We start from the raw sequence: 53654 nt of genomic DNA, 5'->3' as shown, positions 1-53654 counted from the left end.
GCTCCGGGGCCAGAGCACACCCTCTGGTGGGCGCGGTGTGGCGCCCCCGCCACGCGGCGCCACGCCGGACCCCTTCTCCCCCGAACGCCCGAGGGGCAGGGCCTGGCGCCCTCCCCCGGTCCCACCGACGCCCGGTCTCCCCGGCCCCCGCCGGTAGGTCCGACACCCCACCCGCGTGGTCGGCCGTGGTCGACGCCGGAGGACGCGCCCCGCCTCCTCCTGACTCCGGACGGGCCGTCGTCCGCTCCCTCCCCGCCCCCGTGTCGGCCCCGAGCTCCGCGCCACCGGGGTGGCGTCCCCGCTCCCACATGCGAGTACGCTCGTCCGGAGGCCTTTTCCAGCTCTTCGGCCCCGTGGGGCTCGACCGCTCTCACACCGCCCAACGAGGTCGGTACGCGAAGGTCGGACCACGAGCGGTGGCCGGTCCGCACTCCGGTCCGGAGCTGCGCGAAGGCCTTTCGAGTCAGTGCGCAGCCGTGCTGTCGACCTCGCCGGGCGCTGACTCGGTCAGGGGCCGTCCCAGCCGTGGCCGCCACCGGCACCCGCGTCGCGGACCCTTCGCGACGCTGTTCTCGTTCTCCCGGACTCCGTCCCACTCGCCTCGACACCGACCGTCCCGCTGTTCCGTTCGGCGTCGAAGGGCGCCCGTCGCCATGCGCGCTCCGGGACGGTCCTCCGGGTTCCGATCTTCCACCGACGAACAGGCGGTCCACTCCCGTGCGACGTCCACTCGACCCCAGAACGGTCGTACTCCACTGCCCACCGCCGTGCGACGCCCCACCCCGTGTGTCCCCCGTGACCGCGGCGCGGATCGCTCGAAAGGTGTCGACACATGAATGACGCTCCGGCCGGGCGAAGAACCGTCGGGGTGGTCTTCTGGGCCTCCCTCGCGATCTCCGCCCTGTTCGTGGTCTGGGGCGTGGTCGCTCCGGAACACCAGATGTCCACGATGAACACCGCCCTGAACGGGATCACCTCCAGCTTCGGCTGGGCGTACCTGCTGCTCCCCCTCCTCCTGATCGGGCTCCTGGTCTGGCTGGCCCTCAGCCGCTACGGCCGCGTCCGGCTGGGCGCCGACGAGGACCGCCCCGAGTTCGCCACGCACACCTGGATCGCCATGATCCTCTGCGCGGTCATGGGCATCGGCCTGGTCTCCTACGGCATCGCCGAGCCGATCTCGCACTTCGCGGCTCCCCCGCACGACCTGGCAGAGCCGGGAACCCCCCAGGCCGCCGTCCTCGCGCTCCAGTACTCCTTCTACGACTGGGGCCTGCACGCCTGGGCCATCTTCGCGGTCTTCGGCCTGGCCCTGGGCTACTCGATGTACCGCAAGCAGCGGCCCGGCCTGGTCAGCGCGCTGTTCCGGCCGCTGCTGGGACGGCACGCCGACGGCCCGGCGGGCAAGGCCATCGACGTCTTCACGGTCTTCGCGACCCTGTTCGGCACCACCACCTCGCTCGGGCTGGGCGCGCTCCAGATCGACAACGGCCTGAACCGCATCCTGGGCACGCCCACCGGAGCCACCACCCAGGTCGTCATCGTGGTCGTGGTCACGGTGCTCTTCAGCCTCTCGGCGGCCTCGGGCGTCAAGCGGGGCATCCGCTACACCAGCGAGATCAACCTGTCGGTGGCCTCGGTGCTCTTCGTCTTCGTGCTGTTCCTGGGCCCGACGGCCTTCCTCGTCTCGCTCTTCCTGGAGTCCCTGGGCCAGTACGGCGGCGAGTTCCTGCTGATGAGCCTGCGTGGCCCGGCCTTCGGTGACACCGACTGGCTCCAGATGTGGACCTACTTCATGATGGCCTGGTGGGTGTCCTGGGGCGCCTTCGTCGGTGTGTTCCTGGCCCGCATCTCGCGCGGCCGCACGATCCGCCAGTTCATCCTGGTCGTCCTCGGGATGCCCAGCCTCGCCTTCTTCGCGTGGTTCTCCGTGTTCGGCGGCGCGGCCATCGACCTGGACCTGAACCACGGCACGGACATCGCCGGGGCCACAGCGGCGGACCTGAACAGCGCCTTCTTCGTCACCCTGGCCGAGTTCCCGCTGCCCATGGTGACGGCGACGCTGGTGGTGATCCTGGCGGTGCTCTTCTTCGTCTCCGGGGCCGACGCCAACACGTACGTGCTGGGCATGCTCACCACCCACGGGTCCATCCGGCCCCGCACGCCGATCCTGCTGCTGTGGGGCGCGGTGACCGGTGCCCTGGCGATCATCCTGCTGCTCTCCGGGGGCCTCAACGTCCTCCAGCAGACGGTGATCGTGGCCTCGGCGCCCTTCCTCGTGGTCATCGTGGGCGTGGTGGTCAGCTTCCTGCGTGACCTGCGCACCGAACCCGACACCTCCTCGTCCGGGCACCACGTGGCCACCCAGGCGGAGGAGCCGTCCCCGGCGGGCTGACCGCCGGTACCGGATTCGCCGACGCGCACCGACGGGCCCCTCCCACACGGAAGGGGCCCGTCGGCGTCCGTGCGTCGGACCGCTCCCAGGGGGATGGACGGCGGACGGACCGCTCCGGTTCACTGTGATCGCCGTGGGGAAACCCCTCGCACGCCGCGGCGTCGTCCCGTCCCCCCACCCCCTCTGGGAGACCCCACATGAACCCCTCCCCGTCCCCCGAACGCTCCGCCGGCGCCGGGAGAAGACCCCGGCTCGACCGCCGCACCCTCAGATCCGACCTGCGTCACCTGCTCTTCGACGCGACCGCCGCCCTCGCCGTGACCTTCGTGATGTTCGTGGTCCTGTACCTGCGCGTCGAGGGCGGAACCTCGCGGACGCTGGAGGTGATGCCCCACCTCGCCGACGCCCAGCGGTACTGGCTGTACTGGGCCTGCCAGGCCTTCGGCTGGTCCGCGCTGCTGTGGGCGTGGATCACCGTGATGCTCGGCCTGCTGCGCGCCACCAGGCCGCTGCCCTCGTCGCCCGTCAACCTCTCCCGGCTGGAGCGCTGGCACCGGGTCACCAGCGTCACCACCATCGGGCTGATGTTCGGCCACGCCCTCGCGTTCTTCCTCGAACTCCTCCGGGAGAACGCCGACGGCCTCGGCGCGTTCCCGCTCCTGTTCTCGGCGTTCGTCGACGTGTTCGTGCCGGGCGGTTACTCCACGGGGACCGGCCAGGTCGCCATCCTGCTGGGTCTGATCGCCCTCTACCTGGCGATCCCGCTCAGCCTGTCGTTCTACGTGCGCGCCTGGACCGGGTCCCGGCTGTGGCGTGTCCTGCACCGCTTCGTCATCGTCGTCTACGTGCTGAGCGTGTGGCACACCCTGCTGTACGGCACGAACGTGTGGTTCGACGGAGCGTTCCGCACCTTCGTCTGGGCGCTCCAGCTCCCCGTGGCCCTGCTGTTCCTGGCCCGGCTGCTCGCCCCGCTGCGCCCGGAGGAGCGTCTCACCCGCGCCGACCTCACCCGGGGTCCGGCGCTCGCCGGTCCGGCCCGGCTCTGCGGCCGCCTCCTGGCCGCCGTCGGCGTGGTCGTCCTGCTGCTTGTCACGGTGACCGGCCGCGACGGCGGACGAACCCCGGGGCAGGCGTCCGGGGACATGCTGGTCACCCAGCCGATGGTGTGGGGCGGGCTGGCCGTCCTGCTGACCGTCATGGGCGCGGTCGGCCTCGCGGTCCGGGCCGCGGGCCGGGAAGCCAGCTAGCGGAGTCGGCGTGACGGCGGGGCGGAGGTGGGACCTCCGCCCCGCCGTCACCCTTTCTCACCCCTTCACGGCGCCCCGCGTGATGCCGTTGACGAAGCTGCGCTGGAAGGCCAGGTAGACGACCACGATGGGAGCGATCACGATCAGGCTGGCCGCCGAGAGCAGGGGGATGTCGGTCCCGTACTGGCCGACGAACAGTCCCAGGCCCGTGGGCGCGGTGCGCAGGGCCGGGGTCTGCATCATCACGAGGATGAGCAGGAACTGGTTCCACGACCACATGAACACCAGCACAGACAGCGTGGTGACGGCGGGCCACGAGATCGGGAGCAGCACCCGGGCGAGCACGACGCTGTCGCGGGCGCCGTCCACCCGCGCCGCCTCCACCAGTTCCCTGGGGACCCCGGCGAAGTGGGACTGCATCCAGTACACGCCGAACGGCAGGAACAGGGCGACCTCGGCCAGGACCACCCCCGTGTAGGTGTTGGTCAGCCCCACCTCCCGCAGGTTGAGGTACAGGGCGATGACCAGCAGTTCCACCGGGAGCGTGAGGCCCAGGACGAAGCCCAGGGAGAGCACCCGGCCGCCCCACACGCCGAGGATCGAGAGCGCGTACCCGGCCAGGGTCGCGAAGCAGACCGTCAGCGGCACGACGCACACGGCGATGACGAAGCCGGACCTGGTCAGTTGGTCGAAGCGCCCCGCCTCCCAGGCCAGCCGGAAGTTCTCCCACGACCACTGCTGCGGCACACTCAGGCCGCCGACCGCGCTCCCGGTGGGGTGGAGGGCGGCCAGGACGATCCCGAGGAAGGGGAACAGCACGAGCACGGCGATCAGCGCCAGCACGCCGTGGCGCAGGACCGAGACGGGGACGTCTTGACGCATCACTTCTCCCTCGCGAGCAGGCGGATGACGCTGACCAGGGCGACGACCAGCAGGGTCAGGACCACGGCGAGCGCGCTGGCGGCGCCGATGTCTCCCTCGTTGAAGGCGAGCCGGTAGACGAGCAGCGCCGGGACGTTGGTCTGTCCGGCGGGGCCGCCGTTGGTGGTGACGTACACGAGGTCGAAGCTGGCCAGCGCGGCGATGGTGGTGATGACGCCCGCGATGCTGATCTCCTTGCGGAGCCCGGGCAGCGTGACGTGGCGGAACCGGCGCATCCGTCCGGCCCCGTCGAGGGCGGCGGCCTCGTGCAGCGCGGGGTCGATCTTCTGGGCACCGCTCATGAACAGGACCATGCAGAGGCCGCTCATGCACCACGTGCCGATCAGGCCGAGGGCGATCAGCGCGAAGTGGTAGTCGGCCAGCCAGGAGCGGGTCAGCCCGTCCAGGCCCACCGCTCCCAGGAACTCGTTGACGGCGCCGTCGCCGCTGTAGAGCCAGCGCCAGGTGGTGCCCACCGCCACCAGGGGCAGCACCTGGGGCAGGAAGTAGACCGTCCGGTAGAAGGTCGTCCCCCGGCCGCCCCGGGCGGTGAGCAGCCCGGTCATGAGCAAACCCACCGCGATGGGGACGAAGGAGAAGAAGACGATGAGCACGAGCCCGTTGCCGATCGCCCCGGCCAGGAGCGGGTCCGTGACGACCCGCGTGTAGTTCTCCACTCCGGCCCAGGTCGGCGGTTGGACGCCGTCCCAGTCCAGGAAGGAGAAGGAGAAAGTGCTCAGCGCGGGGTAGATCGCGAAGCCGCCGTAGACGGCCAGGGCGGGCAGCAGGTAGAGCCACCCCTTGAGCCCGGTCCGGACCCGCCGCCACCGACGCGGGCGCCCGCCCCCGGCACCGTGGGTCGGCGCGGGGGCGGGCGTGGTGTGCGGGTGCGCTGGCGCGCCGTCACTCATGGTGGCTTTCCCATTCGGCCTGCAAGGAGGCGAGGAACTCCTCCGGGGTGGCGCTCCCCGAGATGAGCCCCTGGATCCCGGGGGTGAGCTGGTCGATCATGCCGGGTGCGGCGTGGTCGGGGAACGGGACGATCCCCTCGTTGTCAGCGACCGTGGAGAAGCCGAAGTTGACCTCGTTCAGCAGGCCGTAGCTCTCGGTCGGTGCCTGGGTGTCGACGGGCATGAAGCCGGTGGCCAGCTGGATCTCGGCCGCCTCCACGCTGCTGAGGTAGTTGAGGAACGCGGCGGCCACGTCCGGGTGCTCGGTGTGGGAGGAGACGGCGTAGGCGACGCTGCCGCCGGAGGCGACCGGGGCCTGGTCGACGGCGGTCCCCGGCATGAGCAGGAAGCCCACGTCGTCGCCCATCTCCGCCTCCAGTTCGAAGGCGGCCCAGTTCCCGGTCACCAGGAACATGCTGTCGCCGTCGACGAACTCGGCGCGGGCGTCGTTGTCCGAGGTCGCGTTGGCGCTCTCGGGGACGTACCCCGCCTCGACCCAGCGGTGGAAGGTCTCGGTGGCCTCGGCCGCCGCCTCGGTCTCGATCGTGGCGCCCTCCGCTCCGTACACCCAGTCCTTGTAGTCGTCGCGGTCTCCGAGGCCGTTGAGCAGGGCGTTCCAGATCTGGAAGCCGCCCACTTCGAGGCCGCCCACGCTCATGGGGGCGATGTCGGCCTGGTGGGCGAGTTCGAGGGCGGCCTCGAAGTCCTCCAGGGTGGCGGGCGGTTCGGGGACCCCGGCCTCCTCCATGACCTCGGTGTTGTGGAAGACGCCCAGGACGGAGAGGGCTCCGGGTGCCGCGTAGAGGCTGCCCGTGGCGAACTCGGTGGCCTCCTCGTTGGACTGGAGCGGCTCCAGGGTCGCCTCCGGGAAGGTCTCGTCCCAGGCGTAGGCCTCGGCGTAGGGGTCGAGGTTGAGGATGTGGCCGCCGGGGATGAGCGAGCGCATCGCGCCGGGGTTGTACTGGGCGATGTCGGGGGCGTCGTCCGAGGTCATCGACAGGCTGATGGTCTTCACGTAGTCCGTGAACTGGGTCTGCTGGAGCTCGATGCTCACGTTGGGGTACATGGCCGTGAACCCCTCCACCAGTTCGTGGGTGGGAGGGTCGTCCGCGAAGGCCAGGGTCAGGGTGGCCTCCGTGTCACTGATGTCGGTGGAGACGTCGTCCGGTGTGTTGTCCTGGGCGGAACCGCCGGAGAGGGCGGCGCAGGCCGTGAGCGTGAGCACGGCCGCCGCGCCCGCCAGCGAGAACGCGGCGGGGCGCAGAACCTTTTCCTTGGGGGGCATCCTGATTCTCCGTTGATCCTTTTTGTCGGGGGGTGCCGGGCGTCCTGGGGAAACCGACTTCCCAACCCCCGGAACGGCGGGTCAACGAAGGAAACTCCGGCGCGGAATTCGCAGGTCGCACGGGATCCGACACCGCGCTCCCCACCCCGAAGCCGGAACCGGAGCCTGGTACCCCAAGGCTTGTCCGGCCTCAGATCAATTATGTACTGTACGTAACTGAATTCTCACGACGCAACTTGGATAACCTAAATGTCCGCTATAGCAACAGATCCTCCAATTTGGGATTCAGTGGTGACCGGGTTGGTCACCAGGATTCTCGGCCGAGGCCATCCGGATGTCCACTTCCTGTCACTCGACGCGCGGGAGAGGTCCTTCGAGTTCGGCGCCGAGGCGGGCGTCCTCACTGTCGCCGCCACCGACGCCCTCGCCGCCGCCGTCGGGGTGCACACCTACCTGCGGACCGTCTGCGCGGTCGCGGTCGGCTGGGACACCCCCCGGCCGCTGCCCGTCACGGAGTTCCCTGACGCCCCGCCCACCCGGGGGACCGCCGAGACCGAGCACCTCTACTACCTGAACTTCTGCACGCAGGGGTACACGTCCGCCTACTGGGGCTGGGACGACTGGGAGCGTGAGACCGACTGGATGGCGCTGCACGGCGTCACCATGCCGCTCACCCTGCTCGGCCACGAGGCGGTGCTGCGCGAGGCCCTCACCGGGCTCGGTCTGGACGAGTCCACCGTGCTGCGGTTCCTGGGCGGTCCCGGCTACCTGCCCTGGCAGTACATGGGCAACCTGGACGGCTTCCCGGACCCGATGCCCTCCTCGTGGATCGACGCCCACCTGGACCTGGCCCGGAGGGTGCTCGAACGCCAGCGCTCGTTCGGCATGACCCCGGTGCTCCCCGGATTCACCGGCCACGTCCCCGCCGGACTCGCCCCGGGCCGGACCCGCACCCGCGACTGGCAGGGCTTCCGGACCCACGTCCTGGACCCCGCCGACCCCCTGTACGCGCGCGCGGCGGAGGAGGTCGCGGGCGTCCAGGCCCGCCTGCTGGGCACCGACCACCTGTACGCGATCGACCCCTTCATCGAGATGGTGCCGGTGGACGCCGACCCCGCCTTCCCCGGTGCGGTGGCCCGGGCCACCCTGGACGGCCTGACCGGGGCCGACCCGGACGCGGTGTGGGTCCTCCAGGCCTGGCCGTTCTCGTACCAGCGGGACTTCTGGTCCGACTCCCGGGTGAACGCCTTCCTGGACGCGATCCCCGACGATCGGGTGCTGGTCCTGGACCTGTGGGCGGAGGAGGACCCGCAGTGGTCCCGGTTGGACTCGTTCGGCTCCAAGGCCTGGATCTGGTGCGCGCTGCTCAACTTCGGCGGCCGCACCGACCCGATCGGGGACCTCCAGGGCGCCGTGGACGGGATCAACGCGGCCAAGGCCACGGGAAACCGGCCCGTCGGGCTCGGGCTGGCCATGGAGGGCACCCGGAACAACCCCGCCTTCTTCCACCTCGTGGCCGACCAGGCGTGGACCCGGACGGAGGACGTGCGCAGGGACTGGCTGCCCGGGTTCGTCCGGGGGCGCTACGGCGCGGACGCCGACCCGGCCCTGCTCGCAGCCTGGCGGGGGCTGAACGCCACCGTCTACGGCGCTTCCGACGTGCGGATCTTCCCCGAGCAGTTCAACGGGGTGCTGACCGCGCGACCCGGCTACGCGGACCTCGCTTTCCCCGACCGCGTCCGGACGGACGCCGCCGGTCTGGTCTGGTACGACTGGGCGGACCTCGTCGGAGCCTGGGAGGCGCTGGTGGGCGCGGCCGAGCGGCACCCGGCACTCGCGGACGGCCCCCTCGGCGGCGACCTCGTCGACGTGGCCATGGCCGTCCTGTCCAGGGTCTGCGACCACCGGTACGCGGAGCTGGTGGAGGCGGCGGCGGGGCGCGGTGAGGTCCCGGAGGAGGGGGTCGCGCGGTTCCTGCGAGTGTTCGACGACCTCGACGCGCTGCTGGCCACCCGTCCCGAGTACCGGTACGCGACCTGGGAGGCCCGGGCGGAGGCGTGGGCCACGGACGACGACGAGCGGCGGGTCCTGCGGGACAACGCCCGCCGCATCCTCACCGTGTGGACCACGACCGAGGACACCGTGCTCGACGACTACGCCGCCCGGCTGTGGTCCGGGCTGGTCGGCGGCTACCACCGGCCCCGTTGGGCGGCCTGGTCACGGGGGCTGCCCCGCGCCCTCTCGGACCGGTCGGCGGCGGCGTCGGAGCTCGACCGCGAGCTGACCGGGATCGCGGAGCGCTTCCTGGCCGAGGGAGCGCCGCCGGTGCCGGTGCCCCAGGAGGGGGTCGTGGCCCGCTCCCGGCTGCTCCTGGACCGGTACGGGCGCGCCGACGCCCCCTGACCGCGCCCCGGGAAGACCGCCCGGACCGCCCTGCCCACGGACCGCGGCCCGGTGCGGACGTCGGGGCGACCGGCGCCGGGACGGCGGTGGTCCCCCACGGAACCGGGGGCCTGGCGGTGACCACGGAGGAACGCGACGCGGTCGGCACGTGGGGACGGCCCGGTCCGTGAGGAGCGCCACCGGTCGCCCCGGCGAAGGAGGACAGAACCTGACCTCGACCCCTGGGAGGGTTCCCGGGTACGAGAGGAACAGGGGAACAGACCATGCCCACGAAGAACGCGACCGTGCTGGACGACCGGGCGCTCAACCGTGCCGCCCTGGCCCGGCAGGCGCTGCTCGAACCGACCGGGAGGTCGGCGCTGGAGACCGTCTCCCACCTGGGCGGGCTCCAGGCCCAGGAGCCCCAGGAACCGTTCGTCGGGCTCTGGACCCGGATGCGGGCCTTCGAGGCCGCCACGCTGTCCGAGCTGCTGACCGAACGACGCGTCGTGCGGGTCCACCTCATGCGGCGCACCGTGCACCTGGTGACCGCCGAGGACGCCCTCGCCTGGCGGTCCCGGTTCGACGCCATGCTGCGCCAGAAGGTCATGGGGGTCTACCGGGACGACCTGCGCGGGGTGGACCTGGACGAGCTGGCCGAGGCGGGGCTGGCCGTGATGTCCGACGGCCAGCCGCGCACCATGACCGAACTGGTCGAAGCGCTCTTCCACCGCTGGCCGGAGCCGGGGCGGCGGCCGCTGGGCGAGATGCTGGTCTCGGCCCTGCTGCCGGTCGTGCAGGCCCCGCCGCGCGGGCTGTGGCGTACCCGGGGCGGGGTCCGCAACGTTCTGCTGTCCTCCTGGCTCGGTCAGGAGGTCGATCCGCTCCCCGCCGACGGCTCCGACCCGGCCGGTCGGGCCCTGGTCCGCCGCTACCTCGCCGCCTACGGCCCCGCGACCTCCACCGACCTGCGCTCCTGGTGCGGGCTGGCCGGGCTCCCCGCGGCGGTGGCCGCCGTGCGGGACGAGCTGGTGTCCTTCCGCGACGAGCGCGGCCGGGAACTGCTGGACCTGCCCGACGCGCCGCGACCGGACCCCGACACCGCGGCCCCCGTGCGCTTCCTGCCCGCCTTCGACAACGCCGTCCTCGGCTACCACTACCGGAACCGGTTCATCGACGACGAGCACCGGGGGCTGTCGGTGGCCGGTGAACGCGTGGTGCTCGTGGACGGCCGCCTCTCCGCGACCTGGCGCACCGAGGAGGGCACCGTGGTGGTCACCCCGCTCCGCCCGCTGTCCCGGGACGACCGGGAGGAGGTGGCGGAGCGGGGACGGCTGCTGGCCCTGTTCCTGACCGACCGGGACAGCGACCGCGTACGCGTAGAGGCGTCCCGCTGACGTCGACGTATCGTTCCCGGACGGCCAGGACAGCGACGCGTGCACATCGGAACGCCCCTCCGTGAGCGCCCGCCCCGGAGCCCGGGGAGGGCTGGCCCGGCCCGCACCGTCGGAACCGCCCCCGGTCGAACTGGCCGGGGGCGACCTCCGTCAGCCCTGCACGCCGTTGACGGCGAGCCTGCGCAGGGTCAGTTCCGAGGCGGTCGTCATCTCGTTCGGGACGCCGAGGGAGGCGAGGAAGTCAGCGGTGGCCCGCACCTCCTCGCTGCGCCGGGAGGCGTGCTTGACGGTCCCGCTGAGGAAGCGGTCGACCAGCTCCGCTCCGCCCGTGAGCTGGGAGGCGATCTGCTCGCGCACCCACTCCTCCGCTCCGGCGGCCCTGCCCGCCACGACGGCCTCGCACACCACCGAGGCGAGGGGCTTCATCAGGGAGCTGCGCAGGAGCTTGCGCGCCGTGGCCTCCCCCGGCTCCCCGGGCAGGGCCTCCACCTCGGCGCCCAGGGACGCGCACACGCGGGCGACCTCGGGGGCCCCCGGACCACTGGCGATGAGGTCGGTGGCGGCTCCCCCGATGGTCATCGGGCCGAGGATGGCCACGTCGGCGAACCGGGCCCCGGTGGCCTGGACCCTCTCGCTGAGCGACCTCATGACGTCGGGGGTGGCGGAGGTGAGGTCGGCGTAGACGGTGTCCGGGGTGAGCGCCCCGAGCACGCTGTCCGCGACGGCCGGGGCGACGGAGGCGGAGGTGAGCACCAGGACCATCTCCGCTCCGGCCACGGCCTCGTGGGCGGACTCCGCGCGCCGGACGCCCTCGGGGGTGTCCGCGGGGCCGGGGTCGAAACCGGTGACCTCGTGGCCCGCCCCGGTGAGCGCGGTGGCGTAGATGGTTCCGGCCTCACCGAGACCGATGACGGTGATACGCATGGTGACCTTTCGTCGTGTGGGAGCCGACGACGGTCCGGTACGGCGCACGGGTGTGCCCGCTCCGTCCGGTCGCCGCTCCGCCGTGGTCCGGCGGGCGGCGTTCCCGGTACGGGTCAGGCGCGGGGCCGGATCACGAGAGGGAGTGCCGCCCGCTGAGGGCGGAGGCTGCTCTTCGGAGTTCGGGGACGGCCTGACGCAGGCGGTCCTGGGAGGTGTGTTCGGAGGGCCCGGAGACGGAGAGGGCGGCGAGCGGCTCCCCCGTCGGGCCGGTGACGGCGACGGCCGCGGCGGCGACGGCGACGTCGCGCTCACCGATGGTCAGGCTGTGGCCCTCCCTGTCGATGTCCTCCAGTTCCCGGCGCACCCGCTCGGGGTCGAGCAGTTCCCCCGAGGCGTTCGTGCAGCCTTCCGACATCGCCGCCACGGCGTCCCGCTCGTCCTTGGGCAGGTGGGCCGCGATGACCTTGCCGGACCCCACGTAGAGGGGGAACCAGCGGCCGATCGGAACCTGGTAGTGCAACTGGGGGCTGCCGTCGACCCGCACCGCGAGCACGCGCTCGAAACCGCTGCGCACGTAGAGGGAGGAGGTCAGCCCGGTGACCGAGGTCAGGCTCTGCATGACGGGACGGGCCTGCTGGGTGAGCTGGTCGTTGACCAGGAACCCGTGGGCCATGCGCAGCACGGCCACACCCAGGCGGTAGGTCTGGTTCTCCGCGACCACGAGACCTCTGCGCTGGAGTACCGCCAGCGACCGGAGCACGGTCGCCGGGTGCAGGTCCACCAGGCGGCACAGGTCCACCAGGCGCAGCGGGGTCTCGCTGCGTTCCAGGGCCTCCAGGACGTCAAGGGCACGCTCCACACTGCGTACCGTGGGCTGACCCGACGACTCTGCGGCCACTGCGGAACCCCTCAGACTGTGGAGCTGGATGTCCCGCAAATGCTACAGGGCGGCGATCCTGGCCCGGGCCTCCTCCTCGTTGGCGTGCTTGCCCTCGGCGGCGGCGACGATCTCCTCCAGACGGTGCCGGGGGATGACGGTGACCCCGTCGTCGTCACCCACGATCACGTCTCCGGGGTTGACCACCACGCGGCCCACGGAGACAGGGACCTGGAGCAGGCCGGGGCCGTTGCGGTAGGGACCGGCCGGGGTGACGGCCCGGGCCCAGGTCGGGAAGCCGATGGCACCGAGGTCGTCGGCGTCGCGAATGGCGCCGTCCACGACGAATCCGGCGAGCCCCCGGGCCTTGGCGCGCCTGCCCATGAGGTCACCGAGCAGGGCCCGGTGCGTGACCGCCTGGCCGTCGATCACGAGCACGTCACCGGGCGCGGCGGTGTCGATCGCCTCGTGGATGAGCTTGTTGTCGCCCCCGGCGGTCATCACGGTGAAGGCCGGTCCCACCACCTTCGCGCCCTTCCAGACGGTCGAGATGGCGGCCTCGGCCACGTACAGGCGGTCGAGCACGTCACCGACGTTGGCCGCGGGCAGCGCTCCCAGGCGTCGGTGCAGGTCTTCGGGGAGGGGTGTGGTCTGTCCCGTCATGGGATTCCTTTCGAGGGCGCGAGCCGCCGGTGCGTTCGGCGACGAGTCCAACATTTCACCTAGCGAAGCTTGTTGTCAATGCATGAAATTTTCGCGGCACTTCGCGCTTGCCGTGTGACCCTGAGCGACAGGAGAAGGCGGGGCTCAGCCCGGTTCGGGCCGGGCCCCGCCTCCGAAGGGCGGGAGACCGGAAGGGTCAGGCCGCCGGGGTCTCCTCGTCGTCGTTCTGGAGGTACGAGGCCAGGAACGCGATGACGCCGAAGGTGGACGCGAGGGTCACGGAGGGGACCAGCAGGTGGTCGGACGCCGCGCTGACGAGCCCGGGCTGCGACAGGACGGTCCCCACCAGCTGTCCCAGCACCATGAGGATCGCGACGAGGAAGAACGCGGCGAAGGTCGCGACGAAGAGGACCCGGAGGATGCTCAGCGCGAGCTGGCGCGGCGACTGTTTGCGTTCGGACATCAGGTGCCCCTTTCTGTTCGGGCGGGCGGCCGTGCCGCCCGCCCGGGACCGCGATGGATCAGACGACGAAGATGGGCAGGATGCCCCAGCCCACGAGGCAGGCCAGGAGGATGATGGGCACGAGGTAGAACAGGATCAGCGGCACGAAGGTCTTCTCCGCCTTGACCTGCACGATCCCCGACGCGATGAAGATCGGCGCGGAGGGCGGGGAGGACCCCTCGGTGGAGGCGGCCACCAGCGGCACGACCAGCGCGATCACCGGATCCACTCCGACGGCGACGAGGCTGAGGAAGGACACCTGGCCCACGGCGGTCAGCGCGGCGGTGGAGGTCAGCGGGATCGAGACGATCGCGACCAGGAGGACGGTCAGCGCCACCATGAGGAAGGGCCCGGCGTTGAAGTAGCCCAGCACCTGCTCGACGTCCTCGGCCAGGCCGAGGTCCGCGAGCACACCGCTGGCGGCCATCGCGAAGATCAGCAGCGCCCCGATGGTGCCCAGGCGCGGCATCGCCGCGAGCACGAAGTCGTACCACTGGCGCGCGCTCCCCGGCAGCTCACGGCGGCCGACGATGGCGGCGATGAGGATGATCAGGATCGGGATCCACGTGATGAGCGAGATGTCCCCGAGCGCGTCCCCGAGGCGGTCCGGCGAGCCCAGGTAGTCCGAGAGCGGACCGGTGGTCACCGCGATCGGGATGAGGGCCCCGAGGTAGATGAGGGTGGCGGGCCAACCGGCGCGCCACACCCGGCCGAACGGCAGCCGGGCCTGGTCCTCGGCCACTCGCACGCCGTCCACCCGGACGAAGACGAAGGCCATCACCAGCCGGTGCAGGACCTGGTACAGACCCGTGACCAGCAGGGCGAGGTAGATGTCCCCGGTCGAGACCGCCGCGCCCGCGAAGCCGAGCATGATCACCATGGACGAGCTGGGCGGCAGGGCGGCGCCCATGCCGCCGTTGCCCGCGAGGATCGTGGCCGCGCGCGCCCGGCTGAAGCCGTTGCGCACCATCCAGGGTCCGGTGACCGAACCGGTGGAGGCGACGTTGCCCGAGTTGGAACCCGACAGCGCCCCCATCACTCCGGAGGCCACGACGTCCACGTAGGCGGGACCGCCGCGCAGGCGCCCCAGGGCGGCGTTGAGGATGTCCAGGATCTTGTTGATGAGGCCGGTGCGCTCGATCATGTACGCCATGAACACGAAGGCCAGCGCGGCGTAGATGACCTCGTTGGAGGTGGTGTTCACGAGACCGGAGACCATCGCTCCGAAGAAGTCCCCTCCCGCGAACAGGCAGGTGGCGATGAAGCCGAGGAACATGGCCTCGCCCATGTTCCTCTTGAAGACGGCGCTCCAGACGATGATGACCGCGATGAAGGCGGCCAGGGCCAAGAGTGCAGAGGGCATGGGAGGCTCCCGAGCTCGGTGATGTGGGGACGGCGTCGCGGAGTACGCCGGCGGTGGCGCGCACCGCTCGGAGGAATCGAACGGTCGGCCCGGTGGGGAGGTCTCCTCGCCCACGTGTCGACACTTTTCACCTGGACGAAACAACGTTTCAAACAGTGAAGTGTAAGTTCGCTGTGTGAAGTGTGTCCCAGGTTACGTCGAACGTCAACCGTTGGCCAGGAATCTCCTGACCTGCAATGGAGCAGTCACACCACGCACATGCCCCAGGGCACGCCCCAGGCACGCGTGACGGGCACCCCGCCACGTTCGACCGGCGGGGCGGCTCGGAGGCCCTGAGGCGGGACGGGAACGGACCGGCCCGCCTCAGGGTGGGGGGCCGGACCTCAGTCCGACCCCCGTTCGGCGATGCTCTGGGCCAGGGCGAGCGTGCGCAGGGCCGCCGTCACCACCGGCGCGTCGATGAAGCGGCCGTCGGCCAGGGCGATCGCGCCGCCCCCACGGACCGACTCCGCGGACGCGCCCTCGGCCGCCTCCGCGATCTGGCGGGCACGGGACACCTCCTCCTCAGAGGGGGTGAAGGCGCGGCGGATCACCGGCACCTGGCGGGGGTGGATCGCGGACCGGCCGAAGAGTCCGGTGTCGCGCCCGCGCAGGCAGGAGCGGTACAGACCCTCCGTGTCCCTGACGTCGATGTAGGCCGCCATCCCCGGCGCCGCCAGCCCCGCGGCGGCCGAGGCGACGACGATGCGGGTCCGCAGCCAGGAGAAGGCCTCGTCCCCCCGGAGCCCCAGCTCGGCGGTCAGGTCCGCCTCACCCAGGGCCAGCGACCGCACGGCGGGGTGTGCCGCGATCTCCGAGGCGTTCTCCACACCCCGCGCGGACTCCAGGAGGCAGTCCACGGGCACGCCCTCACCGACGGCGCCGACGACGAGGTCCACGTCCTCCGCCGACTCGATCTTGGGCACCCGCACCCCGTCCGCACCCCCGGCCGCCACGGCGGCGGCGTCGAGCGCGAACCACTCGGTGTGCGGCGCGTTGACGCGGACGTGCACCCGTACCCCGTCGTCGACCGACTCCGCGTGGCGGGCGTCGAGGAAGTCCCGTACGTGGCGCCGGGCCGTGTCCTTGGCCGAGGGCAGGACGGCGTCCTCCAGGTCCAGGATCACCGCGTCCGCCCCGGAGGCGATCGCCTTGGAGAAGCGCTCGGGCCGGTCGCCGGGCACGTAGAGCCAGGTGACCAGGGGCGCCTGGACGGCGCTCATCAGATGACCCCCGCTTCGCGCAGCCCGGACCGGGCAGCCTCGGAGTAGCCGAGTTCCGCCAGCACCTCGTCGGTGTGGCGGCCCTTGGGCGGTCCCACCCAGCGGATCTCGCCGGGACTCTCGGACATCCGGAAGGGCACGTTCTGGATCGCCACGCTCCCGAGCTCGTCGTCCGGCACGTGCACGATCGTCTCCAGGGCCCGGTACTGCGGGTCGGTGGCGATGTCGGACGCGTCGTAGATCGGCGCGATGGCCGCCTGTGCCCGGTCGAACTCCTCGATCACCTCGTCCGCGTCGCGCGCGGCGATCCAGGAACCCACGGCCTCGTCGAGTTCGTCGGCGTGCTCGTAGCGGGTGCGGCCGGAGGCGAACCAGGGCTCGTCCACCAGGTCCTCGCGCCCCACCAGGCGCATCACCCGTTCGGCGATGGACTGGGCGCTCGTGGAGATCGCCAGCCAGCGTCCGTCCCGGGTCCGGTAGGTGTTGCGGGGGGCGTTGCTGGTGGACCGGTTGCCGGTCCGCTCCGGGATCGCTCCGGTCGCGTGGTAGGCGGTGAGCTGGGGGCCGAGGACCGTGAGGATGGGCTCGATGATGGCCAGGTCGATCACCTGCCCCCTACCGGTCTCCTCCCGGTTGTGCACGGCGACCATGACGGCGTAGGCCACGGCCAGCGCCGCGATCCCGTCGGCCAGGGCCAGGGGCGGGAGCGTGGGGGGTCCGTCCGGCTGTCCGGTCATGGAGGCGAAGCCGCTCATGGCCTCGGCGAGGGTCCCGAAGCCGGGACGGTGGGCCATCGGCCCCTTCTGCCCGAACCCGGTGACGCGGGCGATGATGAGCCGGGGGTTGCGTTCGAGGAGCGTCTCAGGGGAGAGGTTCCAGCGTTCGAGGGTGCCGGGTCGGAAGTTCTCGATGAGGACGTCGGCCTCGTCCAGCAGACGCAGCGCGACCTCCTGCCCCTCGGGCTGGGAGAGGTCGAGCGTGGTCGTGCGCTTGTTGCGGGCCAGCATCTTCCACCAGAGCCCGACCCCGTCCTTGGTGGGCCCGTGGCCCCGGGCGGGGTCGCCGCGACGGGGGTGCTCGACCTTGACGACGTCGGCCCCGAAGTCGCCCAGGTAGGTGGCGGCCATCGGACCGGCGAAGAGCGTGGCCGCGTCGACGACCTTCAGGTTGCTCAGTGATCTCATAACAAACAACTTATAAGATATATAAGTAGGCGCAAGGGGGTCCTTGTGAACCACCACACCCCTGAGGTCCCGTCAGCCCCTGCGGGACACCGGCACCGGCCCCCTAAGCTTGGTTCCATGAACATCGCGTCGACGGGGAGGTCCGCTCTTGTCCGCCTCTGGTAGCGGGGAGACGGCGGGGCTTCCGCGTACCGGTCGTCCCCCGACGAGCAAGGCCGAGTACGTCCACGAGACGCTGCGACACGAGATCGTGAACGGGGTCCATCCCCCCGGTGCCTCCGTGAACCAGGACGAGGTCGCCACCCGCCTCGGGGTCTCCATCACCCCCGTGCGCGAGGCGCTGCGCCGTCTGGAGAGCGACGGCCTGGTCACCTACCGCGCGCACCACGGCGCCACCGTCTCCGCGCTCGGCGTCGAAGCGGCCGAGGAACTCCGACAGCTGCGCGCGGCGGTCGAGGGTCTGAGCGCGCGGCTGGCGGCCCAGCGGATCACCGACGCCCAGCTGGCCGAGCTCACGGAGGTGCACGACCGCATGGTCGCCGCGCGTGACTCCGGTGCATCACAGGATCTGGCCCAGGACAGCCGCCTGTTCCACCAGATGGTCGCGGACATCGGCGGTCCCGCGTTCCTGGGCGGGCACGTCCGCTCGCTCCGGCGCAACAACCCCATCCTGGAGACCGTCTCGCGGTGGAAGGACCCGGCCAGGGTCAGCCTGTACCTCGACGCGCACGGGCGGATGCTCGGCGCCTTCGCGCAGGGAGACGGGACCGAGGCCGAGCGCCTCATGGCCGAGCACATCCTCGCCGCTCCCGGGGAGCAAGGCTCCGACTAGGGCGGTTTCCGTGGATGCTTTCGCCGGTGATGGTGGAGCCGCCACCGATGCGAGCGGCACTCTCCCCTACTGTGCGCTGCTTCGCGAGCTCCGCGGCCTCGCACACGGGGGCCCGGCCGGGTTCCGGCTGCCCGAGCCTCATCGGCGCGGCGTGGCGAAAACGCGAGGACATCGCGCCGAAGGCGTCCGTTGAGGGTGGTGGCGGGCGACAGGTGGGAGGAATGATCCACGAGGTACGCCCTGAGGACGTACCTCGTGGATGCTCGTGACGGGCGGTTGACCTCCGACGGCGGGCGGCTACCCGACGAGGAGCTCCGGGGCCGGCGCCTCGGGGTGGATCCGCTCGACCCCGCCCCGTTCGGTGTACATGTCCCAGTAGTGCTCCGCGAGTTCGTCCGGATCGACGACCGGGAACGCGTCGAGCAGCGCGGAGCCAGCCGCCGTCCCGCCCATCTGGCCCTCGATCATCTCGCTGCGGGCGATACCGGCCCTGACGGACAGCGTCCCCGCGTAGACGCCGGTCCCGTCGAGCTCACCGTTCAGGGAGTACAGGTAGTTGCGGGCGGCCGCCATCACCGGACCGACACCGCTGAGGTGGGGCATCGGCCGAACCGCCGAGTACCCGGTGGTCATCAGGAGGGCCCCGTCCCCGCGCTCGGTCATCTCCGGCAGCACGGCCCGGAAGACCTCCACGGGGGTGAGCAGCAGCAGGCGCGAGAGTCCCTCCAGGGTGGCCGCGTCCAGTTCGGCGGCCGGGGTGAAGGGCATGGCGCCGCCGATCGGCCCGTACTCGACCACGTCGATCCGGTCGAAGCGGTCGCGAACGGCCGCGACCAGCGCGGGCACCTCGGCGGGCTCGGACAGGTCGGCCGAGAAGGCGGCCGCCTCGACGCCCTCGCCCGCGAGGCTCTCGACGAGCGCGTCGAGACGGTCCCGGCGGCGCGCGACCAGGGCGACCCGGAAGCCCTCGCGCCCGAAGCGCCGGGCCACGGACACGCCGAGGCCGGTACCGGCTCCGAGGACGGCGATCACTTTCGACATGGGCTGGCTCCAATTCCTACTACTTGTGCGTAACGCCATGATGGACCGGTAAGGAAGGGTGTACAAAAGGCACATCCGTGTTCGCCACGAAGGGAGATGTGCTCAGTGGACACAGCCCGACCGACCGACGACCGGCTCCTGGGGCCCTGCTCCTACCTGCCGACCGAGCACGCGGACACCGTCAGGAAGGTCCTGGACCGCGTCGGTGACAAGTGGACGATGCTCGTGGTCGTCACCCTGCGCGACGGACCCCGGCGCTACACGGACCTCCAGCGCGCGATCCCCGGCATCTCCCAGCGCATGCTCACCCTCACGCTGCGGCGGCTGCACGAGGACGGACTGGTGACGAGGACCGCGCACGCGGAGGTACCGCCCCGCGTGGAGTACGCCCTCACTCCACTGAGCCGCGGCCTCCTGGAGATCGTCGCGCCGCTGGTCGACTGGGCCCTGGAGCACCACGACGAGATCAGCGCGAACCAGGACCGCACCAACGCGGCCTCGGGGGCGGGCGGGCGGTAGGACGCGACCCGGGGGGAACACGCGCCGTGCGAGCTCGGGCCGCCGCGACGCCCGACCGGAACGTCGCTCACGTGGATCACTTCTCAGATGGGCGACGCCCGGCGGGGGCGACCACCCGGCACGGGCCACGCCCGGCACGGGCCACACTTCCCGCGTAGGCAACGCCCGACATGGGTAACTCCCAGCACGGGCCACTTCCCGCGTAGGCAACGCCCGACATGGGCGAGGCCCCGCACGGGCCACTCTTCCGCGTAGGCAACGCCCGGCACGGGCGAGGCTCCGGCGGGGGACGACGCCCGAACGGAGGCCTCCGGGCCTGTGCCCGGAGGCCCCTGGATCAACCGCCCTCGGTGAACCGCAGCCGGTACAGCGCGGACACGGAGGTCGCGATCGCCCTGCACTGGGTGAAGTGCGGCTGGGAGTCCGGGTGCTCGATCGCCTTGGTGAAGTGCTCCTCGCTCTCCCACTGCGCGTAGTTGCACACCTTGGTGCCGTCGAGGCTGACGTGCACGTTGGCCGAGACGAACCCGGGGAAGTGGCGCATGACGTCCTCCGTCGCCTCGTTCAGGAGTTCCACCAGCCTCTCCTGGTCGCGGGGTTCGACTGTGAACGTGTTGACGAGCGCGACGAGATCGCGGTCGGTACCGATGACGGCCATGGTCAACTCCTTGTGTCGTCTTCACCGTGGCCCGCGGTCTCCACCCGTATTCGGATCACGTTCGGACACGTTCCGTGACGACTGGGAAACCGCCCGGAGCTGCTGGGGGGCGCACCGGACTCCGTCCAGGGTTCGTGACGCCGGTCGCGGGGGGTCGAGGGCGGGCCCGGTCAGAATACGGCGCCGCTGGTCAGGGGGCACGCAACGTGCGTGGGCGCGTCGAGCGCGACCACATCCCCGCTGCGGGCGGACATCGGCGGACTTGCGTCACCCTGTCCCCCTATGGACGTCCGCCGACTCGGCCCGACCTCCCCTCCCATCCCGAACGATCCGATTTGTGAATTCGTGTGTCGATGACGCATCATGTCAACGTGATCGCACATGTAAACGTTTCCACGCGGGCGGCCAGCCCTGGCCGCCGCGCGCCGGAACCCGGCCGGGGCGGTGGTCCTCGGTGGTGAGTATCAAGGATGTCGCCGCCACGTCGGGGCTGTCCGTGGCCACGGTCTCCCGGGCCCTGAACGGGCACCCGTCCGTCAGCGACGGCGCCCGACAGAAGGTGCTGGCGGCGGTCGACACCCTGGGCTACCGACCCAACGTCGTGGCACGCTCCCTGCGCACCGACCGGACCGGCACCATCGGCCTGGTAATCAGCGACGTCCTCAACCCCTACTTCACCGAGCTCGCCAGGGCCGTGGAGGAGGAGGCCCGCGCGCTGGGCTTCAGCGTGATCATCGGCAATGCCGACGAACGCGCGGACCTGGAGGACCACCACGTCCGCAACCTGCTGGAACGCCGCATCGACGGGCTGCTGGTCTCCCCCGCCGACGGCCACTCTCCCAGCACCCTCGAAGCCGCCGCCGGGCCCACCCCCGTCGTCTTCGTGGACCGCTGGATCGCCGGGTCCGACTCCCCTGTGGTGCGAGCCGACGGCCGGGGCGCCATCCGCGATCTGGTCGACCACCTGCACGCCCTGGGCCGCCGCCGGATCGCCGTCATCACCGGCCCGGCCGCCACGACCACCGGCCGCGAACGGCTGGACGCCTTCCGCGCGGCCCTGGCCGCGCACGGCCTCCCCCTCCGCGAGGAGTACGTGGGGCGCGGTGACTTCCAGGCCGAGAGCGGCCGTCTGGCCACTGAACGCTTCCTCGACCTGCCCGACCCCCCCGACGTCGTCTTCGCCACCGACAACCTCATGGCGCTGGGCGCCCTCGACGCGATCTCCGCGCGGGGTCTGCGCGTGCCCGACGACATCGGGCTCGCCGCCTTCGACGACATCCCCTGGTTCTCCCACACCGACCCGCCGATCACCACGATCGCCCAGCCCACCGCCGAACTCGGGCGGGTCGCGGTCCGGGCCCTGGCCGCGCTCATCGCGGGCGAACCGGCCACCTCGACCGTCCTCCCCGCCCACCTGGTCGTCCGCCGCTCCTGCGGCGAGCCCGCCACTCCACCCCAGACAGGAGGAGCCGCACGTGAGTAGCCCGCACGAACTGCTGCGCATCGAGGGCGTACGCAAGGCCTTTCCGGGGGTGGTGGCCCTCGACGAGGTCGGCTTCGACCTCCGCCGGGGCGAGGTCCACGCCCTCCTCGGTGAGAACGGGGCCGGGAAGAGCACGCTCATCAAGGTGCTCTCCGGGGCCCACCGCCCCGACCGGGGGCGCGTCCTCGTGGACGGCGAGGAGGTCGTCATCCGTGACGCCCAGGACGCCGCGCGACTGGGGATCGCCACCATCTACCAGGAGTTCAACCTGGTCCCGGACGTGACGGTGGCCGAGAACATCTTCCTGGGCCGTCAGCCCCGCCGGTTCGGTCTGATCGACCACCGGCGCATGGAAGACGACGCCGCGCTGCTACTGGACCGGGTGGGCGTGAACGTGTCCCCCCGCGCCAAGGTGCGCGGCCTGGGCATCGCCCAGCTCCAGATGGTGGAGATCGCCAAGGCGCTGAGCCTGGACGCCCGCGTGCTGATCATGGACGAGCCCACGGCCGTGCTCACCACCGGGGAGATCGAGCGGCTCTTCGAGATCGCCCGGCGCCTGCGCGACGAGGGGGTGGGGATCGTCTTCATCACCCACCACCTGGAGGAGATCGGCGCGCTCGCCGACCGGGTGACGGTCCTGCGGGACGGCCGTTCGGTGGCGCACGTGGCCGCCGACACCCCCGAGGACGAACTCGTGCGCCTGATGGTGGGCCGCAGCATCGACGAGCAGTACCCGCGCGAGCGCCCCGCACCCGGGGAGCCCCTGCTGCGGGTGCGCGGTCTGACCCGCCACGGCCGGTTCCGGGACGTGGACCTCGTCGTGCACGCGGGCGAGGTGGTCGGCCTCGCCGGACTGGTCGGCGCGGGCCGCACCGAGGTGGCACGCTCGGTGTTCGGTGCCGACCCCTACGACGACGGCGAGGTCGAGGTGCTCGGCCGGGCCCTGCCCGGTGGCGACGTCAACGCCGCCATGCGGGCCGGGCTCGGCCTGGTCCCCGAGGACCGCAAGGGTCAGGGCCTGGTCCTGGACGCCTCCGTGGAGGAGAACCTCGGGCTGGTCACCCTCGGTCCGACCAGCCGGGCCGGGTTCGTGGACCGTTCCGGCCAGCGGGCCTCCGCGCGCCGGATCGCCGGTGAGCTGGGGGTCCGCATGTCCGGCATCGACCAGCACGTGCGCACCCTCTCCGGCGGCAACCAGCAGAAGGTCGTCATCGGCAAGTGGCTGCTGGCCGACTCCCGGGTGCTGATCCTCGACGAACCCACGCGCGGTGTGGACGCGGGCGCCAAGGTGGAGATCTACCGCCTGGTCAACGAACTGACCGCCTCCGGTCACGCGGTGCTGATGATCTCCAGCGACCTCCCCGAGGTGCTGGGGATGAGCGACCGCGTGCTCGTCATGGCCCAGGGCCGCATCACCGGGGAGCTGGCCGCCGAGGACGCCACGCAGGACGCCGTGATGTCCCTGGCGCTGGCCGCCGCCCCCCGAACCGACACGGAACAGAACGGAGTGGAGGGCCCCCATGGCCACTGACACTGACAAGAGCGGCGGCGCCTGGCCCGCCGTGCGGCGCTTCCTGCTGGAGAACGGCGCGCTGACCGCCCTGGCCCTCCTGGTCGTGGTCATGTCGCTGCTGTCCGACGACTTCCTCACGGCGCAGAACCTGCTGAACGTGGGTGTCCAGGCGGCCGTGATCGCGGTCCTGGCCTTCGGCGTGACCTTCGTGATCATCGCGGGCGGGATCGACCTGTCCGTGGGTTCGGTCGCGGCGCTGTCCGCGACGGTGCTGGCGTTCCTGGCCACGGTCGAGGGAGTGCCGGTCTGGTTGGCGCTGCCGCTGGCCGCCGCCACGGGCACCGCCGCCGGTCTGGTCAACGGCGCGCTGATCGCCTACGGCAAGCTCCCGCCGTTCATCGCCACGCTGGCGATGCTCTCCGTGGGACGCGGCCTCTCCCTGGTGATCTCCGAGGGGAGCCCCATCGCCCTGCCCGACTCCGTGGCCGCCCTGGGCGGTTCGATCGGCGGTTGGCTGCCCGTTCCCGTGCTGATCATGGTCGTGATGGGCCTGATCACCGCCGTGATCCTGCGCCGGACCTTCACCGGGCGCGCGATGTACGCGATCGGCGGCAACGAGGAGGCCGCGCGCCTCTCCGGCATCCGGGTCAAGCGTCAGAAGCTCGGCATCTACGCCCTGTCCGGCCTGTTCGCCGCCGTCGCGGGTGTCATCCTCGCCTCCCGTCTGGCCTCCGCGCAGCCGCAGGCCGCGCAGGGGTACGAGCTGGACGCCATCGCGGCAGTCGTCATCGGCGGCGCCAGCCTGGCCGGTGGCGTGGGTACCGCCTTCGGCACGCTGATCGGCGCGCTCATCCTCGCGGTGCTGCGCAACGGGCTCAACCTCCTGTCGGTCTCCGCCTTCTGGCAGCAGGTCGTGATCGGTGTGGTCATCGCCCTCGCGGTCCTGTTCGACACGCTGCGCCGCCGCTCCGGCAGTGCCGGTGGCGGCACCGGGGCCGGAGCTTCGGTGAGCAGGGGCCGACGCGGGATCCAGCTCGTCATCGCCGCCGCGGCCACGGCCGTGGTGGTGGGCGCGCTGTCCTTCCTCGTCCCGAACTCCTCCTCCGACGGTCCCCGCGTGGGGATGTCGGTGTCCACGCTCAACAACCCGTTCTTCATCCAGATGAGGGACGGCGCCCAGGCCGAGGCCGACGAGGCGGGCGTGAACCTGGTGGTCACCGACGCCCAGGACGACGCCTCCCAGCAGGCCGACCAGATCCAGAACTTCATCAGCACCGGCGTGGACGCGATGGTGATCAACCCGGTGGACTCCGACGCCGCCGGTCCCCCGGTGGTGGGCGCCAACAACGCGGACATCCCGGTGATCGCGGCCGACCGCGGGGTCACCGACGCCGAGGTGGCGACCCTGGTGGCCTCCGACAACGTCGAGGGGGGACGCCTGGCGGCCCGGACCATGGCCGAGGCACTCGGTGAGGAGGGCCGGATCGTGGTCCTCCAGGGGACCCCGGGCACCTCCGCCAGCCGTGAGCGCGGCGCCGGTTTCGAGGAGGGGATCGCGGAGTACCCGGACATCGAGGTCGTGGCCCAGCAGCCCGCCGACTTCGACCGCTCCAAGGGGCTCGACGTGATGACCAACATGCTGCAGGGCAACGGGGACATCGACGGCGTGTTCGCGGAGAACGACGAGATGGCACTGGGCGCGGCGGCGGCCCTGTCCTCGCGTGGCGAGGAGGCCGTGGTGATCGGTTTCGACGGCACCCCCGAGGGCCTGGAGGCGGTGGCGGACGGCGTGCTGCACGCGTCGATCGCCCAGCAGCCCGCCGAGCTCGGCAGGACGGCGGTGCGCAACGCCATCGCCGCCGCGAACGGCGAGGCCCTGGAGGAGACCGTGATGGTCCCCGTCGAGGTCGTCACCGAGGAGAACGTCGAGGACTTCTCCTGACCTGGTGAGCATGACGGTGGGAGGGCCCGGGGCGTGCGCGCCCCGGGCCCTCCCGCGTCGCTGACGGAACCGCGCCGCCGGTTCCTGCCCCAGGTTCAGGGCGCGGAGGCGACCAGGTGGGACTCCTCGTCCAGCCAGACCCGTTGGTGATCGGCGGAGACCGTGAGACCGAACCGGGAGTGCTCGGGGCGGCCCTCCCCCAGCCACCACGCGTGGGCGGCCTCCAGTTCGGTGAACAGCTCGCGCGGACCGTGCTGGCGGACCTCGTACCCCGTCCCCCGCTGGCCGGGGTCGATGTGCCACGACGCCCACGAGCCGGTGTCGGGGTCGACCAGGTGGACCGTGAACCGAGGGCCGTCGGACTCACTGGACTCGACCCGGTTCAGCACGGTGGGCATCCGCAGCCCGATGGCGAAGCTCGCGCCGAAGTCGCTGATCGGCTCGTACGGGTACAGCTCCGTCCGCGTGGTCGTGAACTCCTGCGTCTCAGGGTGGACGTAGGTCTCGACCACTCTCCTCGGCACGCGCTGGTCACGCACCCACATGAACGCCACGTCACCTCCGAAGCGCCCGTGCGCCGTACCGTCCGGGCCGACCCGGAGTTCGGCCAGCACCCCGTTGTGGAAAGCGTTGCCCCAGGGAGTGAGGATCCTCCCGCCCGGACGGGACTGGGCGACCCAGTGGTAGGGCACCCGTTGGACGGCGGCGGTACTGATCACCCGGTCGTAGGGGGCGCGGGCTGGCCAGCCCTGCATCCCGTCGCCGGTGACCACCAGGGGCGTGAACCCGGCTGACATCAGCCGAACCCGGGCGGTCTCGGCCAGCTCAGCGTCCACCTCGACACTGGTCACCTCGTCGTCACCCAGCAGGTGCGAAAGGAGGGCGGCGTTGTACCCGGTGCCGGTCCCGACCTCCAGCACGCGCATGCCGGGGAGGACGTCCAGGCGCCGGAGCATGTCCGCGACGATCGTGGGCTGGGAGGCGGAGCTGGTCGGATACCCGGGGCCATGCTCGGCCCCGTCGTCCCTCTGGGTGACGATCGGGATGTCGGCATAGGCCAGCTCGAACCACCGGGCCTCGTCCCGGGCACGGTCCACGGTGGTCCCGTCCGGGGTGGTGATCCGGTCCGGGAGGAACCGGTGCCGCTCGACCCTTTCGAAGGAGGGGCGCAGGTGCGGGGGCAGGTCGCCCACCCGCACGAGGCGGGCGACCAGCTCTTCGTGTGGGAGAAGCACTACTTGTCGTCCCTCTCGTGCTTGCCACCGCCGGAGCCCCCGTCGTTGGGGGTGGGCGGAGGGATCGGCCGGTCGGGCTTGTGCCCGTCCGAAGTCGAGTTGTCCTCGTGCTTGTTGTACACGACGCTTCCGGGAACCCGCATGGGCTGCTCCTTGAGGGAATCCGTGATGGCGATCCGCCACCTATTCCATTAATAGTGGAATCATCTGCGTGCGACAAGGGGGTGACGCAAAGGAGTATTCCTGTCATGATGGAATCACCTCGACCCCCTGGAGGACCTGTGAAGCTGACCTGGATCGCCAGTGAATGCGGCAATCGGCGCACCTGCCCGACCGTCTACGCCACCGACCGCGGAACACTCGTCGTGCAGGGCTACATCCTTGCTGACAAAGACATCACCGGGATCAACATCCCCGATGGGGAGAGTGTCGTGGAGATTCCTCTCGCTCTGCTCCAAGAGGTGGCTCGTGCTCACGGAAGCTGAGATGGAGAAGTTCTTCGATGACCACCTGACCAAGTCAGCCTTCCGACTGGAGATGTTGGACCACTATGAGGTCGACTCGGATGGAGACGACTTCGCCCGTTTCAAGGCCGGAGAGCCAGAGCCCGACTGGGAACGCAAGAACCAGTGGCTGGACGTCCTGCGAGCGGAGAAGGAAGCCGGGATCCTGGAACACCGGGTGCGTGTACTCAGATCTCCACTCAACGACTACATCCGCTACGAGTGTGAGTGGGGGTATGTGCCCAACAGTGGGGCCGGAGAAGAAATCCATGTCCTCGATCTGGCCGAACGTGATCTCCCCACCGTCCTGGTTGACCACGACTTCTGGCTGATTGACGACAAGTACCCGCTGCGTATGCACTACAGCGAGACCGGCGAGTTTGTCGGGGCCGACCTGGTCGATAACGTGGAGCTCTACCAGAAGGCCAGGGACGCCGCGTTGGCCGCAGCCGAACCGTTCGAGCGGTGGTGGGCACGTCGTCCCGAAGAGTGGAGAGCAAACCGGACCGCATGACAGGCTCCCCTAGAGCTTCGACCGATCGCGGGCCACAAGCCCGCGATCGGCTCGCTCGCGCCCTGAGAGAGGCCCGTGGGCGCGCAAAGCTGAGCGGAGTGCGAGCAGGTCAGGCTGCGGGCATGTCGCAGTCCAAGATCTCCAAGATCGAACGATCCCTGCTCTTGCCCTCTGTGGATGACGTGGTCGAGCTCTGCCGGGTCTACGAAATCCCCAAAACCGAGCGCACCAAGCTGCTGCTCTTGGCTGAATCCCTACGTGAGGAGGCCTCAGCACGGGTGATCATGGCCCGGGGAGTGTCCCAGTTCCAGAGCAGGGTGACGCAGCTGGAAGCTGCCGCCGCCGTGGTGCGCTCATATGAACCCGCGCTGGTGCTGGGAGCGTTGCAGACTCGTGAGTACACACGCTGCATCTTTGATGACCCCCGAGACAAGGTTTCGGCAGATGAAGCCGAAGCTGCCATCGAGGCTCGGCAAGAGCGGCACCGCGCTCTCAGAGCGGGCGCGACCCGGTATGTGTTGATTATGCCGGAAGGCGCCTTGCGATGGCATGTGGGTTCTGCGTCGATCATGGCGAAGCAGATCGAACAGATCGCCACGATTGCGGCTCGGGGCGGAAATACCGAGGTTGGCATCATCCCTTGGACGCAACCTGTACATGTCTTCCCTGGCCATGCCTTTGACGTGTACGACGAAGACGCTGTCGTCGTGGCTACCGAGACAGCGACGGCGACCCTGACCGGCGCCGCCGACATCGCGACCTACGTCGAACTCTTCGGTGAACTGGAGAAACTGGCCTGCTTCGGAGATGAGGCGGTCGAGCATCTGGTGCGCATCGCGGAGGAGTATCACCAGCTCACGCGGAGGTGATCTCTGGCGGGTCAGGAGCGCGCGTCCCTGACACGCTTGGCGACGTCGGCGAGCCAGGAGTCATCGGCGCGCTGGTGGTCATGGGACGACAGGTACCCCTGGTACCTCTCGAAGTAGCCGTCGATGCGGGAAGCCACCTCGCGCCAGTCCTCCCCCGCGTTGCCCACGGTCCCGTGCATCGGGAAGAGCTTCGCGTGCGCGTGGTCGACCCCGTAGCCCTCGTACATGATCCCGGTGCGCGCCACGTCGGGGAAGGTCGCGTCCAGGCGGCGCGCGACCTCGCGTGCGGCCAGGTGCAGGGCCGTGTACTCCTGCGGGTCCAGGTCCACCACGTAGCTGGTGCGATGGGCCTTGGGGATCACCACGGAGAACCCCTCGGTGTTCGGGAAGATCGACAGGAAGGCCAGGTGCGTCTCGTCCTCCCAGATCCGGTGGGCGGGCGCCTCACCCGCCACGATCTCGCAGAAGACGCACACGAGGCCGGATGGCGTGGAGTTCACCGTGCTCCTTGGGGTTGAGGTCTGACAGGAGGATGCTTCGGGCCCTCCCGCGAGGACCCGCCGTGCACGGCCGGGCCCGGGGCGAGCGGACGTACCGGAGCCTGTGACACGAGCGTAGACGCGACACGTACAGCACAGGGGCGGATCGCTCGACATGGCTGGCGATTGCCCGCACCGGCACATCCAAGAACACCGATCGGCCCACATCACACCAACACCCGCGTTCGCGGCACACGGGACTCCAATCTCCACGTGTCGGGCCGGGCGAGAACGCGCCACATGTGCAGGTGAACGCGGGGCACGACCGGGGGCAGCCGAACCGGGCGGGGCCTCGACGCGCCTCGACGCGCGTCGGTCTACGGCTGCCCCCGTCGCCTCAGGTGGCCGGGTCAGCCGGTCGGGTGGGGGACGGCCGGGACCCGCAGGGGGCCGTTGATCAGGAAGGACGGGATCCGGTCCAGCTCCCGGCCCTCCTCGGAGAGGGCGAGCTCGGGCAGGGCCGTGAACAGCTCCTCCAGGGCCACCCGGGCCTCCATCCGCCCCAGGTGCGCTCCCACGCAGAAGTGCGCGCCGTGGCCGAAGGCCAGGTGCTCCTTCGACGCCCGGTCCGGGTCGAAGGCCTCCGGGCGGTCCGGGTTCAGGTCCGGGTCCCGGCCGGGCGCTCCGAAGGCGACCAGGATGGGCTCCCCCTTACGGATCAGCACCCCTTCGAGATCGATGTCCTCGACCGCGTAGCGCAGCGGGACGTACTTGGCGGGCGGGTCCAGACGCAGCGACTCCTCCACCACCTCCTCGGCCGCCAGCGACCCCGCGACCAGACGGTCGCGGTACCCGGGGTGGGCGAGCAACGCGTGCACCGCGTTGGCGATGAGGTTGACGGTCGTCTCGTACCCCGCGCCGATCATGAGGAGGAGCGTGCCGATGAGGTCCGCGTGGGGCAGCGGCTCACCGTCGCTCGGGAGAAGCAGGTCGCCGGTGAGGTCCTCGGCGGGGTGGGCGCGTTTGTGCTCCGCGAGCAGCTCCAGGCAGGTCAGCAGCTCCATCTGCTGGGCCAGGACCTCCTCCGGTTCGACGGTGGTGTCGACCACCGCGTCCATCACCGTGCCGAGCCGCTCCCGCAGGTCCTCGGGGACCCCGAAGAGTTCGCAGATCACCCACATGGTGAGCGGGCGGGCCAAGGCCGCCCGGAGGTCCACCTCCCGGCCGGGTGCGGCGGCGGCGATGTCCGCGACGAGCGCGCGGGCCCGTTCGCGGACGGTGTCCTCCATCCGGCGGATGCGACCGGGGGTGAAGGCGGGGGTGACCTTGCGTCGCAGCCTCCGGTGCTCCTCCCCGTAGCGGTTGAGGAAGCTCTCCAGGAAGACCAGGGCGGACAGCGGCCAGTCGTGCCCGACCCGGTCGTGGTCGGGCCAGTGCGCGCGGAAGTCCCGGGAGACCCTCGGGTCGCCCAGCAGTTCGCGGAGGAGTTCGTGTCGGGTGATCGCCCAGGCGACCAGGTTCCCGGGGAGTTCCACACGGACGGCGGGTTCACGCTGGCGCAGGTCCGCGACCTCCTCGTGGAAGGTGGTCCCGTCGGTGCGCAGCCGGTACGGACAGCCGGAGTCGGGGGGTGTGATGACGGCCTCCTGCGGGGAAGGGGCGACCCGGCCGCCGGATGCGGCCGGTCGCCCCTTCGTTCTACGTCGCGGGGGTCACTCTGGCAATGGTCGCCGGTTCCCAGTCCCGTGCCACCACGCGGACCAGTCCCCGGTCGGTGATCTTCACGCTCGGGGACACCGCCAGGGTGAGGGTGGACAGGCTCATGAACGCGTTGCGGTTGTCCCAGCCCCAGGCGGCGAGCTCGGCGCGGAGCCGCCGGGAGGCCTCGGCCACCTCGTCGGCGGGCCGCTCGGACATGACCCCGCCGATGGGCAGGGGCAGCCCGGCTCCGGCCCGGTCCTCGCGGACCAGCCGCATGCCGCCTCCCCAGGCCACCACGTCGGCGGCTGCGGTGAGCAGGGCCTCCTCGGTCGTGGCGACGACGGTGAGGTTGTGGCTGTCGTGGGCGTAGGTGGTGGCGAAGGCACCCGTCCCGAGGTCCTGGCCGACGACCGGCGCGAAGGTCACCCCGCCCCTGCCGGTGTGGCGCTCGAAGACCGCCACCACGGCGGTCCTCCCCTGCCAGTCCACCACCCCGTCGCGGACCGGGAGCACCACCTCGTCCGCTTCGGTGTAGGTGTCCACGCCGTTGACCCTCATGGCGCGGAAGGCGTGCTCGCCGTCGGGCAGGTCCACCCGCCAGCGCGCCGTCGCGGCCTCGGGGGCACTGATCCGGACCGTCCCGCCGAACGGGTGCTCGGGGGCGGAGCCGGGGCCCTCGACCGGGGCGCCGTCGCGGCCGACCACGTCACCGCCCGCGAGGGTCACGACGGGGGTGAGTTCGGTGAGCGAGCGCAGCAGCACCAGGTCGGCGCGCTTGCCGGGCGTGACGGTCCCCCGGTCGTCCAGGCCGAGCCTGCGGGCGGGCTGGAGGGTGAGAGCGCGGAGCACCGCGAGCGGGGGCAGCCCGCGCTCCAGCGCCACCGCGCCCACCCGGTCCAGGTGGCCGGTGGTCACGATGGCGTCCACCACGATGTCGTCGGTGACCAGGCAGAAGTCGGGCAGGTGCGGCAGGTCGAGGAGCGCCCGGACGACCTCCGGGGTCAGGCACTTCTCCTGGAGCATGAGGAGCATGCCCAGGCTGGCCTTCTCCACGGCGACCTCGGCGGTGTTCTTGCAGTGGTCGGAGTCGATCCCGGCCCACAGGTACTCGCCCAGTTCGGCCCCGGAGAGGTTGGGGCAGTGCCCGTCCAGGCGCACGCCCCGGCGCCGGGCCGCGTCGATGATGGCGTGCATGCGCGGGTCGCCGTCGACCACCGCCCGGTAGTCCATCACCTCACCGAGGGTGGTGACACCCTCCCACTCCAGCATCTCCGCGATGTCGGTGTCGTCGAGCCGCGCTCCCGCCGTCTCGAACCCGTCCAGCGCGGGCACGCAGGAGGGCACCGCCCAGCGCATGGACTGCGCGGTGTCCCGACCCTGCTGGATCATCCAGGCCTGCCCGTCGCGTCCGGCCACGTTGACGATCTCGTGGGCGTCCGCGAGCACGGTGGTGGTACCGCGCGCCAGCGTGACCCGGGCGAACTCGGCCGGTGCCAGCAGCGAGCTCTCGATGTGCATGTGGGCGTCCACGTAGCCGGGCGCGACCACGAGCCCGGTGGCGTCGAGGGTCCGGGCGGCCTCCACCGGGGTCCCCGGGGGCAGCACCGCGCGGACGCGGTCACCGGTCACGGCGACGTCGGCCCGCCACACCTGGCCGGTGTGCACGGAGACGACCTCCCCGCCTCGGATGAGCAGGTCGGCGCTGAGCTGGGCGTGGGACATCGGTGTCGGGTTCCCTTCGAGTGGGCGGGTGCGGGTGCCTGGTACAGGGGGTGGGCTGCCCGCCTGATCCGGGTGCGGGTGTCTGGTCCGGGGCGGGGTGTCCGCCCCCGTTCGGGCGACGGGGAGCCCGCCTGGTTCAGGCGGGGTGCGCGTGGCGGGCGATGCCCTCGGTGAGGAGGGCGGAGAACGCGTCGGCGTCGACGGTACGTCCCACGCGTACGTGACGCGTGCGGTCGGGTGTGCGCAGGTCCGCGACGAGGGCGCCCCGGGTGAGTTCGCCGGAGCACTCCACGGACGCGGTGCCCTCCTCCCAGCCGACGAGGTCGGGGTGGCTGACGGCGGCCACGGCCAGGGCGTCGTGCACGGGGACGGCGGGGACGCCGAACCGGTCGAGGTAGCGCTGGGCGTAGGCGCGCAGGAGGTCCCCGGCGATCCCGGCGGTGCCGGGCAGGGTGGCCAGGTACTCGGCCTCGGTGAGCGGGTACAGCGCGGCGCGGGTGACGTCCAGGCCCACGATCCGCACCGGGAGGCCGGACTCCAGCACGTAGCGGGCGGCCTCGGGATCGGCGTGGAAGTTGAACTCCGCCGCCGGGGTGACGTTGCCCTGGGCGAAGGCGGCCCCGCCCATGACGACGATCTCCCGGAGCGCGGGTCCGGCCTCGGGGTGGCGGGCGAGCATGGCGGCGACGTTGGACAGCGGGCCGATCGCCACGAGGGTGAGTTCGCCCGGGGACTCCAGGGCCCGTTCGGCCAGCCAGTCCACTGCGTGGCCGGGGGTCAGGGGCCGGGGCGGGGAGTCCGGCACCAGTCCGCCCAGGCCCCCGGCGCCGTGCATGGGTTCGTCCCGGATGCGGGAGGTGCGGGCGATCGGCCCCGCGAGTCCGGAGACCAGCGGGAGGTCGGCGGGCGCCCCGGCCAGGTCCAGCACGTGGGCGGCGTTGCGGTTCACGTCGGTGAGTGAGACGTTGCCCGCGACCGTGGTCACCCCGCGCACGTCCAGGTCCGGTGAGGCCAGGGCGAGCAGCAGGGCGACGGCGTCGTCGACGCCGGGGTCGCAGTCGATCACGACGGGTGTGGGCAACGGTCCTCCTCCGTTGACGGGGTGGCCGCTCACCTGGCCACCTCCTCGGTGAAGCGGTCGAGCCAGGCCGACCGCTCGTTCGCGAGCAGTGCGAGGTCACCCTGGTGGTACCCGTTGGCGACGGGGTCCGTGGCCGCCTCCCGGGAGACCTGCTCCATGAGCGGGGTGGGTTCGGCTCCCAGCGCCACGGGCTTGTCGTAGAGGGCCTCGGCCATGCCCTCCTGGATCTCGGGGCGCAGCAGGAAGTCGGTGAAGGCCAGCGCACCGGCCGGGTTGGGGGCTCCCTCCACCACCTGCACGGTGTTGGCGGTCATCACCCTTCCCTCGTCGGGCACGGCGAAGCCGACGGGCTGGTCGGCCTCCACCGAGCCCATGGCGAAGTTGTCCAGACCGGGTGCCATGGCGATCTCGCCGCGTTCCAGGAGGCTGGTGAGCTCGGTGGAGCCGGTGTAGAACTGGAGCGCGTCGGGGCCGATCTCCGCCAGCGCCTCGAACCCGGCGTCGGCGTCGGAGGGGCCGGACCCGAAGTGCTCCCCGGCGGCGAGGACGAACATCGGGCCCGCCGACACGGAGATGTCGGGGAGCGCGTAGCCGCCCTCGGGCTCCGCCCAGAGGTCGTCCCAGGACTCGGGAGCCTCGTCCACCAGGTCGGTCCGGTACATCAGGCCGAGGAGCTGGAAGGTGTAGGCGGGGCCGTAGCCGTCGGGATCCACGGCCCAGGGCTGGATGGCGTCGAGGTTGGGCACGTCGTCGGCGCTGACGGGGGCGAACAGCCCCATGTCCTTGCCGATCTGCGCGTAGTAGTCGGAGATCAGCACGACGTCGGTGTCGGGTCGCTCGGAGTTGATCCTCAGCTTGGTGAGGCGCCCGGCGTTGTTCCCGGTGTCCAGGACCACCCGGATACCGGTCTCGGCCTCGAAGGGCTCCGCGACGACCTGGGTGAACTCCTCGGTGGCGAACGCGAAGGTGCTCACCACCAGGGTGTCGGGGTCGTCCTCGCGGACGGGCGCGCAGGAGGCCGTGACGGTGGCCAGGGCCAGGACCCCGGCGAGGGCGGCGGTGCGCCGCGCTCCGCGTGCGGGACGGTTCATCCGGTCGTCACCTCGTCGGCGGGCAGGTCCACCAGGTGGCGGTGGGGCAGGGCGATACGGACGGGGTCACCGGGGCGCAGGTCGTCGCCGGGGTGCAGGACCCGCAGGACCGACCCCGGACCCTCGACCCCGTCGATGGCCGTCTCGACCAGGCAGTTGCTGCCCTGGAAGGTGACCGCCGCGACGGTGCCGTCGAGGCCGGTCTCCCCGGCGTCCTCGCGGACGTCGCCGGAGAGCAGCCGCACGTGTTCGGGCCGGACGGTGACCGGTCCGTGCCCGGGTACCTCCGGGAAGTTGTCGTAGCCCAGGAACTCGGCCACGAAACGGTTGGCGGGACGGGGGAAGACGTCCCGGGGCGACCCCTGCTGCTCCAGGCGCCCGTTGTTGAGGATCACCATCGTGTCGGACAGCTCCAGTGCCTCGTCCTGGTCGTGGGTGACCAGAACGGCGGTCAGACCGGTCTCGCGCTGGACCCGCAGGAGCTCGCGACGCATCTGCACCCGGAGCTGGGCGTCCAGGTTGGACAGCGGCTCGTCCAGGAGCAGCACCGAGGGACGGATGGCCACGGCGCGGGCCAGGGCCACGCGCTGCTGCTGGCCGCCGGAGAGCTCGGCCGGCTTGCGGTCGGCCAGGTGGACGAGGCCGACCAGGTCGAGTGCCTCCTCCGCGCGCCGCTTCGCCTCGGCGGAGGCCACCTTGCGGGTGCGCAGGCCGTAGCCGACGTTGTCGCGCAGGGTCATGTGCGGGAAGAGCGCGTAGGACTGGAAGACCATGCCGATGTTGCGCTTCTCCGGCGGGGTACGGGTGGCGTCCACGCCTTCCAGGAGGATCCGCCCGGAGGTGGGCTGGAGGAACCCGGCGATCATCCGCAGAGTGGTGGTCTTGCCGCAGCCGCTGGGCCCGAGCAGGGTGGTGAACTCCCCCGGGCGCACGGTGAGGTCCAGGTCGGCGACGGCGGTGGTGCCGCCCTTTCCGCCCCGCGCCCCGAAGAGGTGGCTGACGCGGTCGAGTTCGACGACGGGTGTCATCTGGGTGTCTCCTTCTTCCCGGAGGGCGGGCTTCCCGGTCATCGGCCGAAGACCTTCGTGAAACCGACCAGGCGTTCGGTGGTGAACGCGACCACGACGCTGAGCGCCAGGAGCAGCACGCTGACCGCCGCGACCACCGGGTCGAACGAGGACTGGACGTAGTTGAGCATCTCCACCGGCAGGGTGGCCACGCCCGGGCCGGTCAGCAGGAGGGACAGCGGAACGTTGTTGAGGGAGGTGATGAAGGCGAGGATGGTGGCCGAGAGGATGCCCGGCGCCATCACCGGCAGGGTCACCGTGAGGAAGGTGCGGACCGGACCCGCGCCCAGCCCGCGAGCGGCCTCCTCCAGGCGCGCGTCGGCCAGCGCCAGCGAGGCCCCGACCACCCGCACGGTGTACGGGAGCAGCAGGACGGTGTGGCCGATGATCAACGCGCCGAGCGCGGTCACCCGCATGCCGACCATGAGCTGCTGGAACAGGGCCAGGCCCAGGACCAGCTCGGGGACCACGATCGGCGCGAAGAACAGGTTCTCCATGATCCGGCGTCCGCGCGGGTTGCCCCGGTGCAGCGCCAGGGTCGCGGGGACTCCCAGGGCCAGCGCGATCACGGTCGAGACCGCGGCGACGACCATGCTGGTACCGAAGGAGTCGACGAAGGGGCCGTACTCCAGCGCGGCGGAGAACCAGCGCAGGGAGAGGCCCTCCGGCGGGAAGGCGAGGGTGCTTCCGGCCGTGAAGGCGACCCCGACCAGGATCACCACGGGGCCGAGCATCAGCACGAAGGCGGCGGCCGCGAGCAGGGAGAGGAACGGGCGTCTCAGGATCATGAGGTGGTGCTCCCGATCTTGCCGAGCCGACCGGACAGCGCACCGACCACCAGCACCAGGGCGGTCATCACCAGGGCGATGGCACTCGCGGAGGGCCAGTCGAGGCTGACGTTGACGCGGCTGTAGAGCAGGGTGGACAGGAGCCGCTCGCGGGGTCCGCCGAGCAGCTGGGGAGTGGTGAAGGCGGTCACCGCGCCCGCGAAGACCAGGGTGCACCCGACCAGTGCCCCGGGCAGGGCCAGGGGGAAGACCACGTCGCGGAAGGCACGGCCGGGTGAGGCGCCCAGGCCTCGGGCGGCCTCCTCCAGCCGGTGGTCCTGCTGGGAGAGGCTGGAGTAGGCGGACAGGATCATCAGGGGCAGGAACAACTGGACCAGACCGAGCACGATCGCGGTCTCGGTGTAGAGGAGCTGGACCCGGCCCAGGCCCACGGCCTCGCTGACCTTGCTGATCAGGCCGTTGCCGCCGAGGACCACGATCCAGCCGTAGGTCCGTACCACGGTGTTGAGCAGGAGCGGGAAGATCGCCAGGGCGAGGAGCCGACCGGGCCAGGGGCCGGGTGCCCGTGAGATGAGGTAGGCCACCGGGAAGCCCATGAGCAGGCAGAGCGCGGTGGTCAGGACGGCGACTCGGACGGTGCGGGCGATCACCGGGAGCAGGTAGGGGTCGGTGAGCAGGCTCCCGGTCTCGCGCGCGACCGTGGCGGGGTCGCCGTCCGGCGGCCAGGCCAGGGTGGCGACCACGGGATAGCAGAAGGCGAAGAGCATCAGGGCCAGCCCGGGGACGAGCAGGACCGTGACGGGAGGGCGTGGGAGGAGACGGCGGCGCGAAGCGACTCGGGCGGCCTCTGCGGTGGGTGACGGGCGGGACAATTCCACTCCCGGTCGCTGTCGGCGGGTGTTTCGGGGTTTGTTGTGGTGTCTCATCTGCGACGACACCTGCAAGCGCTTCTGCAAGCGCTTGCAACACCGTAACCTTTGTCTGGGCACCGAGCCAAGCCCACGGCCACGATTGTGACCGGGGGCACCGTGACCTGCGAGGAGTCGGAATGGCGAGCTTGGACGACGTGGCCAGGGAGGCGGGCGTCTCCGCGTCCACGGTGTCGCGGGCGATGTCGCGGCCGTCCATGGTCGCCGCGTCCACCCTGGTGCGGGTGCGGGCCGCCGCCGATCGCCTGGGGTTCCGCGCCAACCCGGCCGCCCGGGCGCTCACCACCGGCCGCAGCGGCTTCTTCGCCATGCTCGTCCCCGACCTGGACAACCCCTTCTACTCGACCACCGCCACGGCCGCCCAGGACCTCGCCGCCGAGAGCGGACGCCGGGTGATCATCGCCGTCACCGGCGGGGACCCGACCCGAGAGGCGGAGGCCCTGCACGAGTTGGAGGGCCAGGTGGACGGGTTCGCCGTGCAGTCCCCCGTGAGCTCGGCCGCCGATCTGAAGGAGGCGCACGAACGCAAGCCGGTGGTGGCGATCAACCGCCGCGTTCCCGGGCTGACCTCCTTCACGGTCGACACCCCCGGCGGCCTGGGCGCGGTCTACGACCGCCTGGTGGAGCTCGGGCACCGCGAGGTCGCCTACCTCGCGGGGCCGCCGAGTTCGTGGATGGACCGGCACCGGCGCGCGGAACTGGTCGAACACGCGGCCCGGTCCGGCCTCCGGGTACGGGTGCACGGTCCGGTCCGCCCGGCGTTCGCCGAGGGGGTCGCCGCCGCGCGGGGGATCATCGACTCCGGCTGCACGGCGGTGCTGGTCTACAACAGCCTGCTCCTGCTGGGCGTGATGTTCGAGTTCGGCCGCCTCGGTGTGCGGGTGCCGGAGGACATCAGTGTCGCGGCGGCCGACGACATCGCCCTGGCCGACCTGCCGGGACCGCCGATCACCGCCGTTCGCACCCCCGCCGACGAGCTGGGCCGCGCGGCGGTGAACGCGCTGACCGCGATGGTGGACGGGGGCCGCGACGACCGGCCGAGGGGGCGACGGCTGCCGACGACCGTCCTGCTCACGGACTCGCTGGCACCGCCCCGTTCGACGTGACCGTTCCCCTCTCACCGACCGGACCGAAACCCGGGATCGAACGGAACTCCCTCCCACCCCTTTGCGGAGAATTCCCGACATTCCTCCCCCAGAATGGCCTCACCCCCTGACGAGTTCGGGGAATGCGCTTGCTCTTTCGATTTCCCGTACCGCACTCTGTTGGGTACCCCGAACCGGGATGGCGACCCCGAAGCCACCGCTTCCACCAGCAATGATGCCCTGACGACCGACAACGGAAAGGGCCGTGAATTCCGCGCCCGACCGGGGCAACCTCGCTACTCCGACGCGAAAGGCATTCCATGGGAACGAGCAGATCCCCCTTCGGACCAGCCGACCGCACCGCCCCCTCCTGAGAACGCCCCGGCTCCCGCGACCTCGCGCCAGGCCGGGAGCCGGGGTCGGGCGGCGGCGATAGGGTTGCTTGCCGTGCGCCCCGTGGGCGCACGGGGGTCGGCGCGCACCGCCGGCACCGCGACCCCGCCGTCTCCCCCGCCCGAGAGGAAGTGTCGTGCCGAGGCCGCTGCTCGCCGACGAGATCGCCCAGTCGCTCCTGGACCGCATCGTCGACGGCGCCCCGCCCTCCGGGGGCAGGCTGCCCTCCGAGAACGAGCTGGGCCAGGAGTTCGACGTCAGCCGCCTGACCGTGCGTGAGGCGATCCGGACGCTCCAGGCCCAGAACGTGGTCGAGGTGGTGCGGGGACGAGGCACGCTGGTGCGTCCCGTGGAGGAGTGGACCGGACTGGAGGCGGTGCTGCGCGCCACGGTGCGCGGGGGCGACGACCTCACCGCCTCGCTCCAGCTCATCCAGGTGCGTCGGATGATCGAGACCGGTGCGGCCGCGCTGGCCGCCGAGCACCGGGACGAGGCCGACCTCGCCGCACTGGAGGAGGCCCTCCGGGGTATGCGCGACGCCCACGCGCGGGGTGACCTCGCGGGGTTCGTGGAGCACGACATCCGCTTCCACGACGTGATCCTGTCAGCGACCGGGAACGTGTTCGTGGCCGTGCTGTTCGAGCCGTTGTCGCGGGTGATGCGCGAGAAGCGCCGCCAGACCTCGTCCATCCCGGCCATCCAGATCCACGCGATCGAGGAGCACGGCAGGGTACTGGAGGCGATCCGGTCCGGGAACCCCGAGAGCGCCCGGCTCGCGATGGAGAGTCACATGGCGCAGACCTCCCGCGATCTGCGCGAGCACGTCTTCGGCCTGACCGACTGAGGCACTGAGGCACTGAGCGAGACCGGCGCGCACACCGGTCACACCACGGCCCGAACGACCCCGCACACCGCCACTCACCGCTGACCAGCCCGAGCGATCCCTCCGCGCTCGGGCTCCTTGCCGCCCCCACCTGGTAACTCCTGTGACATCACGGTTGACGACCACGCCGTTTAACATAAGATGTCTGATGTCTTACAAGGGAGTTTCCATGGTCGATCCCCACGCAGTCCTCACCTCCGCCGGGGCACCGAGCCCCGTCTCCGCGTCCGCCGTGGCGCGGGAGGCCACCGCCGCCGGTTCCGTCATCGTCGTCCTCGACGACGACCCGACCGGCACGCAGTCGGTGCACGGCCTGCCCGTGCTCACCCGCTGGTCCGTCGACGACCTGCGGTGGGCCTTCGCGCAGGACACGCTCGCCGTCTACGTCCTCACCAACACCCGCAGCCTGGACCCGGCCGAGGCCGGGGCCCGCAACGCCGAGGTGGTACGCAACGCCCGCGCCGCCGCCGGGGACCGACCGCTGGTCTTCGCCAGCCGAGGCGACTCCACCCTGCGCGGCCACTACCCGCTCGAACCCCGGGTCATCGACACCACCCTCCAGGAGCTGGGCGACCCCGGCGTCGACGGGGTCGTCATCGTCCCGGCCTTCCCCGACGCCGGGCGCGTCACGGTCGGCGGTGTCCACTACACGCGCTCCGACACCGGGTTCACCCCCGTCGCGGAGACCGAGTTCGCCCGCGACGCCACGTTCGGCTACCGCAACTCCGACCTCCGGGCCTGGGTCGAGGAGAAGACCGAGGGCGCCGTCCCCGCCAGCGAGGTCACCGTCATCGACCTCGCCCTGCTGCGCGGCGGCGACACCGACGCCGTCACCGCCCGCCTCCTCGAACAGCACGACGCCGCGCCGGTCGTGGTGGACGCCGAGTCGGAGGAGGACCTGCGCGTCCTCGCCCTGGCCCTGATCGCCGCCGAACGCCGGGGCCACAGGTTCGTCTACCGGGTCGGCCCGCCGTTCGTGCGCGCCCGCATCGGTCTGGAGGCCCGCGCGCCCCTGGGCGAGGACGAGATCCGGACCAGCACGGACGCCCCCGGCGGGCTCGTGGTGGTCGGCTCCCACGTCGCGCTCACCACCCGCCAGCTCGGCGTGCTGGTGGACCGGCACCCCGGGGCCCGGGTGATCGAGCTCGCCGTGGACGAGGTCCTCGACCCGGCCGCCCGCGAGGCCGCCGTGGCCCGCACCGTCGACGCGATCGTCGCTGGTCTGGCCGACCACGACGTCATCCTGCACACCTCGCGACTGCTGCGCCTGAGCGACGACCCGGCCACCAGCCTGGCCATCGCCCGGGACGTCTCGGCGGCCCTCGTGCGCTGCGTGTCCGAGACCCTCGCCCGCCGCGCACCGCGCTTCGTGGTCGCCAAGGGCGGGATCACCTCCAGCGACGTCGCCTCGCTCGGACTGGGCATCCACCGCGCCCTGGTGCGCGGCCCGATGCTGCCCGGCCTGGTCTCCCTGTGGGAGCCGGTCGGCGGTCCGGCCACCGGCATTCCCTACGTCGTCTTCGCCGGCAACGTCGGCGCCGACGACTCGCTCTCCGAGGTCGTCGACCGCCTCAGCACCCTGTCCACCCGCCCCGGTGTCGGCTCCCCCGTCACCGAAGCCCCGAACACCGGAGTCCGTCCATGACCACCAGCCCCGTCTCGAGCGTCGCCGTCATCGGACTCGGCGCCATGGGTCTCCCGATGGCCACCCGCCTGGCCGGGACGATGACCGTCCACGGCTGTGACATCGCCGCCGCCCGCCGCGACCTGGCCGCCGAGGCCGGGGTGGTGCCCTTCGAGCGCGCCGCCGACGCCGTCGCCGGGGTCGACTCCGTGGTGCTGGTGGTGCGCGACGGTGCCCAGCTGCGCGACGTGCTCTTCGGTGAACACGGCATCGTCGAGGCCCTCACTCCCGGCACCGTGCTGGTCCTGACCAGTACCGTCGGGGTGGACACGGTCACCGCGACCGCCGAGGAACTGGACCCGCGCGGCCTGCTCCTGGTGGACGCCCCGCTCAGTGGGGGCCCGGTCCGCGCCGGGGAGGGCGACCTGCTGATCGTGGTCGGTGCCACCCCCGAGGCGCGGGAGGCCGCCGACCCGGTGCTGCGGCGCCTGGCCTCCACCCTGAGCGTGATCGGTGACCGTCCCGGAGACGGCCAGGCGTTCAAGACCGTCAACCAGCTGCTGTGCGGCGTGCACATCGCGGCCGCCGCCGAGGCGCTGGCCCTCGCCCGGTCGCTGGGGCTGGATCCGGAGACCACGCTGGAGACGCTGGGCGCGGGCGCGGCCGGATCGTTCATGCTGGGCAACCGCGGTCCCCGCATGCTCCAGGCCTACGAGGAGGAGGGCGCCGAGGTGCTCAGCCGACTCGACATCTTCGTCAAGGACATGGGCATCGTGGCCTCGGCGAGCCGTTCCGTCGGACTGGCGACACCGTTGGCGGCCACCGCCGAGCAGCTGTACCTGCTGGGGCAGGGACAGGGGCTGGGCTCCGCCGACGACTCCGCCGTGATCCGCGTCGTGGCACCCGAACCCACCGACAAGGAGTAGCGACACATGGGCGCCCTCACCCTTCTGGGCATCGCGGCGGGCGGCATCGCCCTGCTGCTGGTCCTGATCATCCGTTTCAAGGTCCACGCGTTCGTGGCCCTGCTCCTGGTGAGCATCCTCGTCGGACTGGTCTCGGGCATGCCCCTGGTCACCGTCCCCGCCACCGGCGACACACCCGAACAGCTCGGCATCATCGCCACCATCACCGCCGGTATGGGCGGGACCCTGGGCTCGGTGGCGCTGCTGGTGGCCCTGGGCGCGATGCTCGGTCGCATGATCGAGGTCTCCGGCGGGGCCGAGAGCCTGGCCGGGCGCTTCACCGGCTGGCTGGGGCCCAAGCGGGTCGCGGCCGCCCTCACCGGCGCCGCGCTGATCCTCGCCGTCCCGGTGTTCTTCGACGTCGGCTTCATCATCCTCGTGCCGATCATCTACGGGTTCGCGAAGGCGGCCGGGGTGGACCCGGTCAAGTTCGGCCTGCCGGTCGCCGGGATCATGCTCGCGGTGCACGTCTCCGTACCGCCGCATCCGGGCATCGTCGGCGGCGCCGCGCTGCTTGAGGGCGACATCGGCTGGATCCTGATCCTGGGCCTGATCGTCTGCGCGCCGCTGGCCGTGATCGCGCACTTCGTGTCGAAGTGGCTCAACCGCCGCGAGATCCCCATGCTGGCGGCGACCCGCGCGCAGTTCGAGGCGTTCGGCGGCGGGGACGAGGGCGACGCGGAGCAGGCGGGTTCCGGCGGCTCCGCCACGACGCTCGCCCGCACCGAGACCCCGCCCAGTGTGTGGACCATCCTCGGACTGATCCTCACACCGCTGGCGTTCATCATGGTCGGCACCACCTCGGCCACGGTCCTGCCCGAGGACCACCCGCTGCTGCCCGTGCTCTCGTTCGTGGGCGCTCCGGTCTTCGCGCTGCTGGTGGCCCTGGTCCTCGCGTACTTCCTGCTCGGGGTGCGGCGCGGGTGGTCGACCGCCCACATCGGTGAGGTCATGGAGGCCGCGCTGCCCCCGGTGGCCATCGTCGTCCTGGTGACCGGCGCGGGCGGCGTGTTCGCCAACGTGCTCACCGAGAGCGGCGTGGGCGAGGCGCTGGCCGACACCCTCGCCGGGACCGGCCTGCCGATCCTTCTGCTCGGGTTCGTCCTCTCGCTGGCGCTGCGCGCCTCGCAGGGGTCGGCGACCGTCGCGATCCTCACCTCCTCGGGGCTGCTCGCCGACATGGCGCTGACCGGCGACTACTCCTCGATCCAGGTGGCGCTCATCGCGCTCGCCATCGCCTTCGGGGCGCTCGGCCTGTCGCACGTCAACGACTCCGGTTTCTGGGTGGTGACCCGCTACCTGGGACTGTCGGTCTCCGACGGCCTGCGGACGTGGACCGTGCTCACCACGGTGCTGGGCGTGTCGGGCTTCCTGCTCGTCAGCCTTCTGTGGCTGGTTCTCGGCTGATCCCGACGACACACCCCGGACGGGGCGGACCAGGTCCGCCCCGTCCTTCTACTGTGTTCGCATGCGCATCGATCTGTCCGGCACCACCGCACTGGTCACCGGTTCGACCCAGGGGATCGGCATGGCCGTCGCGGCCGTGCTCGCGGACGCGGGCGCCCGGGTCGCGGTGAACGGACGCCGCCCGGAGCGGGTGGCGGAGGCGATCGACACCCTGCGGGGCCGCGCCCCGGGCCGCGACCTGGTCGCCGCCCCCGGCGACGTCACCACCGATCGGGGCACCGACGACGTGCTCTCCGCCGTGCCCGAGGTGGACGTCCTGGTCAACAGCCTGGGCGTGTTCGGGAGCGCTCCGGCGCTGGAGATCAGCGACGACGAGTGGCGGCGCTACTTCGAGACCAACGTGCTCTCCGCCGTTCGACTGATCCGCGCCACCCTGCCCGGGATGACGGAACGCGGCTGGGGGCGCGTGCTCAACATCGCCAGTGACTCGGCGCTCGCGATCCCCGCGGAGATGATCCACTACGGGACCTCGAAGACCGCCCTGCTCGCGGTCACCCGGGGCTTCGCCAAGCAGGCGGCGGGCACCGGGGTGACCGTCAACTCGGTGATCGCCGGGCCCACCCACACCGGAGGGGTGGAGGAGTTCGTGTACGAGCTGGTCGACCGTGACCTGCCGTGGGAGGAGGCCCAGCGCGAGTTCATGGTCCGGCACCGGCCGATGTCCCTGCTCCAGCGGCTGATCGAGCCCGAGGAGATCGCCAACATGGTGGCCTACCTGAGCTCCCCGTTGGCCTCCGCGACGACCGGCGCCGCCGTCCGGGTGGACGGCGGCTACGTCGACTCGATCGTTCCCTGAGCGGGCCCGTCCGGCGGCCCCGCGCGGCTCACTCCCCGGTGAAGACGGGCGCGGTGCGGTCGAGGGAGGCGGTGACCCCGATCTCGTTGTCCCTGGTGTCGAACAGCCGGGTCTGCTCGATGATCTCCCGTTCCAGGGCGGAGGGCAGCGCGGCGAGCAGGTCCGCGCGCAGGGTGGACTTCATCGAACGCACCGCGAGCGGCGCGGACCGGGCGATGCGGTGTGCCTGGCTCACCGCCTCCTCACGCACGTGCTCCTCGTCCACGAGGACGTCGGCCAGGCCGATGGCGTGGGCCTCGGTGCCGGTGATCCGGCGGGCCGTGTAGAACATGTCGGCGGCCTTCTGCACACCCACGATGCGGGGCAGGCTGACGCTCAGGCCGAACCCCTGGTGGAGTCCCAGCAGACCGAAGTTGGCGTGGAACCGGGAGGAGGCGGCGGCCACCCGGAAGTCGGCGGCGCACGCCAGGCCGAGCCCGCCGCCCACGGCGGCTCCCTGGACGGCGGCGATCACGGGGATCGGCAGTGAGTACAGGCGCGACCCCTGACCGTAGATGGCGCTGAGCGTCCGGACCGGCGAGTCCCCGACCCCGCCGGAGGCGAAGTCCACCCCCGCGCAGAAGTTCCGGCCCTCCGAGCAGAGGACGAGGGCCCGGCAGTCACCGGCCGCCAGCTCCTCGGCGGCGTCCGCGACCGCCGTGAGGACGTCGAGGTCGAAGTGGTTGTTCGGCGGACGGCGGATCTCCAGGACACCGACGTGACCGTCGACGCGTACGGACAGCTCCTCGCTCATGGAGTGCCTTCCAGGTAGTGCGGGCCCCGGGGGCTGCGGGCCCGTTGTTCGGGTGCGACCGGCGACGAGGGTATCGGGCGCGGCTGTGACCGGCCGTCACCGGGCGCGCGTTGTTCACGGTCAGCGGCGCCTCCGGTGGTTAGCGTGACGACATGAGCAACGAGATCGACCCGACCACGCCGCCCAGCGGCACCGGCTGCCAGGAGTGCCTCACCGGGGACGGGTGGTGGGTGCACCTGCGCCGATGCGCGGCCTGCGGGCACGTGGGCTGCTGCGACAGTTCCCCGTCCCAGCACGGCAGCCGCCACTTCGAGGCCACCGGCCACCCGATCGTCCAGAGCTTCGAGCCCGGCGAGGAGTGGTTCTACGACTTCCGCACCCAGCAGATGGGCGAGGGGCCGGAGCTGGCCGCACCGACCTCGCACCCCCTGAACCAACCGGTTCCCGCCCCGGCCGAGCGGGTGCCGTCCGACTGGCAGCGGCTCCTCAACTAGCCGACACCGCCGCCGGCTGGCCGGGGACCGCTCCGCGCTGGAACACGTGCCCGCGGGCCGGGCGGCACACGCGACGGCGGCGCGGGGACCATGGAGGTGCTGACCCGGGGCTGACCGGGCGTGGTCGCCGGGTCCGGTCAGCCGGGCGTGGCGGCCGGTCCGCCCCCGGCGCCCCGGCCCGGGGCCCGGTCGGCTCGGCGGCGTTCGAGGATGGCCAGGGTGCTGGCTCCCCAGCGCAGGTTCTCCTGCTCGTGGGAGCGGCCGCGCTGGAGGGTGAGGTAGGGGCCGACCCGTTCGGCCTCGCGGAGGTAGCGTTCCTCGTCCCGACCGTCGAGCATGCGGGCGGCGATGCGATCGTAGCGTTCGAGTTTGGCGCGGCTCAGCTCCATGCGGTCCTCGACGGCGCTGATCACCGCGTCCACGTCGGTCTCGTCCACGGCCTGGAGCCGGACGAGCAGGTCGTCACGGATGGCGGTGGGTCGGGCGGGCCGTCGGCTGAAGGAGCGCAGCGCCTCGCGTCCGGTCTCGGTGACGGTGAACAGGCGCTTGTCGGGTCTGCGCTCCTGGTGTACGACCCGGGCGCTGAGCAAGCCCTCGCCCTCCAGGCGTTCGAGTTCGCGGTAGAGCTGCTGCGGGGTGGCGGACCAGAAGTTCGCGACCCCGGCGTCGAACCGTTTGGCCAGGTCGTAGCCGGAGGCCTCCCCCTCCAACAACGCCGCCAGAACCGCCTCTCCCAGTGCCATCCAGACAAATTAGCACCCTGACCCCCAAACCGACGTGGAGGCGACGGTCCGGTCGGGCCGCCCCCACCACCGCGCCACCCGGAACGGCGCGGCCAACCCCATCCCGGACATCCGAATCCCCTCTCTTCGCGCGCGTTTCGGACTCCGGAAAGGCGGACCTCCCTCCCTTTTCGCCCGGAAATCGTGCCTGGACCGGATCAGGGGTGGATCGTGCCGGAACCCCTACCTACTGTGAGGGTTCCTCCGGACCTCCGCACGACCGTTGGGAGCCCGACCACGTGACCAGCACGCACAGCATCCCCGACCTCCTCTCCCCCGAGTTCTCCGACGACCCGTACGCCGCCTACTCCCTGCTGCGTGAACACGAGCCCCTGCTGTGGCACGCACCCACCTCCAGCTACGTCCTCTCCCGGTACGCGGACGTGCGACGGGTCTTCCAGGACCGCGAGGGAGCCTTCTCCACGGACAACTACGGCTGGCAGCTGGAGCCGGTGCACGGACGCACCATCCTCCAGCTGGACGGTCGCGACCACGCGACCAGACGGGCGCTGGTCGCCCCCGCCTTCCGCGGCCGGGAGCTCCGGGAACGCTTCCTCCCGGTGATCGAGCGCAACAGCCGGGCCCTCGTCGACGCCTTCCGGGACGAGGGCCGGGTCGACCTGGTCTCCCAGTACGCGACCCGGTTCCCGATCAACGTCATCGTGGACATGCTCGGCCTGGACCAGAGCCACCACGACCGCTTCCACGACTGGTACACCGCGATCATCGCCTTCCTCGGCAACCTCACCCAGGACCCCGGCGTCACGGAGGACGGGCTCCGCACGAGGGACGAGTTCGCGGAGTACCTGCTCCCGATCATCGCCGAACGCAGGAGACGGCCCGGTGACGACCTGCTCTCCCGCCTCTGCCACGCCGAGGTCGACGGCACCCGGATGACCGACGAGGAGGTCAAGGCCTTCTGTAGTCTCCTGCTCGCCGCGGGCGGGGAGACCACGGACAAGGCGCTGTCCGGCCTGTTCGCCCACCTGGTCACCCACCCGGGACAGCTGGCGGCGGTCCGCGAGGACCGGTCCCTCGTCCCCCGCGCCTTCGTGGAGTCGCTGCGCCTCTCCCCTCCCGTGCAGATGATCATGCGCCAGGCCAGCCGTGACGTGGAGATCGGCGGCGGGACGGTGCCCGCCGGGGCCACCGTCACCTGTCTGATCGGAGCGGCCAACCGGGACCCCGACCGGTTCACGGACCCGGACCGCTTCGACCTCTCCCGGCCGGAGCTGTCCGAGGCCACGTCCTTCTCGGCCGCCGCCGAACACCTGGCCTTCGCGCTCGGCCGCCACTTCTGCGTGGGCGCGCTGCTGGCGGAGGCCGAGGTACGGGTGGCCGTCAATGACCTGCTCGACGCCATGCCGGACGTGCGCCTCGCCGAGGGCGCCACCCTGGTGGAGGAGGGGCTGTTCACGCGGGGCCTGCGCGAACTCCCCCTGGAGTTCTCCCCGGTCCCCGGGCGCGTCGACTGACGCCGGGTCCGGGACCGGCGGGGCGGCGCCGTCCGGGACGCGTGGCTATCCCAGGCGGCGCCGCCCGCGACCGACGATGGGGCTGTACCGCGCGGGGAGCTCGTAGAGTCCGCGCATCCACACGGACGGACGCCACCGCAGCTGGTCCGGGGACACCCTCAGCCGCACGTCCGGCAACCGGTCCAGGAGGGTCTCCACGGCGGTGCGGGCGATCACCTCCGCCACCTCGGGCGCGGGGAACGGGCAACCGTGTTCCCCGTGCCCGAACGACATCTGGGCCCGATTGCTGCCGAAGATCCCCAGGTCACCCGTGTTGAGCCGGGGGTCCGCGTTGGCGGCGGCCATGCCGAGCACCAGCAGGTCGCCGCGCCTGATCCGGCGACCGCCCAGATCACAGGCCTGCACCGCCCACCGGCCGATGAAGTTCTGCGTGGGGGTGTTCTTCCACAGCACCTCGTTGAGCGCCTCACCGGAGCTGCTGCGTCCGCCCTGGAGCGTGAGGGAGAAGTGGTCGTCCATCAGCATCAGCCGCAGGGTGTTCCCGATCCAGTTGCCGGTGGGCGCCTGCGCCGCCGACATGATCACCAGCAGGTCGATCACCACCTCGTCGTCGGTGAGCCCCGCCGGGTGCAGCAGGAGCCGTGAGGGGATGTCGTCGCGCGGGTGGGCCCTGCGCTCGCTGACGAGCCGCCGCATCCGCTCCTGGACCCGCTGGTGGGCCTGACCGGCGTCGGCGCTGACGTCCAGGGAGACCAGGATGTCGCGTACCAGGTCGGGGACCTCCTGCCGCGGCAGCCCGTACAGCCGGGCGATCACCCCGGCGGGGATGTGGTGCGCGTACTGGCTGACGAGGTCGGCCTCGCCGTCCCCGGCGAAGTGGTCGATCAGGCCGTCCGAGACCTGTTCGCACAGCGTGCGAAGGTCGGCGCGGTCCGTGGCGTCGAGGGCGTCACCGATCGCTCCGGCGCGCCGCTGGTGTTCGGCTCCCTCCGCGAACATCACCGAGGGGGTCCACATCACGTACGGCATCAACGGCCAGGCGTCGTCGATGTGGTCCCACATGTTCCAGCGGCGGCAGTCACGGGCGAACCACTCGGGCCGGTCGGAGACGTGGTGCAGCTCCCGGTAGCCGAGGACGAACCACGCGGGGATGTCGCCGTCGAGGAGGATGGGGGCGACCGGACCGTAGTGGCGGCGCATCTCCTCGTAGAGGGCCACCGGGTCACAGGCGATGTCGGGTCCGTAGAAGCGCATGGCGTGCTCGTGGTCGGGCGACAGGGGCGCTGGTCCCCGGGTCGGGGGCACGAGCGCCCCCGGGGCTCCCACGTTGTCGTTCACGATGACCTCTCCGGTGCGGACACGGGCGGGCGGTGCCGGAACAGATGGCGGACGAGGGTGACCAGGACGTCGCGGCTGGACTCGCGGCGGCGGGCGTCGCACTCCAGCAGGGGGACGTCGTTGGACAGGTCCAGGGCGTTGCGCACGTCGTGCAGGTTCGGCCCCGGCCCGAACCGGTTGACCGCGACGACGAACGGGGTGTGGTGGTGTTCGAGCCGGTCGATGGCGTACCAGGAGTCCTGCACCCGGTCCGTGTCGACGAGGACGACCGCGCCGAGGCTGCCGGTGAAGATCTGTTCCCAGAGGAACCAGAAGCGTTTCTGCCCGGGGGCGCCGAAGAGGTAGAGGACCCGGGTGTCGTCGATGGTGATCCGCCCGAAGTCGAAGGCGGCCGTCGTGGTGCGCTTGTCACGGACCGCGCTGAGGTCGTCGACCCCGTCGCTGGCCTGCGTCATGACCTCCTCGGTGCTCAGGGGGCGCATCTCGCTGACCGAGCCGACCAGGGTCGTCTTCCCCACGCCGAAGCCGCCGACGATGACGATCTTCAGCGCCTGGCTGGCGGTTCTGGCCAGTGGCGGGCGGGTCGGGGCGGTCGCGTCCGCCGTCATCGGGGGCGGCGGGGTCAGCGGCGTGGTGGTCGTCCGTCCGTGTGGGTCAGAGCCGTTGAAGGGCAAGGAGCACCTGCTTCAGGGTCTCGGGGTCGTGCCTGGGTCCCCCTCGCGAGGGGAGGGACCGTACGGGTACGGGGTGCCGAGCGGCCACGGCGCCGGTGTCGAGCAGGTCGGTGAGGAGCACCTTGACGACGCTCACCGGTGCCCTGAGCTCCGCCGAGAGCTCCACCACGGCGGTGGGCCGGGTGCACAGCCGGAGGATGCTGGCGTGCTCGGACTGCATGTCGGGCGCGGGACCGGACTCGGCCACCACGAGGGTGACGGCGTCCATGGCCGGGTCGTCGGCGCGCCCCGAGGTGACCGTGTAGAAGCGGTCCGGCGCCTCGGGGCCGGAGGGGGCGCCCTGGGCGGGGGCACCGCGGCGCGAGGCGGCGTTCATCGGGACGGGCCCGCCTCGTGGGGCCTGCGTCGGGGACCGGCGGTGAGGTGCGCGCCGATCCGGTCGACGAGCTCGTTCATGTGGCGGGCGACCAGTCCCACCTTCGCCTCGAATCCGGCGATGACGGCCAGATGGGCACCCTGGCCCGCGCCGATGATGAGCAGGAGCCCACCGCCGTACTCCAGCATGGCCTGGCCCGATCCGGTGCCGTCACCGAACTCGGCGGAGGCGCTCAGGGACAGGCTCTGGACACCGGCCGAGATGGCGGCGAGCTGGTCCGCGCGGTCCACGTCCAGTTCCCGGGTGTGGCACATCCTGAGCCCGTCCCTGGACAGCACCAGGACGTGGCGGATGCCCGGTGTCCGGTGTCGCAGGTCCTCCAACAGCCAGTCGAGGCTGGCGTCCATGGTCGTCATGGGATCGCGGGGCGGTCGTCCCGACGCCGTGACGCCGGGTGCCCCTCCCTCCGTTCCTCTTCGTTCGGGGTGTCGTGGTACGGGGCGGGGTCGGTGCTCATCGACCGTCCTCCCAGAGGGTGCCCGGGCCGTTCTCCTGATCGTCGTCATCGTCGTCACGGAAGGCGGCGAGCCTGGTGGGCAGCTCTCTGCGTGTCTCGGGGTCGAAGTCCCGGCGCAGCGTGGGGAAGAGCTGCTCCGGGTTCTCCCGGACCGCCTGGGCCAGGGTGAGGCCACGGAACCGCTGCGGCATGTCGAAGCCGGGCTCGGGCCCGGTGTCCTCCCCGGGTCCGGCGGCGGGCCCGGTTCCCCGGTCGCTCCCGGTGCGGGGGGTGTCGGCGGCGTCCGAGAGGGGGTCGACCCGTGGCGCCTCGCGGCGGCCGGTGGTCCGTCGGGCCAACGGCGGGCGGGAGGGGGTCGGCGCGGATCCGGTCCAGGCGCGCGCGGCCGACCCGGTCCCGGACACGGGGGGCTCGGCCGCCGGCGCAGTGGACGCGGTCGTGCCGAGTGCCGGGGTGTCGGCCACGGTGTCCCCGGCCAGGACGTCGGCGGCGCGGTCCCCGGAACCGGGCGTTCCGTTCACGGAGGTCCGTTCCCCGGGCTCGGGCCACCGCGCGAGCTCGGCCCGCTCCTCCTCCCTCGCGAGTTCCTCCTCCCTCTCCCTCTGGAGCCGGGGAGGCAACGGCACCTCGTACGCGGTGACGAGGTGGGGCGGGATGAGCACGACCACTCCGGTGCCTCCCCGTGCCGAGGGCCGGAAGCTCACCTGGAGGCCGTACTTGTCCGCCAGGGCTCCCACCACGGCCAGCCCCATGCGCAGGCCGGGGAGGGTGGCCAGGGTGCGGGGTCGGTCGACGTAGTCCTCGGCCGCCCGGCGCTCGCGCTGGCGCAGTCCCCGGCCGCTGTCCTCGACGGTGACGGTGACCCCGCTGTCCTCCTCCTGCGCGTAGACGTTGACGTCGGTGCCGTTCGCGGAGAAGTTGGCGGCGTTGTCCATGAGCTCCGCGAGCACCTGGATGACCCCCTCCGCCGCGTAGCCGACCACCGCCGACCTGTGGGTGTAGTGCAGGCGGACCCGGCGGTAGGCGGTGATGCGGCCCTGGGCTCCGCGCAGGATGCTCTCCATACCGATGGGACGGTTCCATCGGCGCCCGGAGCGGCCTCGCGCGAGGGTCACGAACGCGTCCGCGAGGCGGCCGGTACGGGAGACGTTGTGGTCGACCAGCAGGAGGTCGTTGAAGACGTCCGAGCGGTCGCCGTAACGGAACTGCAGGTCGCGGAGCTGGGCGAGCAGGGTGGTGAGGTGGGCCTGGATCCGCCCGCCGATGTTGGCAGCCGAGATCAGCGCTGTGGCGCTCCGGCGCTCGGAGACCACGAGCTCCTCGACCAGGCGGGTGCGCAGGTGGGCCACGGCCGGGTGGACCTCGCGGAGCTCCCCGGCGAGGACCTCCTCCGCGATGGTGCGGTCCTCGCGGACGCGGTGCACGATGAACGGCAGGGTGGTGTCAGCGAGGTCGGTGACCTCGTTCTCGATCTCCGTGCGCGCCGCGCGTGCCTCGGTGGCGCTGCGCTCGGCCTCGGCGAGCCGGGTGGTGACGGCGTGGGCGAGACGGTCGACGGTGGGGTGGGTGGGCCGGGGGTGGTCGGCGAGCACGCGTGGGAGGGGCCTGCCCTCACGGGCGGCGTGGGCGAGGGCGGGCAGGAGGGCGTCCACGACCCGCGCCGTCTCCTCCTCCAGGGTGCGCGCACCCGAGCTGACCCTGGCGCCGTGGGCGAGGGCGACGCGCGCCACGGCCGCGTGGTAGACGGCGGTGGCCACGGCGGCGCACAGCAGCAGTGCGGCCAGACCGCCGACGAGGGCGATGACCGGTCGGGCCGGTTCGGGGCTCTCGATCACCGTCCAGGACCATGCGGGGGCGGTCAGGGCGGAGGCAGCCAGGAGGGCGACGAGTGCCTGTTGGCCGGGGCGCGGGAGAGGGCGTTTCCGGTCGGACAGGTGTACTGCCATGAATGGTTTCCTCGCGGCTTTCCGTGCGGGTGGCGGATTCGTTGCCGTCGCACCCGCCCGTGTCACGTGCAGTGGATTTCACCCCGGCGAAACCGGGGCGGCGGACGGATGTCACGTTAGTCCACCCCCGATTGGGCGCGCGGAGTTTTCCACAAGCGGGCCCCTCTGACAGGCCGAAGACCCAGAAAGGACCAATCGGGCTATTCCACCTTGATGAACCTTCCCGCATTGCCGTGTTTGCCAAGAAAGGTGGGCTTCGTGACTATGGTCGATTACCGCACACGAATCGGACCCGGGTCGAGATCGACGATCACGACCGCTCGGGGTCAGGCGGCCGCCGTGGCGGTGGCCCCGGCCGAGGCGGGTTGGCGGCGGCCGATGCTCTTGGCCAGCAGTACGGCGGAGGTGGAGACCGCGATCCCGATGAGGATGGCGACCAGGTACAGCAGCGGCCCTCCGACCAGGGGCAGGACGAAGACGCCCCCGTGCGGTGCCATGAGGGTGCTGCCGAAACCGATCGCCAAGGCGCCCGCGGTGGCCGATCCCAGGACGATGGAGGGGATGACCCGCAGGGGATCGACGGCGGCGAAAGGGATCACGCCCTCGGTGATGAAGGAGGCTCCGAGCAGCCAGGCCGGACGTGCGCTGGAGTGTTCGGCCGGGCTGAACAGGTCCCGTCTGATCTTGGTGGCCAGCGCCAGGGCGATGGGCGGGGTCATTCCCGCGGCCA

At 71.6% G+C, this 53654-nt stretch carries 50 protein-coding genes (1 of these 50 only partly in view); 20 read left to right on the top strand and 30 right to left on the bottom strand.

Features of this window, described 5'->3' with window-relative positions; genetic code table 11:
* The first annotated feature begins 832 nt into the window (after positions 1 to 832).
* Together ACRWK8_RS01495 and ACRWK8_RS01490 are read left to right on the top strand one after the other, a co-directional pair.
* Positions 833 to 2392: a BCCT family transporter gene (locus ACRWK8_RS01495; protein ID WP_431867804.1), complete on the top strand. Its 1560-nt coding sequence runs from the start codon at positions 833 to 835 to the stop codon at positions 2390 to 2392.
* Between the two features lie 197 nt (positions 2393 to 2589).
* Positions 2590 to 3639: a ferric reductase-like transmembrane domain-containing protein gene (locus ACRWK8_RS01490; protein WP_378734583.1), complete on the top strand. Its 1050-nt coding sequence runs from the start codon at positions 2590 to 2592 to the stop codon at positions 3637 to 3639.
* Positions 3640 to 3696: 57 nt separating this feature from the next.
* On the opposite strand, the gene ACRWK8_RS01485 is transcribed toward ACRWK8_RS01490, so the two are convergent.
* From ACRWK8_RS01485 to ACRWK8_RS01475, 3 genes are read right to left on the bottom strand one after another with little or no spacing between them, the layout of a single operon-like run.
* Complete coding sequence (locus ACRWK8_RS01485; protein ID WP_431867801.1) at positions 3697 to 4521, bottom strand: carbohydrate ABC transporter permease; 825 nt, start codon at positions 4519 to 4521, stop codon at positions 3697 to 3699.
* Positions 4521 to 5471, bottom strand: coding sequence for a carbohydrate ABC transporter permease (locus ACRWK8_RS01480; RefSeq protein WP_431867799.1), 951 nt, complete (start codon positions 5469 to 5471; stop codon positions 4521 to 4523). Before ACRWK8_RS01480 ends, ACRWK8_RS01485 begins: the two co-directional genes overlap by 1 nt.
* Complete coding sequence (locus tag ACRWK8_RS01475; RefSeq protein WP_431867797.1) at positions 5464 to 6795, bottom strand: ABC transporter substrate-binding protein; 1332 nt, start codon at positions 6793 to 6795, stop codon at positions 5464 to 5466. Before ACRWK8_RS01475 ends, ACRWK8_RS01480 begins: the two co-directional genes overlap by 8 nt.
* Before the next feature lie 249 nt (positions 6796 to 7044).
* Here ACRWK8_RS01475 and ACRWK8_RS01470 point away from each other — a divergent pair, with 249 nt between their 5' ends.
* Both ACRWK8_RS01470 and ACRWK8_RS01465 read left to right on the top strand, forming a co-directional pair.
* Entirely contained in the window at positions 7045 to 9198 is a 2154-nt protein-coding gene (locus ACRWK8_RS01470) for an alpha-N-acetylglucosaminidase (RefSeq protein WP_431867795.1), read from the top strand.
* 263 nt (positions 9199 to 9461) lie between these two features.
* Complete coding sequence (locus ACRWK8_RS01465; protein ID WP_431867793.1) at positions 9462 to 10574, top strand: winged helix DNA-binding domain-containing protein; 1113 nt, start codon at positions 9462 to 9464, stop codon at positions 10572 to 10574.
* 150 nt (positions 10575 to 10724) lie between these two features.
* Here the strand turns inward: ACRWK8_RS01465 and ACRWK8_RS01460 are convergent, their stop codons facing one another.
* The 7 genes from ACRWK8_RS01460 to ACRWK8_RS01430 all read right to left on the bottom strand — a co-directional run bounded on the left by ACRWK8_RS01460 (position 10725) and on the right by ACRWK8_RS01430 (position 17349).
* Complete coding sequence (locus ACRWK8_RS01460; RefSeq protein ID WP_378734594.1) at positions 10725 to 11498, bottom strand: NAD(P)-dependent oxidoreductase; 774 nt, start codon at positions 11496 to 11498, stop codon at positions 10725 to 10727.
* Between the two features lie 130 nt (positions 11499 to 11628).
* Positions 11629 to 12357, bottom strand: a complete 729-nt coding sequence (locus ACRWK8_RS01455; RefSeq protein ID WP_431867791.1) for an IclR family transcriptional regulator — start codon at positions 12355 to 12357, stop codon at positions 11629 to 11631.
* Between the two features lie 81 nt (positions 12358 to 12438).
* Positions 12439 to 13038 carry an RraA family protein gene (locus ACRWK8_RS01450; RefSeq protein WP_378734598.1) on the bottom strand — a complete coding sequence of 200 codons (600 nt, stop codon included), beginning with the start codon at positions 13036 to 13038 and terminating at the stop codon, positions 12439 to 12441.
* 196 nt (positions 13039 to 13234) lie between these two features.
* Positions 13235 to 13501: a hypothetical protein gene (locus ACRWK8_RS01445; RefSeq protein ID WP_378734600.1), complete on the bottom strand. Its 267-nt coding sequence runs from the start codon at positions 13499 to 13501 to the stop codon at positions 13235 to 13237.
* A 58-nt stretch (positions 13502 to 13559) separates the two neighbouring features.
* Positions 13560 to 14903: a TRAP transporter large permease subunit gene (locus ACRWK8_RS01440; protein WP_378734602.1), complete on the bottom strand. Its 1344-nt coding sequence runs from the start codon at positions 14901 to 14903 to the stop codon at positions 13560 to 13562.
* A gap of 383 nt (positions 14904 to 15286) precedes the next feature.
* Positions 15287 to 16165 carry an HpcH/HpaI aldolase/citrate lyase family protein gene (locus tag ACRWK8_RS01435; protein ID WP_378734604.1) on the bottom strand — a complete coding sequence of 293 codons (879 nt, stop codon included), beginning with the start codon at positions 16163 to 16165 and terminating at the stop codon, positions 15287 to 15289.
* Positions 16165 to 17349 (bottom strand): CaiB/BaiF CoA transferase family protein, encoded by a 1185-nt coding sequence (locus ACRWK8_RS01430; RefSeq protein ID WP_378734606.1) that lies wholly within the window; start codon positions 17347 to 17349, stop codon positions 16165 to 16167. The genes ACRWK8_RS01435 and ACRWK8_RS01430 overlap by 1 nt, the downstream gene beginning before the upstream one ends.
* 148 nt (positions 17350 to 17497) lie before the next feature.
* On the opposite strand from ACRWK8_RS01430, the gene ACRWK8_RS01425 reads away from it, so the two are divergent.
* A complete protein-coding gene (locus tag ACRWK8_RS01425) occupies positions 17498 to 18181 on the top strand; it encodes a GntR family transcriptional regulator (RefSeq protein WP_378734608.1) in 684 nt (227 codons plus the stop codon).
* Between the two features lie 297 nt (positions 18182 to 18478).
* On the opposite strand, the gene ACRWK8_RS01420 is transcribed toward ACRWK8_RS01425, so the two are convergent.
* Positions 18479 to 19222: an SDR family NAD(P)-dependent oxidoreductase gene (locus ACRWK8_RS01420; RefSeq protein WP_378734610.1), complete on the bottom strand. Its 744-nt coding sequence runs from the start codon at positions 19220 to 19222 to the stop codon at positions 18479 to 18481.
* A gap of 96 nt (positions 19223 to 19318) precedes the next feature.
* On the opposite strand from ACRWK8_RS01420, the gene ACRWK8_RS01415 reads away from it, so the two are divergent.
* Positions 19319 to 19741, top strand: coding sequence for a winged helix-turn-helix transcriptional regulator (locus tag ACRWK8_RS01415; protein ID WP_378734615.1), 423 nt, complete (start codon positions 19319 to 19321; stop codon positions 19739 to 19741).
* 337 nt (positions 19742 to 20078) lie between these two features.
* Here the strand turns inward: ACRWK8_RS01415 and ACRWK8_RS01410 are convergent, their stop codons facing one another.
* The gene (locus ACRWK8_RS01410) at positions 20079 to 20399 is read right to left on the bottom strand and encodes an antibiotic biosynthesis monooxygenase family protein (protein WP_431867786.1); all 321 of its coding nucleotides are present in this window, start codon (positions 20397 to 20399) and stop codon (positions 20079 to 20081) included.
* 454 nt (positions 20400 to 20853) lie between these two features.
* Here ACRWK8_RS01410 and ACRWK8_RS01405 point away from each other — a divergent pair, with 454 nt between their 5' ends.
* Genes ACRWK8_RS01405 through ACRWK8_RS01395 form a run of 3 tightly spaced genes read left to right on the top strand, consistent with a single transcriptional unit; the run spans position 20854 to position 25337 of the window.
* Positions 20854 to 21882, top strand: coding sequence for a LacI family DNA-binding transcriptional regulator (locus ACRWK8_RS01405; protein ID WP_378734620.1), 1029 nt, complete (start codon positions 20854 to 20856; stop codon positions 21880 to 21882).
* A complete protein-coding gene (locus tag ACRWK8_RS01400; RefSeq protein WP_431867783.1) occupies positions 21875 to 23413 on the top strand; it encodes a sugar ABC transporter ATP-binding protein in 1539 nt (512 codons plus the stop codon). The genes ACRWK8_RS01405 and ACRWK8_RS01400 overlap by 8 nt, the downstream gene beginning before the upstream one ends.
* On the top strand, positions 23403 to 25337 hold the full coding sequence (locus tag ACRWK8_RS01395) for an ABC transporter permease/substrate-binding protein (RefSeq protein WP_431867781.1): 1935 nt from the start codon (positions 23403 to 23405) through the stop codon (positions 25335 to 25337). The genes ACRWK8_RS01400 and ACRWK8_RS01395 overlap by 11 nt, the downstream gene beginning before the upstream one ends.
* Before the next feature lie 95 nt (positions 25338 to 25432).
* Here ACRWK8_RS01395 and ACRWK8_RS01390 read toward each other — a convergent pair whose 3' ends face one another.
* On the bottom strand, positions 25433 to 26572 hold the full coding sequence (locus ACRWK8_RS01390) for a methyltransferase domain-containing protein (protein WP_431867779.1): 1140 nt from the start codon (positions 26570 to 26572) through the stop codon (positions 25433 to 25435).
* Positions 26572 to 26715 carry a hypothetical protein gene (locus tag ACRWK8_RS01385; protein WP_378734626.1) on the bottom strand — a complete coding sequence of 48 codons (144 nt, stop codon included), beginning with the start codon at positions 26713 to 26715 and terminating at the stop codon, positions 26572 to 26574. The genes ACRWK8_RS01390 and ACRWK8_RS01385 overlap by 1 nt, the downstream gene beginning before the upstream one ends.
* Before the next feature lie 138 nt (positions 26716 to 26853).
* Here ACRWK8_RS01385 and ACRWK8_RS01380 point away from each other — a divergent pair, with 138 nt between their 5' ends.
* Genes ACRWK8_RS01380 through ACRWK8_RS01370 form a run of 3 tightly spaced genes read left to right on the top strand, consistent with a single transcriptional unit; the run spans position 26854 to position 28458 of the window.
* On the top strand, positions 26854 to 27057 hold the full coding sequence (locus ACRWK8_RS01380; RefSeq protein WP_378734628.1) for a hypothetical protein: 204 nt from the start codon (positions 26854 to 26856) through the stop codon (positions 27055 to 27057).
* 1 nt (position 27058) lies between these two features.
* Positions 27059 to 27589, top strand: coding sequence for a DUF6879 family protein (locus ACRWK8_RS01375; RefSeq protein ID WP_378734630.1), 531 nt, complete (start codon positions 27059 to 27061; stop codon positions 27587 to 27589).
* A complete protein-coding gene (locus ACRWK8_RS01370; RefSeq protein ID WP_431867776.1) occupies positions 27586 to 28458 on the top strand; it encodes a helix-turn-helix domain-containing protein in 873 nt (290 codons plus the stop codon). The genes ACRWK8_RS01375 and ACRWK8_RS01370 overlap by 4 nt, the downstream gene beginning before the upstream one ends.
* An 11-nt stretch (positions 28459 to 28469) precedes the next feature.
* Here ACRWK8_RS01370 and ACRWK8_RS01365 read toward each other — a convergent pair whose 3' ends face one another.
* From ACRWK8_RS01365 to ACRWK8_RS01330, 8 genes are all read right to left on the bottom strand, one after another.
* Positions 28470 to 28958, bottom strand: a complete 489-nt coding sequence (locus tag ACRWK8_RS01365) for an HIT family protein (RefSeq protein WP_431867774.1) — start codon at positions 28956 to 28958, stop codon at positions 28470 to 28472.
* Positions 28959 to 29347: 389 nt separating this feature from the next.
* Positions 29348 to 30472: a cytochrome P450 gene (locus tag ACRWK8_RS01360; RefSeq protein WP_431867772.1), complete on the bottom strand. Its 1125-nt coding sequence runs from the start codon at positions 30470 to 30472 to the stop codon at positions 29348 to 29350.
* A gap of 163 nt (positions 30473 to 30635) precedes the next feature.
* Positions 30636 to 32360 carry an adenine deaminase C-terminal domain-containing protein gene (locus tag ACRWK8_RS01355; RefSeq protein ID WP_431867770.1) on the bottom strand — a complete coding sequence of 575 codons (1725 nt, stop codon included), beginning with the start codon at positions 32358 to 32360 and terminating at the stop codon, positions 30636 to 30638.
* A 136-nt stretch (positions 32361 to 32496) separates the two neighbouring features.
* Entirely contained in the window at positions 32497 to 33441 is a 945-nt protein-coding gene (locus tag ACRWK8_RS01350; protein ID WP_431867768.1) for a nucleoside hydrolase, read from the bottom strand.
* 29 nt (positions 33442 to 33470) lie between these two features.
* The gene (locus ACRWK8_RS01345; protein WP_378734643.1) at positions 33471 to 34532 is read right to left on the bottom strand and encodes an ABC transporter substrate-binding protein; all 1062 of its coding nucleotides are present in this window, start codon (positions 34530 to 34532) and stop codon (positions 33471 to 33473) included.
* Positions 34529 to 35560 carry an ABC transporter ATP-binding protein gene (locus tag ACRWK8_RS01340; protein ID WP_431867766.1) on the bottom strand — a complete coding sequence of 344 codons (1032 nt, stop codon included), beginning with the start codon at positions 35558 to 35560 and terminating at the stop codon, positions 34529 to 34531. Before ACRWK8_RS01340 ends, ACRWK8_RS01345 begins: the two co-directional genes overlap by 4 nt.
* 38 nt (positions 35561 to 35598) lie before the next feature.
* A complete protein-coding gene (locus ACRWK8_RS01335; protein ID WP_378734647.1) occupies positions 35599 to 36387 on the bottom strand; it encodes an ABC transporter permease in 789 nt (262 codons plus the stop codon).
* Positions 36384 to 37265, bottom strand: coding sequence for an ABC transporter permease (locus ACRWK8_RS01330; RefSeq protein WP_431867763.1), 882 nt, complete (start codon positions 37263 to 37265; stop codon positions 36384 to 36386). Before ACRWK8_RS01330 ends, ACRWK8_RS01335 begins: the two co-directional genes overlap by 4 nt.
* Before the next feature lie 170 nt (positions 37266 to 37435).
* On the opposite strand from ACRWK8_RS01330, the gene ACRWK8_RS01325 reads away from it, so the two are divergent.
* From ACRWK8_RS01325 to ACRWK8_RS01300, 6 genes are all read left to right on the top strand, one after another.
* Positions 37436 to 38422, top strand: coding sequence for a LacI family DNA-binding transcriptional regulator (locus ACRWK8_RS01325; RefSeq protein ID WP_431867761.1), 987 nt, complete (start codon positions 37436 to 37438; stop codon positions 38420 to 38422).
* A 508-nt stretch (positions 38423 to 38930) separates the two neighbouring features.
* Positions 38931 to 39638 carry a FadR/GntR family transcriptional regulator gene (locus tag ACRWK8_RS01320; protein WP_378734653.1) on the top strand — a complete coding sequence of 236 codons (708 nt, stop codon included), beginning with the start codon at positions 38931 to 38933 and terminating at the stop codon, positions 39636 to 39638.
* Positions 39639 to 39846: 208 nt separating this feature from the next.
* Positions 39847 to 41322 carry a four-carbon acid sugar kinase family protein gene (locus ACRWK8_RS01315; RefSeq protein WP_431867759.1) on the top strand — a complete coding sequence of 492 codons (1476 nt, stop codon included), beginning with the start codon at positions 39847 to 39849 and terminating at the stop codon, positions 41320 to 41322.
* Entirely contained in the window at positions 41319 to 42227 is a 909-nt protein-coding gene (locus ACRWK8_RS01310; protein ID WP_431867757.1) for an NAD(P)-dependent oxidoreductase, read from the top strand. Before ACRWK8_RS01315 ends, ACRWK8_RS01310 begins: the two co-directional genes overlap by 4 nt.
* 6 nt (positions 42228 to 42233) lie before the next feature.
* Positions 42234 to 43673: a GntP family transporter gene (locus ACRWK8_RS01305; RefSeq protein ID WP_431867755.1), complete on the top strand. Its 1440-nt coding sequence runs from the start codon at positions 42234 to 42236 to the stop codon at positions 43671 to 43673.
* A 61-nt stretch (positions 43674 to 43734) separates the two neighbouring features.
* Positions 43735 to 44529: an SDR family NAD(P)-dependent oxidoreductase gene (locus ACRWK8_RS01300; protein WP_378734661.1), complete on the top strand. Its 795-nt coding sequence runs from the start codon at positions 43735 to 43737 to the stop codon at positions 44527 to 44529.
* A 28-nt stretch (positions 44530 to 44557) separates the two neighbouring features.
* Here the strand turns inward: ACRWK8_RS01300 and ACRWK8_RS01295 are convergent, their stop codons facing one another.
* Positions 44558 to 45322 carry an enoyl-CoA hydratase/isomerase family protein gene (locus ACRWK8_RS01295; RefSeq protein WP_378734663.1) on the bottom strand — a complete coding sequence of 255 codons (765 nt, stop codon included), beginning with the start codon at positions 45320 to 45322 and terminating at the stop codon, positions 44558 to 44560.
* A 152-nt stretch (positions 45323 to 45474) separates the two neighbouring features.
* On the opposite strand from ACRWK8_RS01295, the gene ACRWK8_RS01290 reads away from it, so the two are divergent.
* On the top strand, positions 45475 to 45816 hold the full coding sequence (locus tag ACRWK8_RS01290) for a UBP-type zinc finger domain-containing protein (protein WP_378734665.1): 342 nt from the start codon (positions 45475 to 45477) through the stop codon (positions 45814 to 45816).
* A 137-nt stretch (positions 45817 to 45953) separates the two neighbouring features.
* On the opposite strand, the gene ACRWK8_RS01285 is transcribed toward ACRWK8_RS01290, so the two are convergent.
* Entirely contained in the window at positions 45954 to 46559 is a 606-nt protein-coding gene (locus ACRWK8_RS01285) for a PadR family transcriptional regulator (RefSeq protein WP_431867752.1), read from the bottom strand.
* A 278-nt stretch (positions 46560 to 46837) separates the two neighbouring features.
* On the opposite strand from ACRWK8_RS01285, the gene ACRWK8_RS01280 reads away from it, so the two are divergent.
* The gene (locus ACRWK8_RS01280; RefSeq protein WP_431867750.1) at positions 46838 to 48073 is read left to right on the top strand and encodes a cytochrome P450; all 1236 of its coding nucleotides are present in this window, start codon (positions 46838 to 46840) and stop codon (positions 48071 to 48073) included.
* Positions 48074 to 48118: 45 nt separating this feature from the next.
* Here ACRWK8_RS01280 and ACRWK8_RS01275 read toward each other — a convergent pair whose 3' ends face one another.
* The 6 genes from ACRWK8_RS01275 to ACRWK8_RS01250 all read right to left on the bottom strand — a co-directional run.
* Positions 48119 to 49411 (bottom strand): cytochrome P450, encoded by a 1293-nt coding sequence (locus ACRWK8_RS01275; protein WP_431867748.1) that lies wholly within the window; start codon positions 49409 to 49411, stop codon positions 48119 to 48121.
* Positions 49408 to 50019 (bottom strand): GTP-binding protein, encoded by a 612-nt coding sequence (locus tag ACRWK8_RS01270; RefSeq protein ID WP_378735348.1) that lies wholly within the window; start codon positions 50017 to 50019, stop codon positions 49408 to 49410. Before ACRWK8_RS01270 ends, ACRWK8_RS01275 begins: the two co-directional genes overlap by 4 nt.
* Positions 50020 to 50065: 46 nt before the next feature.
* Positions 50066 to 50461 (bottom strand): DUF742 domain-containing protein, encoded by a 396-nt coding sequence (locus ACRWK8_RS01265; RefSeq protein WP_378734674.1) that lies wholly within the window; start codon positions 50459 to 50461, stop codon positions 50066 to 50068.
* Positions 50458 to 50877 (bottom strand): roadblock/LC7 domain-containing protein, encoded by a 420-nt coding sequence (locus ACRWK8_RS01260; protein ID WP_378734676.1) that lies wholly within the window; start codon positions 50875 to 50877, stop codon positions 50458 to 50460. Before ACRWK8_RS01260 ends, ACRWK8_RS01265 begins: the two co-directional genes overlap by 4 nt.
* A 97-nt stretch (positions 50878 to 50974) precedes the next feature.
* Positions 50975 to 52924 (bottom strand): sensor histidine kinase, encoded by a 1950-nt coding sequence (locus ACRWK8_RS01255; RefSeq protein WP_431867745.1) that lies wholly within the window; start codon positions 52922 to 52924, stop codon positions 50975 to 50977.
* Between the two features lie 326 nt (positions 52925 to 53250).
* A protein-coding gene (locus ACRWK8_RS01250; RefSeq protein ID WP_431867743.1) for a PTS fructose transporter subunit IIC crosses the window boundary here: on the bottom strand, positions 53251 to 53654 show its 3' end. It continues 1141 nt past the right edge of the window; the window shows 404 of its 1545 coding nt (coding positions 1142–1545); its start codon lies off the right edge, out of view; the stop codon is at positions 53251 to 53253.

Origin of the sequence: Nocardiopsis eucommiae, assembly GCF_965344335.1 — a bacterium.
In the GTDB taxonomy this organism is placed as follows: Bacteria; Actinomycetota; Actinomycetes; order Streptosporangiales; family Streptosporangiaceae; genus Nocardiopsis; species Nocardiopsis eucommiae.
The sequence above is the reverse complement of the archived record's forward strand: the minus strand, read 5'-3'. Positions and strand labels throughout refer to the sequence as shown.

Bases quoted from the DNA above. Each gene is read 5' to 3' on its own strand.
- ACRWK8_RS01495 (WP_431867804.1), top strand. From the start codon at position 833: ATGAATGACGCTCCGGCCGGGCGAAGAACCGTCGGGGTGGTCTTCTGG.
- ACRWK8_RS01490 (WP_378734583.1), top strand. From the start codon at position 2,590: ATGAACCCCTCCCCGTCCCCCGAACGCTCCGCCGGCGCCGGGAGAAGA.
- ACRWK8_RS01485 (WP_431867801.1), bottom strand. From the start codon at position 4,521: ATGCGTCAAGACGTCCCCGTCTCGGTCCTGCGCCACGGCGTGCTGGCG.
- ACRWK8_RS01480 (WP_431867799.1), bottom strand. From the start codon at position 5,471: ATGAGTGACGGCGCGCCAGCGCACCCGCACACCACGCCCGCCCCCGCG.
- ACRWK8_RS01475 (WP_431867797.1), bottom strand. From the start codon at position 6,795: ATGCCCCCCAAGGAAAAGGTTCTGCGCCCCGCCGCGTTCTCGCTGGCG.
- ACRWK8_RS01470 (WP_431867795.1), top strand. From the start codon at position 7,045: ATGTCCGCTATAGCAACAGATCCTCCAATTTGGGATTCAGTGGTGACC.
- ACRWK8_RS01465 (WP_431867793.1), top strand. From the start codon at position 9,462: ATGCCCACGAAGAACGCGACCGTGCTGGACGACCGGGCGCTCAACCGT.
- ACRWK8_RS01460 (WP_378734594.1), bottom strand. From the start codon at position 11,498: ATGCGTATCACCGTCATCGGTCTCGGTGAGGCCGGAACCATCTACGCC.
- ACRWK8_RS01450 (WP_378734598.1), bottom strand. From the start codon at position 13,038: ATGACGGGACAGACCACACCCCTCCCCGAAGACCTGCACCGACGCCTG.
- ACRWK8_RS01445 (WP_378734600.1), bottom strand. From the start codon at position 13,501: ATGTCCGAACGCAAACAGTCGCCGCGCCAGCTCGCGCTGAGCATCCTC.
- ACRWK8_RS01440 (WP_378734602.1), bottom strand. From the start codon at position 14,903: ATGCCCTCTGCACTCTTGGCCCTGGCCGCCTTCATCGCGGTCATCATC.
- ACRWK8_RS01435 (WP_378734604.1), bottom strand. From the start codon at position 16,165: ATGAGCGCCGTCCAGGCGCCCCTGGTCACCTGGCTCTACGTGCCCGGC.
- ACRWK8_RS01430 (WP_378734606.1), bottom strand. From the start codon at position 17,349: ATGAGATCACTGAGCAACCTGAAGGTCGTCGACGCGGCCACGCTCTTC.
- ACRWK8_RS01420 (WP_378734610.1), bottom strand. From the start codon at position 19,222: ATGTCGAAAGTGATCGCCGTCCTCGGAGCCGGTACCGGCCTCGGCGTG.
- ACRWK8_RS01415 (WP_378734615.1), top strand. From the start codon at position 19,319: ATGTGCTCAGTGGACACAGCCCGACCGACCGACGACCGGCTCCTGGGG.
- ACRWK8_RS01410 (WP_431867786.1), bottom strand. From the start codon at position 20,399: ATGGCCGTCATCGGTACCGACCGCGATCTCGTCGCGCTCGTCAACACG.
- ACRWK8_RS01395 (WP_431867781.1), top strand. From the start codon at position 23,403: ATGGCCACTGACACTGACAAGAGCGGCGGCGCCTGGCCCGCCGTGCGG.
- ACRWK8_RS01385 (WP_378734626.1), bottom strand. From the start codon at position 26,715: ATGCGGGTTCCCGGAAGCGTCGTGTACAACAAGCACGAGGACAACTCG.
- ACRWK8_RS01375 (WP_378734630.1), top strand. From the start codon at position 27,059: ATGGAGAAGTTCTTCGATGACCACCTGACCAAGTCAGCCTTCCGACTG.
- ACRWK8_RS01370 (WP_431867776.1), top strand. From the start codon at position 27,586: ATGACAGGCTCCCCTAGAGCTTCGACCGATCGCGGGCCACAAGCCCGC.
- ACRWK8_RS01355 (WP_431867770.1), bottom strand. From the start codon at position 32,360: ATGTCCCACGCCCAGCTCAGCGCCGACCTGCTCATCCGAGGCGGGGAG.
- ACRWK8_RS01345 (WP_378734643.1), bottom strand. From the start codon at position 34,532: ATGAACCGTCCCGCACGCGGAGCGCGGCGCACCGCCGCCCTCGCCGGG.
- ACRWK8_RS01340 (WP_431867766.1), bottom strand. From the start codon at position 35,560: ATGACACCCGTCGTCGAACTCGACCGCGTCAGCCACCTCTTCGGGGCG.
- ACRWK8_RS01335 (WP_378734647.1), bottom strand. From the start codon at position 36,387: ATGATCCTGAGACGCCCGTTCCTCTCCCTGCTCGCGGCCGCCGCCTTC.
- ACRWK8_RS01325 (WP_431867761.1), top strand. From the start codon at position 37,436: ATGGCGAGCTTGGACGACGTGGCCAGGGAGGCGGGCGTCTCCGCGTCC.
- ACRWK8_RS01315 (WP_431867759.1), top strand. From the start codon at position 39,847: ATGGTCGATCCCCACGCAGTCCTCACCTCCGCCGGGGCACCGAGCCCC.
- ACRWK8_RS01310 (WP_431867757.1), top strand. From the start codon at position 41,319: ATGACCACCAGCCCCGTCTCGAGCGTCGCCGTCATCGGACTCGGCGCC.
- ACRWK8_RS01305 (WP_431867755.1), top strand. From the start codon at position 42,234: ATGGGCGCCCTCACCCTTCTGGGCATCGCGGCGGGCGGCATCGCCCTG.
- ACRWK8_RS01300 (WP_378734661.1), top strand. From the start codon at position 43,735: ATGCGCATCGATCTGTCCGGCACCACCGCACTGGTCACCGGTTCGACC.
- ACRWK8_RS01295 (WP_378734663.1), bottom strand. From the start codon at position 45,322: ATGAGCGAGGAGCTGTCCGTACGCGTCGACGGTCACGTCGGTGTCCTG.
- ACRWK8_RS01290 (WP_378734665.1), top strand. From the start codon at position 45,475: ATGAGCAACGAGATCGACCCGACCACGCCGCCCAGCGGCACCGGCTGC.
- ACRWK8_RS01285 (WP_431867752.1), bottom strand. From the start codon at position 46,559: ATGGCACTGGGAGAGGCGGTTCTGGCGGCGTTGTTGGAGGGGGAGGCC.
- ACRWK8_RS01270 (WP_378735348.1), bottom strand. From the start codon at position 50,019: ATGACGGCGGACGCGACCGCCCCGACCCGCCCGCCACTGGCCAGAACC.
- ACRWK8_RS01265 (WP_378734674.1), bottom strand. From the start codon at position 50,461: ATGAACGCCGCCTCGCGCCGCGGTGCCCCCGCCCAGGGCGCCCCCTCC.
- ACRWK8_RS01260 (WP_378734676.1), bottom strand. From the start codon at position 50,877: ATGACGACCATGGACGCCAGCCTCGACTGGCTGTTGGAGGACCTGCGA.
- ACRWK8_RS01255 (WP_431867745.1), bottom strand. From the start codon at position 52,924: ATGGCAGTACACCTGTCCGACCGGAAACGCCCTCTCCCGCGCCCCGGC.